This window comes from Actinoplanes rectilineatus (assembly GCF_000962825.1).
Lineage (GTDB): Bacteria > Actinomycetota > Actinomycetes > Mycobacteriales > Micromonosporaceae > Actinoplanes > Actinoplanes rectilineatus.
This window is the reverse complement of the sequence record NZ_JZKF01000072.1, coordinates 1-47,732: the sequence shown is the minus strand read 5'-3', so window position 1 is coordinate 47,732 and position 47,732 is coordinate 1. Positions and strand designations below refer to the sequence as shown.

Sequence of the window (47,732 nt, the reverse complement as noted above, 5' to 3'; positions counted from 1 at the left end):
GCTATCGGGTGCCGTTGCCGGCCTGTGGTGCCGGGCGGGGTGGGTGGGTGCACCCGATACCTGATCGGGTGCGGGCACCGTCCTCGAAGGGTGGTCGGTCGCGCCCGATGGCGTGATCGGGTGCGGGTGCGGCCCATTTTTGGGTGGTGGGTGCACCGGATAGCTCATCGGGTGCGGTTGCCGCCCTGTGCTTCCGGACCGGTGGTGGGTGCACCCGATCATGTGGTTGGGTCCCGGTTCCGAGCCGGTCCCGGTTCCGAGCCGGTCCCGGTCCCGGCTCGGGACCGGGGTGGTCCGGGTTCTGGGAGCGGTTCGGGTTCTGGGGCGGGTTGGGAGCAACTGATCTGTGTTGGGTGGGGGACTTGTTCGGGTGTGGTGAGTTGCGGAGTGGAGGGGCCGCAACTCACCACAACCCGGGGCCCGTGGATTCCGGAGACCTGCTGGGGGTCAGCCGGCCGGTAACCACGGGAGTTCAGCGAGATCAGGGGATCAGGGGATCAAGGGATCAAGGGATCAAGGGGACAGGGACCTTCCGGGGAGGACAGCGGCTACGCCGTCGGCTCGGGGGTCGGTCGCCGCGGACAGGGTGTCGCCGGCCAGCCGGGACACCTGGACGTGGCCTGCGTCGTCGTGGGGGCCGGCCGTGTATTCCACAACCAGCCCGGCCGCCTCGGCCGCGGTGGTGAGGGCTTCGGCTTCCGGCGTACCCGGCTCAAGAAGCGCGGTAGGCGTGTCGCGCCCGATCTCCCGCGCCCCGATGATCCATCGCGGACGCGCCAGGAGGGCGGGCAGGTCGGGTGAGGTGACGGCGTCGCTGGCTACCTGCGCCAGGATCCATGGCTGGGCTCGGCCGCCCTGGCAGCCCAGCGCCACCACGTCCGAGCCGGAGACGGCCAGGGTGGGGCACAGCGTGTGCGGAGGCCGCACTCCGGGACCGATCAGTCCGGGATGTCCTGGTTCCAGGCTGAACGACGAGCCTCGGTTGTGCAGCACGATGCCGGTGGAGGGTTCCAGGATGCCGGCGCCGAAGCTCTGGAAGACGCTCTGGATCAGCGTCACCGCGGTTCCCGCACTGTCCACCGCGGTTACCGCGACGGTGTCCCCGGCCGGCTTCGGCTGATCGGAAGCGGACCCGGGCAAGGGAGTGGGCGAGAGCAGCAGCAGGCCGTCGAGGTCGATCGGGCCGTTGCGGGGATCGCCCAGGAGTGCGTCTCGGGCCAGCTGTGCTCGGCGGGCGTCGGTCAGCAGCGAGGACGATCCGTTGATCGCCAGGAAGGAGGCGCCGTGTACGGGCGGGGGAGCCGCGTACCAGGTCACGCCGTCCATGACCGCCGACAGCGGGGTCTCCAGGGCTGCGGTGTGTGCCGCGAAGTCCGTGACCGCCAGGGGACTGCCCAGCCGTGCCAGCCCGTCGACCAGCTGGTGTGCGAGGTGTCCGCGGTAGAACGACTTCCAATTTGTCCCCAGTGCGGCGAATGTCGAGGCCAGCGCGGGTTGGACCAAGACGTCCACCGGGTCGCCCGACGGAGAGAGCAGCAGGGCGGACAACCCCGGATCGGCGCGGATCACGTCGATCCGGTTGAGGATCGCTCTGCGCAGGCCGGGACTGACCGGCACGCCGTCAGCGGCCAGGGCACGGGCCGGTTCGAGCAGGGTGGCCAGCGGCAGGCGGGCGCCGAGAGAAGCGAGTGCTGCCCAGCCGGCTACCGCGCCCGGCACGGTGACGGTGTGCGGCCCGCCGAACGGCATCCGGGGACCGGCTGCCTGCAGCGCGGCCACGTCCACGTTCGCCGCGGCCGCCCCGATCGACAGTACTGCCTGGGCGGCACCGCCGGCCGGGCGGATGATCGCGACCAGGTCGCCGCCGACCGAGCACTGATGTGGATAGGCGACGGTGAGTGCCGCCGCGGCCGCCAGCGCCGCATCCACGGCGTTGCCCCCGGCGGCCACCACCGCGCGGGCGGCGTCCACCGCGGCCGGATGAGGCGCGGCAACCGCAACGGAGCCCGGCGCGGCCACGACCATCAGGCGTCTCGCTTGATGAGGATGGCGCGGGCGAACGACCCGTCCGAGTCGACCAGCTTCGCCGGGAGGCAGACCAGTTCGTACGCGCCCGGCGGCACCCCGTCGAGGTCCGCGTTCTCCAGGATGATCAGCCCGGCGCCGAGCAGCACGTGGTGGGCGTCCCAGGTCTCGGTGCGGGTGTGGCTCTCGATCGTCAGGTAGTCGATGCCGATCAGTTCGACACCCTGCGCGATCAGCCATTGGGCGGCTTCGGGGGAGAGGCCGACCCAGGACGGCGCCCGGTCGACCTCCTTCAGCGGACCGGCCGAGTTGGACGTCTTGAGCAGCACCCGCTTCTCGCCGGTCACCCCGGCCGCGACCAGGTCGTCGACGCTGATGTCGCCGGTGACCGCGGTCAGGTCGGCGACGATCGCCGGCCCGACCAGCGAGTGCAGGTCGAGTTTGTCGACGGGGGTGGCGCCGTCGACGAAGTGGGCGGGGGCGTCCACGTGTGTGCCGGTGTGCGCGCCGAGCCGCCAGCGGGTGACGTTGGAGGCGTCCCCGTTGGCCAGTGACTCGACGATCTCCACCTCGGGCTTGCGGCCCCAGTGCAGCATCTCCGGGTGGATCGGGAGGGTGATGTCGAAGATCTCCACAGCGGGTCCTTTCAGTGGGGGCGGTGCGCGGAGGACGGCCAGGGTTCGCGGACGGCGGCGGCGACGGCCTCGGCGGTGGTGCGGACGCAGCGTTCGAATTCGGACTTGCCGTGCTCAGGGTTCGCGTCGGCGACGTCGCGTCCCCAGACGCCGGTGTCGCTGACCTGGTCCATCCGGTAGTCCCAGAACGAGTCGACGTCGCGGTGCGAGGTGGCCTTGTCCATGCGTACCAGGTCGGGGCGCAGGTGCAGCATCACCGACGTCTCGAAGAAGTTGGCGTGCATCAGGCCCCGGCCGTACTGGACGTGGCCGTTGACCTCGGGCCCGGGATACATCGTGACGTACCCGATCGCCCGGATCCGGGAGTCCTTGTGCCGCACGCGCAGCTTCTCGGCCGACACGTCGAGCGCGCCGTTGTTCCAGATGTGCCCGTTGAGCAGGACGAACTGCCGCACCCCGGAGGCGTGCAGCGAGTCGATGACGTCCTCCATCATGGCGATCAGGGTCTCCGGCCGCAGCGCGACGGTGCCGGCGAAGTCGCCGTGCGAGCCGGACACGCCGTAGGCCAGCGGCGGGATCACCGGCACTCCGGTCAGCGCCGAGACGCCTTCGGCGACGGCCTGGCAGATCACCGTGTCCACGTTCAGCGGCAGGTGCGGGCCGTGCTGCTCGATCGCCCCCACCGGGATGATCACCGCGTCGGGGCTCTCCGCGGCTTCGGGCCAGGTCTGCTCCTCCCACCGCAAGGGCACACCATCAACATTGAAACCGTCATTTTGTACGCTCATCGCGCTCTCCATCCACGAAAGAGGTTCACCACACCCGCCGGCTTTTCTCGGGCAGCAGTTCGAGAGCCCGCCAAGCGACGACCGTGTCGTCCGTCGGCGAGGTCAGCCACACGGTCGCCGCCGGGCTGTAGTCGCTGATCAGTTCGCGGCACACTCCGCACGGGGCGATGACCCGGAACGTGTCGGCCGGTTTGATCTGCACGGACACCACGCTGACCACGTCACCGAGGCGGACGCCGGCGCCCCGGGCGGTGCCGAGTGCGACCCCTTCGGCGCAGATCGAGCTGCGCCGGCAGGAGCCTTCGACGTGCACCCCGGTGTGGATGCTGCCGTCCGCGGCCCGCAGTGCCGTCGCCACCTCGTGCCGGCCGGACACCCACACCTCGCCGAGCAGCTGCTCGGCCCGGCGCAGCAGTTCCACGTCCTCGGCCGGCATGGTCGCCGGCGCGGTCACCGGTGTGATGGTCACTGGAACCCCAGCAGGCGGGCCATGTTGCCGCCCTCGACGAGCGCCCGGTCGGCCTCGTCCGGGATCGCCTTCGCGATCTTGAAGCGTTCCAGGTCGAAGTCGGAGCCGGGCCACTCGCTGCCGAGCAGGATCTGCTTGGCGCCGAGCCGCGCGTACGCCCGCTTGACGTCGCTCATCAGCGTCGCCGACGTCTCGAGGTAGATGTGCGGGTTGCGCTCGGCCACGATGATCGCCTCGGGCACGTTCCACACCGCACCCATGTGCGCGATGATCGTCGGCACCTCGGGGAAGCCCTTCGCGATCTCCTCGATGGCCAGCGGCGCGCAGAACGAGTCGTCCAGCGCGTTGATCAGGATCGGCATGCCAAGCTCGGCGCACTTGGCGAACACCGGGTCGAGTAGGCCGTGGTCGGCGACGTGGTACCCGTGCAGCGACGGGTGCAGCTTCAGCCCGACCAGGCCCGCATCCTTCATCCGGGCGATCTCGTCCAGGGCGTCGTCGGCCTGCGGCATCACCTGTCCGAATCCGAACAGCCGGTCCGGGTGCGCCTTGACGAGACCGGCGATGAAGTCGTTCTCGATGCGCTGGGCCAGCGAGCAGACCATCGCCATGTCGACGCCGGCCGCGTCCATCCGGTCCAGGATGCGCTTCGGGTCGAACGGGGTGTACGGCGGCGGCGCCTGGCCCGGCCGCGCCCCGGTCAGGTAGTCCGAGCGACCCCGGACGTCCTGGGTGGTGTTGTACGCGTCGATGATCATGAGGTGCCTTTCACAGGGGAGGCTGTGGAGAGAGCGGAGACGGGAATCAGCGGCAGGTGGCAGCGGACCTGACGGCCGTCCGCGACCTCCCGCAGCGCCGGGGCCTCGGTGCGGCACACGTCGACCGCGTACCGGCACCGGGTGTGGAACGTGCATCCGGGCGGCGGGTCCGCCGGGTCCGGGAGTTCGCCGGTGAGTTCGATCCGTTCGCGCGCGGGCGCCGCGGACAGCGCCGGCACGCTGGAGAGCAGAGCCTCGCCGTACGGGTGTGCGGGGCCGGCGAAGAAGTCGTCCCGGGACGCGATCTCGATGATCTCGCCCAGGTACATCACCGCGATCCGGTCCGCGATGTGCCGGACCACGCCGAGGTCGTGCGAGATGAACAGCATGGTCAGGCCGCGGTCGCGGATCAGGTCGGAGAGCAGGTTGATCACCTGGGCCTGGATGGACACGTCCAGGGCGGAGACCGGCTCGTCGGCGACCACGAACCGCGGTGACGGGGCGAGGGCGCGGGCGATGCCGATGCGCTGGCGCTGGCCGCCGGAGAACTCGTGCGGGCGCCGGCCGGCCGCCTCCCGGCCGAGCCCGACCTGGTCGAGCAGGTCGTCGACGGCCGCCCGGGCCTCGGCGCGGGTGGCGCCGCGGGCCCGCAGCAGCGGTTCGGCGATGCTGTCGCCGATGGTGCGGCGCGGGTTCAGCGAGCCGAACGGGTCCTGGAACACCATCTGCAGGTCGGCGCGGGTCTGCCGGAAGACCGTGCCGCGCAGCCGGGTGATGTCGTGGCCGAGGTAGCGGATCGCGCCGCCGGTCGGTTCGGTGACCCGGATGATGCTGCGGCCCAGGGTGGACTTGCCGCAGCCGGACTCGCCGACCAGTCCGAGCGTCTCGCCCTCGTAGATGGTCAGGTCGACGTCGCGGACCGCGCGGACGCGCCGCCCCGCGGACCCGGAGAACTCGACCCGGAGCTTCTCGATCTCCAGCAAGGGGGTCGTCACAGGGCCACCTCCCGGCGGCGGGCCGCCTCGTCGAGCAGACAGGCGTCCAGGTGGCCGCTCTGCCCGTACCGCTGAAGAAGCTGGGGAACCGCGGAGTCGCAGGCGTCCTCGGCGAACGAGCACCGCGGTGCGAAGGCACAGCCCGAAGGGCGTGTCACACCGGTGAGCGGGCTGCCGGCGATGGCCGGGAGCCGGTCGAGCGCCGGCCCGTCCACCCGGGGGACCGAGTTGAGCAGCGCCATCGTGTACGGGTGCTGCGGGCTGAACAGCACCTCGTCGCGGGTGCCCTGCTCGACGATGCGGCCGGCGTACATCACGGCGACCCGGTCGGCGACCTCGGCCACCACCCCGAGGTCGTGGGTGATCAGCACGATGGTGGTGCCGTGCTCGGTCTGCAGCTTCTTGAGCAGCCGCAGCACCTGCGCCTGGATGGTGACGTCCAGGGCGGTGGTCGGCTCGTCGGCGATCAGCACCGACGGGTCGTTGGCGAGTCCGATCGCGATCATCACGCGCTGCCGCATGCCGCCGGAGAGCTGGTGCGGGTAGGCGCGGGCGGCCTGGCGGGGGTTGGCGATGCCGACCTCGCCGAGCAGCTCCTCGGCCCGCGCCCAGGCCGCCTTCTTCGTCGTCTTCCGGTGTGTGCGGATCATCTCGGCGACCTGGTCGCCGACCTTCTGGGTCGGGTTGAGGGCGGCCAGTGCGTCCTGGAAGACCACCGCGATGTCCTTGCCGCGGACGTCGCGAAGCTCCTTCTCGCCGGCCGCGACCAGGTCCCGGCCGCCGAAGAGGACCTCGCCGCTGATGTGCGCGCGAGGCCCGCGGTTGAGGCCGACCAGGCTCATCGACAGTGCCGACTTGCCCGAGCCGGACTCGCCGACCAGGGCGAGGATCTCGCCGCGGCCCAGTGTCAGGTCGATGCCGGCCACCGCGGGCAGCCGGCCGGCGGGCACGTCGAACTCGACGCGCAACCCCTTGATCTCCAGCAGGGCGTCGCTCACAGGGCGTCCAGGGCTTCTTCGATGACCGCCAGGACGGCCGAGGGGTGCACCCGCGGGGTGAAGTGGCTGCCCTCGACCTCGCGGGTGATCGCCTTGGCCCGGGCCGCCATGTCGCGCTGGACGACCGTGCTCAGTGTCTTGTCCTGGGCGGCGATCAGATACCAGGTCTTGCGGGTACGCCACGCCGGTTCGCCGGTCGGCTGGGTGAAGATCCGGTTGTCGCTCTGCCGGGACTCGGTGTCCCAGACCGCCCGCTGCTCCAGCGGCACGTCCCAGCCGATCTCGTTCCAGTACTCCTCGGTGTGCTCGGAGTGCCACTCGCCGTTGGGCCCGCGGCGCATGTACTTGGACACCTCGGCCGGCGGGTAGCCCTCGACGATGCCGTTGACGGTCTCGCCCTCGTCCGGGGCGAACGCGGCGACGTAGACCAGTCCGGCGACCCGCTCGTGGCGGCCCACGTTGGTGATCACCGCGCCGCCGTACGAGTGGCCGACGAGCAGCACCGGGCCGTCGATCGCGTCGACCACCGACCGGGTGTGCGCGACGTCGTCGTTCAGCGAGGTCATCGGGTTGGTCACCAGCGTGTGGGCGTGACCTGCGGCGGTCAGCAGCGGCACGACCTGCTGCCAGGTGGTGGGGGTTCCGCCGGCGCCGTGGACGAGGACGATATGCATGATCAGGCCTTCCGGAGCCGCGGGTCGAGAGCCAGGTACAACAGGTCGACGACCACGTTGACCAGGGTGAACAGCAGGGCGATGGACAGTGCCGCGCCCTGCACGATGGGGTAGTCGCGCTGCAGGATCCCGTTGACGAGCATGTTGCCGACGCCGGGGTACGAGAACACCGTCTCGGTGATCACCGAGCCGCCGAGCAGCGAGCCGAACTGCAGGCCGAGCACGGTGACGATGGGCAGCGCCGAGTTGCGCAGCACGTGCCGGCGCAGGATCGTGCCGTTGGACAGGCCCTTCATCCGGGCGGTCCGCACGAAGTCGTCGCCGAGCACCTCGAGGACCGAGGCCCGCACGATGCGGGTGATGAACCCGGCCATCGACAGGGCGAGCGTGGTGGCCGGCAGGAGCAGGTGTTCCAGCCAGGGCAGGATCAGCTCGGGACGGTCCTGCAGGATCGCGTCGAGCAGGACGAAGTTGGTGAACGGCTGGTAGTCCAGCGCGTTGGGCAGCCGGCCGATGACCGGTAGCCAGCGCAGCCAGACGCCGAAGACGACGATCGACAGGACGCCGAGGGCGAACCAGGGCAGCGAGAAGCTGACCGTGCCGATCGCGCGGGTGGCGGTGTCGATCCAGGTGCCCCGGCGCAGCGCGGCCAGCACGCCGGTGACCATGCCGATCAGCACCGCGATCAGCATCGACGCCACGGTCAGCTCGATGGTGGCCGGCAGCGAGTCGCCGAGCAGTTTGGTGATGCTGTTGTTGCCGTAGAACGAGTGGCCCAGGTCCATGGTGAGCAGGTCGCCGAGGAACGTGAAGTACTGCTCGTACAGCGGCTTGTCCAGACCGAGCGCCTCGTTGATCTTCGCGGCGTTCGCGGTGATCTCGGCGGCGGTCATGTTCCCGCTGCTGCCACCGGCGGCCAGGCTGGTGGCGGGGGAGCCGGGCAGCAACCGCATGGCGATGAAGACCAGGGTGGCCAGGGCGAGCATCACCAACGGCACGGCGAGCAGCCGTTTGACGATCAGCCACGGGGTGCGCAGCCGCGGCGGGACGGTGATGGTCATCGTGGTCATCGCGACCCCCGGGGATCCAGGGCGTCGCGCAGGTCGTCGCCGACGAAGTTGCAGGCCACCACGAACAGCAGGGTGGCGGCGGCGGGCATCACGACCAGCCGTGGTGCCGTGTAGAGGAACTCCTGACCGGCCTGCACCATGTAACCCCAGTCCGGTGTCGGGGGCTGGATGCCCAGCCCGAGGTAGGAGAGGCCGGCGGCGAACCCGGCGGCGACCGAGAGGGTCATCACCACCTGGGCGAGCATCGGCCCGGCCATGTTGGGCAGCATCTCCTGCACCAGGATCCGCGGGCCGCGGGTGCCGCCGAGCTTGGCGGCCATCACGTAGTCCCGGCCGGCCTCGCGGGTGGCCAGCGCCCGGGCGAGCCGGGCGAGGCCGGGCGCGAGCGCGATGCCGATGCCGACGACGAGACTGGCCACGCCGGGGTTCCACGCCGAGACGATCAGGATGATCAGCAGCATCGAGGGGAAGGCCAGGGCCAGGTCCATCAGGCGCATCAGGACCCACTCGACGCGGCCGCCCGCGTACCCGGCGATCATGCCGACGCTGATGCCCAGCAGCGCGGCCAGCGCGGTGGACAGGAACGACACCAGCAGCAGCGGCCGGGCGCCGTGGACCATCCGGGCCAGTTCGTCGCGCCCCAGGTCGTCGGTGCCGAGCAGGTGACCGGCGGCGCCGAGGCCGAGCAGCGTGTCGTTGGTGTTGCGCGCCGGGTCGGCGCCGACGAACAGCGGGCCGACCGCGGCGATCACCACGAACAGGGCCACGACCAGCCAGGAGGTGGCGGCGAGGGGGCCGCGCCCCAGCCGCCGCCCCGCGAACGCGGAGCGGAGGCCGGAGCGGGCGACGGTGGTCGTGTCAGACACTCGCGTTGTCCATGTAGCAGCGGTGGTTGCCGAGGGCCCGCCAGTTCATCCCCTCCACGCCCTTGCCGCTGACGACCGGGTTCGAGCCGTTGACCAGCATGGCCAGGGTCATGTACTTCTCGGCCCACTCGCGCTGGATCTCGGTGTACTTCGCCTTGCGGGCCGCCGCGTCCTCGATGTTCTTGGCCTCGAAGAGCATGTCGGCGTACGCGGCGGAGCCGTCCAGGGTGTTGAAGCCGGACATGAACTCGCCGTAGACGCCGGACGGCTTCGCCAGCGAGCCGATCATGTCGTCGGCGTCCGGGTAGTAGCCGTTGCGCTCCCAGATCATCAGGTCGTGGAACTTGTCCGCCGGGTCGTACAGGCGGTTGAAGTAGGCGGCCGGGTCCACCGAGTCGGTCTCGACCTTGAGGCCGATGTCGGTGAGGTTCTGCGCGATGATCTGCGCGGCCTTCGGGTGCCAGCTGTCGCTGGCGGCCATCAGGCGCACGGTCCGGCCGGTCGCGCCGGCGGCCTGGATCAGCTTCTTGGCCTCCTCGACGTTGGTCGCGGAGAGGTCGGCCAGCGACGGGTCGTGCGCGTCCTGGTTCGGCGGGATGGTGTAGCCGTCGGGCAGGACGGCCGCACCGAAGAAGGCCTGCGCGATCAGGGCCTGCCGGTCGATCGCCATGTTGATCGCCTTGCGGACCTCGAGTTCGGGGATCCGGCGCACGTCCATCATCATGAACGCGTCGAAGCTCTTCGGGGTGTCGTACACGGTGACCGCGTCGTCGCCCTTGAGCTGCTCGAGCGCCGAGTACGGGGTGAACTGGGTGGCCGAGATGTCGCCGGAGAGCAGCGAGCTGACGATCGTCGACGGGTCGGTGACCTGCTGGAGCACGAGCCGGTCGATCGGCGGCTTGCCGAGGCGGAACTTGTCGAACGCCTCGAGGGTGATGCTCTGGCCACTGGTGGCGGCGGAGAACTTGAACGGGCCGGTGCCGATCAGGTTCTTGCCGATGTCCGCGCCGTACTTCTCCAGGGCGGCCTTGGAGATGATGCGGGCGCCGATGTCGGAGAGCCGGCCGAGCAGGGTGCGGTCCGGCTTGATCAGCTTGACGACCACGGTGTTCGCGTCCGGTGCGGTCAGTGCGGCCAGGTTGGCGCCGACGCTCTTCAGCGGGCGCGACGAGCCCTTCGGCAGGGTCTTGTCGGCGTCGTTGAACTGCCGGTTGAAGCTGGCCAGCACGTCGGCGGAGGTGAAGGTGGTGCCGTCGTGGAAGGTCACGCCCTGGCGCAGCTTGAAGGTGTAGACGAGGCCGTCGTCGGAGATCGTCCAGCTCTCGGCCAGGTCGGCCTGCGGCTCGTTGCTCTCGAAGGAGATGAAGGTGAGGCCCCGGCAGATGGCGTCGACGGCCATCCAGTCGCCGAGGGTGGTGTAGAAGGCCGGGTCGTTGACGGCGCTGGTGCCGTCGATCGCCAGGGTCAGGGTGCCGCCGGTCTTGGCGCCGCCGGAGGCGTCCTTCTCCTCCGCCGCGACGCCGCAGGCGGCGAGCAGGCCGGTGAGGCCGGCGCCCATTCCGAGTATCGAGGCGCCGCGGAGCATCTGGCGGCGGGAGACTGCGTGGTTGCCGAGTTCCTTCATGGGGGGCACTCCTTGGCCTTCAAGGGGGAACAACCGAGGTGGTATCAAAGTTTAGCTATTTGGGATTTCATCTTGCTGGGATTGGATCCAATACTGAAGGGCTTGCGTCGCGTCCGTGTATCCCGAATGTGAACTGGTGATGACGCCGACCCGGGTGACCGGGCCGGCGATCACGCTTACGAGCAGCAGGAACTACCGCTGCCCCGGGCGGCGGCGGGGTCCGGGATGTCGAGCGCCGGGTTGCGGTCGAAGAAACCGTCCGGTTCGAGGACCAGGTGGATCGCCTCGACCGGCATCACCGGCCACTGCTCCGGGCGGGGCAGGTGATGCACCCCCAGGACCGGCCAGACGACCAGCGGCACCCCGTCGATCGAGCGCTGCTGCTCCTGCCAGACGTGCACACCGTCCTCGCCCGGCTCGGCGTGGTTCGGGTACTGGCCGCCGATGAACTGCTCGTCCTCGGCGTACGGCGTCGCCCACACGTGCTGGTGGATGAACGGGGCACGGCGCGACATCACCGACTCCGGCAGGCCGAAACTGCGCGTGGTGTTCGGGATGACCAGCCGGTACGCGGTCGGGTCGCCGTACCGGTTGGTCTTCTCGGCGCTCTCGATCCGCCAGTGCCGGGCGATGCTCGGGTCGTTGCGCTGCCCGCCCTCGACGGTCAGCGGCTCCCGGACGTACCGGACCGCGTTGCCGTACGGGTTGAGCGCCGGATCCTTCTCGCCCTCGGCGTGCTCCTCGACCAGGCGGTTGAGCGAACCGTCGATCGCGGTGTCCAGCCGGATGCCGAAGTAGTGCTGGTGGATCGGGGTCTGCACGTTCTTCGACACGATCCGGCCGTACGGGGCCTCGGCGCCCTCCTCGATGCCGGAGGCGGACAGCAGGCCGGTGAGCTTGACCTCCAGCTCGATGCGGCCGTCCTGGTAGAGCGTCCAGTAGAAGCCGTAGTCGTAGTTCGCCACGGTCTGGAAGTTGCTGATGATCAGCCGCCGGCTGCGGCGGACCTCGCTGACGCCCCGGCGCAGGTCGTTGTGCTTCCAGAGGATGCTGGCGTCCTCCTCGTGCATGCAGATCGCGTTCTGGATGCCGACCGGGTCGCCGTAGCCGCCGAGGTGGGTGCCGTCGAAGTAGTAGATGACACCGAGGCAGTCGCACCCCAGGGCGAGGGAGTTGGTCAGCGGGCCGGCGCCGTACTCGCCCCAGTCGAAGAAGTTCTTGCGGTACTGGGTGGAGTTCGAGTCCAGGTACGGCACGTACATCTCGTTGCACGCGGCGCGCTTGAGCACCGACCGGCCCTGGAACTCCAGGTCGTAGAGGACCAGGCCCTCGCGGTGGGTGAAGCCGACCCGGAACTTCCAGCCCTGCCAGTCGACCTGCCAGCCGTCGACGGAGAAGCTCGGGCCCTCCGGCTGCACCACGTCCAGCGGTTTGAGGCCCTCGCGGTCCGGGCCGAACGCGCCGGTGGTGAGCGGTCCGGCCTCCTCGGAGACCGGGATGACCCCGTGGTCCTCGACGTCCAGGACCTCCATGGTGGCCATGTCGATGATCGGGACGACGCCCTGGACCGGCCGGGCGTACCCGTTGTCCTCGATGTCGGTGCGGTGCCAGACCGTGCCCCAGGTGACGCGGCGGCCGGCGTACTTCTCCTCGAAGCCGCCCATCGACTCGGCGTCGACCATGCACAGCGACACGTCGTGGATGCCGCGGCGGGCCATCACCTCCTGGAAGAGCGGGCTCTCCCGGCAGGCCTGCGCGGCGGCGCGGGCCTCGTCGGAGGTGATGCCGGGGCGGCGCGGGTCGACGTCACGCCAGGCGACGGCGGTGGCGCCCGCGTCGTCGAGCGCGACGTCCACCTCCCAGGCGCCGGCGCCCGGGGCCATCACGACCAGGCCGAACCGGACACCGGAGGCGTCCCCGGCGACGACCTTGCGGGCGTGCGCCTCGTCCAGGGTGATCCCCCAGAAGCGGGGGCGAACGCCTGCCCGGCCGTCGGCGCGGACCGCGGCGACGGCGAGCTCGATCTCGGCGGGGGTGGGTGGGTCGAGGGGATGCGAACGCACGGATCGGGCGTTCGCTCCGCTGTCACTGGAGGTATGGCACGCGCTCATCAGCGGCTCCTCTCGTCTGGGGATGACCATAGGTGATCTAGGGATACGAAGAAAGTGTTGTTGGATCCAAAATCTGCAAGCGATGCATCCACTTCGAGACGCGTCTTGCTAAGGTGACGCCTGGTTCCGCTTCCCCCCGACGCCGCTTCAGACGAGGCCACCATGGACGCCGTCATCGCCACCGCATCGAGCGCTCTCGTCGACGAGACCGCCGCCGCCATCCGTGCGCGGATCATGTCCGGGGAGATCCCGATCGGCGCCCAGCTACGGCAGGCCGAGCTCGCCAAGACCCTCGGCGTGAGCCGCACCCCGGTCCGCGAAGCACTGCGCCAGCTGCAGACCGGCGGCCTGATCGAGGTCGTCCCGCACCGCGGCGCCGTCGTCCGGGTGCCCGCACCGTGGGAGGTCCGCGAGGCGTACGAGGTTCGCGCCGAACTCGAGGGCCTGGCCACCGTCCGGGTGGCCCGGCGGATCACCCGCGACGGGCTGGACGAGTTGCGCGCCACCAACGAGCTGCTGCGCCCCGGCGACGCCCCGCCGAACGCGGCGTCGCACGCGGCCAACGACCGGTTCCACACGCTGATCCACGAGATCGCCGGGAACGAGCGGCTGGCCCGGGTGATCAAGGAGATCAACGAGGCGTTCCCGCGCAACGTCTCCGCCCTGGTCCTGCAGGAACACCCGCGCCACCGCGACGACAACTTCGCCGAGCACGAGCGGATCCTCGCCGCGCTGGTCACCGAGGACGTCGAGACCGCGCGCCGGGAGATGCAGGCGCACGTGATCAGCGCCGGCGAGCAGCTCGCCCGGTGGTACGAGCGACGTTCCGCCACCGTGTTCCGCGGCTGACTCATTCCTCGCCCAGCAGGCCGGGGGCGAGGAAATCCAGGTCCGGGCGCTGCTTGCCGAGCGCCAGGTCGGCCAGCGCCGCGCCGATCGCCGGGCCGAACTTGAAACCGTGCCCCGAGCAGGCCGCCGCCACCAGCACCTGCGGCGTCTCGGGCAGCGCTCCCAGCGCGAAGCGGTTCCGCGGCGCCATCGTGTACCGGCACGACACCGAGTCGACCACGTCACCGTCGGCGGCGGGCAGGAATCGGCGGGCCAGCGCCATCAGTTCGGCGGCCTCGGCGGCGGTGACCGGCGTCTGCGGACGCGACGGGTCGTCGGCCGGACCGTGGTCCAGCCCGATCTTCATGGCGCTGCCGTCGAAGGCCGGCAGCCCGTAGAGCAGGCCGACCCCCGGCACCTCGACCGAGAACGGCCCGAGCTGCGGTGCCGACACCGCGGCCGGGTCGGAAGCGCCGATGTGAATGTTGACGATCCGGACCACGTTCAGGTGCGCGGCGAGCGCCGGGACCAGCGAGCCGGTCCACGGCCCGGCGGCGATCACCAGACGGTCGGCGCGCAGCACCCCGTCGGCGGTCCGGACCGTGACGCCGCCGCCGTCGGCCGCCCAGCTCTCGACCCTGCAGCCGGTCCGCCGGTCCACCCCGTTGGCCAGGGCGAGTTCCCGCAGCGAGCGCATGGTGGCCGCCGCGTCCAGGACACCGGCCGCCGGGTCGTACACCGCGGAGAACTCGGTCCCCAGCCGCAGGCCGGGGAAGATCCCGGCGGCGCGGGCCGCGTCCACCGTCTCGACGCCGGGACCGCGCAGACCGGGGGTGCCGTCCGCGGCCGGCCGGGCGTAGATCCCGCCGGTCGTGGTCAGCAGCCGCGTCCCGGCCGCCGCGGACAACTCCGCCCAGGCCAGGTACGCCCGATCCACGAGCTCGTCCCAGACCGGGTTCGGGTACGCCCGCCGGATCATCCGGATGTGCGCGTGCGACGACCCCTGCACGTGACCGTCGGCGAACTGTTCCAGCTGGACCACGTTCGTCCCGCACTGGGCCAGGTGCCAGGCCGCGGACGCGCCGTGCACCCCGGCACCGACCACGATCACGTCGGCCCGGGGGCCTGCGGTGAGCAGGGCGGGCGACGCCGGTGCGGAGGTCTTGCGGCCGACGGTGTCGATCAGCGTCTGCACGTCCTCGGGGTCGTTGTAGACGTGCACCGACGCCCGGACCACCGCGTCCAGGCCGCGACGCTGCAGGTCCCAGCGCCCGTGGCTGGCCGGCACCTGGGTCAGGTGCACACCGGCCGACCGCAGCCGCCGGACCGTCGCGACCGGCTGCTCGCCGTCGACGACGAACGTGACGATCGCGCCGCCACCTGCGGGCGGGTCGGTCAGGCGTACCCCGGCGATGTCGGAGAGCGCCGAGCGCAACCGGTCCGCCAAGCCGGTGGTGTGCCGGTGGATGGCCTCGACGCCCAGGTCGAGGGCCTCGCCCAGCGCGGTGCCCAGGCCGAGCCGCAACGCGTGAGAGGTCTCCCAGGTCTCGAAGCGCCGGGCGCCCGCGGCCAGTTCGAACCCGTCGGTGCTGTTCCAGACCGCGCCGCGCACGTCCGGGTGCGGCGGGCGCAGCTTCTCCCGCATGGCGGGCGAGACGTAGAGCAGGCCGGTGCCGCGCGGGCCGCGCAGGAACTTGCGGCCGGTGCCGACCACCATGTCGCAGCCCAGCGCCACGGCGTGTACCGGCAGCTGGCCCAGCGACTGGGTGGCGTCCAGCAGCAGCGGCACCCCGGCGGCGCGGGTCAGCGCACCGATCTCGGCGACCGGTTCGATCAGCGCCGACGAGGTCGGGACGTGTGCCACGGTGACCAGGGCGGCGGGCCGCAGCAGGGCGGTCTCCAGGGCCTCCAGGTCGACCGCGCCGTCCGGTCCGCAGGGCAGCACCTCGATCTCGATGCCCCGGGTGTCGCGCAGCTGGAACAGGTGCAGCGCCGAACTGACGTAACTGGAGGCGGACGCCAGGATCCGGTCGCCGGGCCGCAGCGGCAGCGCGTCCAGCAGCCGGTGCCAGGCCACGGTGGCGCTCTCCATCAGTGCGATGTCCGCGGGGTCGGCGCCGAGCAGCCGGCCGGCCAGGGTGTAGACGTTCTCGAACCGGTCCTTGGCGGCCTCCGCGGCCTCGTAGCCGCCGATCCGCGCCTCGAGACGGAGGTGTTCGATCACCGTGCCGAGGGTGGCCTCGCTGGGCAGGGCGGCGCCGGCGGCGTTGAAGTGCCGGGCGTGCCGGGTGCCGGGGGTGGCGGCCCGCAGCGCGGCGGTGTCCAGGGGGATCATCGCGCCGGCTTGGATGTCAAAGGCATCTAATTGGATCCCGTCATGCGAAGGGGGAGCGGTCACAGCGCGATCACCACGCCCTTGCGCTCGCAGTACGAGTGCAGCGCCTCGTCACCGAGGTCCCGGCCCAGGCCGGAGTCGCCGACACCGCCGAAGCTCAGGGCCGGGTCGAAGATGTTGTACGTGTTCACCCACACCGTGCCGGCCTGCAGTTTCGCGGCCATCCGGTGGGCGCGGGAGAGGTCCTTGGTCCAGACGCCCGCGGCCAGGCCGAAGGAGGTGTCGTTCGCGATGGCGATCGCCTCGTCCTCGTCCTCGAACGCGATGACACCGGCGACCGGGCCGAAGATCTCCTCGCGGGCGATGATCATGTCGTTGGTGACGCCGGTGAAGAGGGTGGGGCTGACGAAATACCCTGACCTATCCGGTTTGTCGCCACCGGTCGCGACCGTGGCGCCGTCCTTCACACCCTGATCGATGTAGGACAGGACGATCTGGCGCTGCTCCTCGGACACCAGCGGGCCGACCGAGATGCCGCCGTCGAGACCGTTGCCGACCGGAACGCGCTTTGTTGCATTTATCAGCATTTCCGTGGCTTTGTCGAGGATCGAACGCTGCACCAGGATGCGGCTACCCGCGGTACACATCTGCCCGGAGTGCCCGAACGACGCCCGCATCGCGGTCGCCACCGCGGCCTCCAGATCGGCGTCCTCGAAGATGATGTTCGGGCTCTTGCCGCCCAGCTCCAGCGTCAGGCGCTTGGTGGTCGCCGCGGCGTTGCGCATGACGGTGCGGCCCACCTCGGTGGACCCGGTGAACGACACCTTCGCCACGCCGGGGTGCTCGACCAGGGCCGCGCCGGTGCGCCCGTCACCGGTGACGACGTTGAGGACACCCTTCGGCAGGCCCGCCTCCTCGCACAACTCGGCCAGGCGCAGCATGGTCATCGGGGTCTGCTCGGCGGGCTTGACCACCACCGTGCAGCCCGCGGCGAGCGCCGGGGCCAGCTTGTGGGCGGCCGTCATGATCGGGAAGTTCCACGGCAGGATCAGGGCGGCGACGCCGACCGGTTCCAGGACCGTGTAGACGTGGTGGGCGCCGCCGTCGATCGGGACGACCGTGCCGGTCAGCCGGCCCGGGGCGCCGGCGAAGTGCCGGAAGTCCTTGGCGGAGAAGGCGGTGTCGGCGCGGGACCGCTCGATCGGCTTGCCGTTGTCGCGGGTCTCCAGGACGGCCAGCTCCTCGAGGTTCTCCTCGATGAGGTCGGCGATCCGGGACAGGATCCGGGTGCGCTCGATCGGCGGGAGGCCGGACCAGCGGCGGTCCGTGTGGGCCTTCAGGGCCGCGGTGACGGCATGATCGACATCTTCTGCCGTGCACTGGGCGATCTCGGCGATCACGTCGCCGGTCGCCGGGTCCTCGACGGGGATGGTCGAACGGTCGCCGGGTTCGATCCATTCGCCGTCGATCAGAAAGGCTGACATATCCGAAAAATCCCTTCAGAACAGGTCGAAGTATTCGCGCTGCTCCCAGTCGGAGACGTGCGCCAGATAGCGGGCGAACTCGTCACGTTTCAGCCGGGAGTACCAGTCGATCACCTGGCTGCCGAACGCGTCCGCGAACGCCGTGTCCTTCGCCAGCTCGTCGATCGCCGCACCCAGCGACTGGGGGAGCCGGACCGCGTCCGAGGCGTACGGGTTCTCCGTCGGTGGCCCCGGGTCGATCCCGCGCTTGAGGCCGTCCAGCCCGCTCACCACCTGCGAGGCGACGTACAGGTACGGGTTCGCGGCCGGCTCACCCGACCGGTTCTCCATCCGCCCGCTGACCACCCGGACCATCGCGCCCTTGTTGTCCGCTCCCCACAGCACCCGGTCCGGGGCCAGCGAGTACGGCAGATACCGCTTGTACCCGTTCACCGTCGGCGTGGTGAACGCCGCCGCGGCCGGGGCGTGCGCCAGCAGACCGCCCAGCCAGTGCCGTGCGGTGCTGGACATCAGCGTCTCGTCCGCGCCCGGCTCGAACGCGGCCCGCCCGGTCGCCCGCTCCCGCAGCGACTGGTGCAGGTGCCAGCCGGTGGACGCGGTCGCCGTACCGGCCGGACGGGACATGAACGTCGCGTGATAGCCGGCCCGGCGGCACAGCTGCCGGATCGCCGAGCGGGTCAGCACCACCTGGTCGGCGGCCTCGGCGGCGCCGCTCGCCTGCAGGGTGATCTCCAGCTGGCTGGCGCCGAACTCCAACTCGATCGACCGTAGCGGCAGATCGAGACGGTTCAGCCCGCGCTGCAGGAGCTGGACCACGTCGTCGACCCGGTCCAGGCCCTCCTCGTGGAGCAGCTGCGCGCCGCTGGTGAGCGGCCCGACCGCCGGCGGCCGTCCGGGTGCGCCGGGTGCCCCCGTGCGGTCCGGCGTCAGTGCGCTCTCGGTGGCGCGGAAGACGTGGAATTCGAGTTCCACGCCGACGGTCATGTCGTAGCCGGCATCTCCGAGCTGCGCCAGCTGTCCGCGCAGCATCGACCGGGTGCAGTACGGCACCGGTGAACCGTCGGGAAAACGCAGCTCACACAGCACCCAGCCGGTCTTCTCGGCCCACGGCAGCACCCGGAACGTGGTCGGGTCCGGCACCATCACGATGTCGCCCGCCCCGGCGAACCCCTGCTCCGCGTCCGGCGTGAACACCGGCAGCGCCGACCGCCCGGACGAGTCCTTCAGCAGCAGCGAACTCGGCGCGGTCAGACCGTCCCGGAACGCGGCCGGCGCGGACAGCCGGGTCAGCGTCTTGCCGTGCAGCACCCCGTGCTGGTCGGCGAAGGAGAACCGGATCAGCTCCAGGCCCAGCTCGTCGATGACCCGGCGAACCTGGCCGGCCGCGGCGTACTGCGCCTGGCTCCACAGGTCGTGCCGGTCGATGAACCCGCCGCGCTCGGACGCCAGCATCGGCCGGGCGTCCCACCCGCCGCCGCCCTCGGCGACGGCCCGCTCGTCAACGCTCGGCATGCGTCTTCTCCCCTGCCCAGGGAGACTCGGCCCGGCGCTCGGCCTCGCGGCGTCGCCAGGTGGCCTCCCAGTCGGCGGTCGGCGCGATGGTGTCCACCGCCAGCGGGCCGGTCAGCGCGGCGGCCGACTCGTCGTCGACCGGATGCGCCGGGATCGCCCCGCCCGCCTCGAACGACTCGATCGCCCGCAGCAGCATCCGCCGGTTCGCGGTCACCGCCCGGTCCGAGACGCCCAGACGCTCGGTGGTCCGGTCCTGGATGCGGCCCATGCTCTCCACCGCCCACTGGTCGTGGACGTTGATGTCCAGGCCCATGCCGGTGTAGGTCAGGTTCTTCTGCTCGGACGGGTCGTAACCCCAGTTGTTCTCCCGGTTGCGCAACGGCCGGTAGTCCGGCAGCGACACCTCCTTGAGACGCTGCTCGAGCAGGGTCGCCTGGTCGGTCTCCTCGGCGAAGTCGTAGAAGATCATGTACCAGTAGTGGGTGAAGTCGTCGACCGGCACGTGCCACTGGATGAAGACCTTGGAGTTGCCGAACGGCACCACGAACGCGTTCGGGAACACCAGGTTGGTGATCCGGACATGCTTGACGTCCTCGGTGAGCTGCCGCAGCGCGTAGACCCGCAGACCGTGCTCGGCCTCCTCGACCTCGATGTCCGGCCGGTAGGAGTCGCCGACGAGTTTCGACAGCTTCTGGTCGGTGCCTTCGACGATCTCACTGAACTGCTGGCCGTACACCTCGCGGGGATCCTCGTCGATGAACCGGTGCAGGAAGCTCACGTGGCTCGGGTCGATGCCGCCCTCGAGGCCCTGCAGCCAGTTGCACTCCCACATGCCCTTGAAGGCGAAGGTGTACTGGGCCGGTGCGGTGAACGCGTCGTAGGCCGGGAACGGCGGCGGGTCACCCTCACCGAGGTAGGCGAAGACGATGCCGTTGCGCTCGACGCACGGGTAGGCGGGGATCCGGATCCGCTGCGCGAACCGGCTGTGCGCGGGCTCGGCCGGCTGCTCCTTGCACTGGCCGTCCGCACCGTAGAGCCAGCCGTGGTAGAGGCAGCGCAGGCCGTCGTTCTCGTGCCGGGCGAACGCCAGGTCGACACCGCGGTGCGCGCAGAACCGGCCGACCAGGGCCCAGCCGCCGTCCTCGGTCCTGAACAGCACCAGGTCCTCGCCGAGCAGCCGGACCGGCTTGACCTGGCGTTCCGGCGCCATCTCGGAGACCAGGGCGGCGGGCTGCCAGTAGGCGCGCATCAACTTGCCGAGCGGCGTGCCCGGCCCGCTGCGGGTGACGCGTTCGTTCTCCTCAGGCTTGAGCACAGAGCCTCCCGGGATCTCATTTCACATCGGCGGCATACGATCTCGCCAAGATTGGATCCAATCCTGCCACGGGAAGTGATCTCCAGGAAAGAGCCATCGCGTTTCCACCTTGTGACGGACTTGCTCCAGGCGGTTCCCGCACTCTTGCTTCTGCGGTACGAGTCAGCGGCAGTCCCCGCCGAAATCCGACCCGTCCCATCCTGCCCTCGGATGTGACCGCTCTGTGGCCCCGCCCATCCGCTCGCCTCCCGCGGGGCGCCTGTCTGCCGGGCGCCTGTCTGCGGGACGCCTTTGCCCGGGGGCGCCTGCTCGCGCGGCGCTGCTACCCGTCTGGCCGTGCTCGCCACTCGCTGCTGGACACGTTTCGTAGTCAGCGTCCGCGTGGCAACTTCAGGCGCCCGGCGCACCCGCCGTCACCACGCCCACTGCGGGTGTGGTGATTTGGGGCGCCCAGGACGCCCGTAGTCACCACGTCCACTGGAGGTGTGGTGATTTGGGGCGCCCAGGACGCCCGTAGTCACCACGTCCACTGGAGGTGTGGTGATTTGGGGCGCCCAGGACGCCCGTAATCACCACACCCGCTGCAGGTGTGGTGATTTGGGGTGTCCAGGGGCCGGAGGTTTCCATGCGGGCCTCGTGCCCTGACTGCGGAACGTGTTCGGTGCTTCGGTGCTTCGCGGCTCGTGGCTCGTGGCTCGCGGCTCGCGGCGGGGGCTGAGCGGTGCGGGCGGTCGATAGCCTGGGCCGGTGACGAATCCGGACTTCACGGCCACGCTGCCCCGCAAGCGGATGGGCGCCGGGATCCTGCTCTGCGACGACCGGGGGCGGGTGCTGCTGGTCGAGCCGACGTACAAGGACTACTGGGAGGTTCCGGGCGGCACGGTCGAGGCGGACGAGTCACCGCGTGCGGCCGTGGTACGCGAGATCGACGAGGAGCTGGGGCTGCCGGTGTGTCCGGGCCGGCTCCTGGTGACCGACTGGGTGCCGCCGCGACCGGACCGCACCGAGGGCCTGATGCTGATCTTCGACGGGGGTGTGCTGACGCCGGAGCAGGCGGCGGCGATCCGGCTGCCGCCCGCGGAACTGCGCGGATGGGCATGGTGCACCGAGCGGGAGGCCGGTGAGCGGCTCTCCGCGTTGCTGGCCCGCCGGGTGGTCGCCGCGGTCCGGGCCCGCGCCGAGAACACGGCGGTCTACCTGGAGGACGGCTGTCCGGTGTCCTGACCCGGTGCGATGTCGTGCGCCCGGATCCGGCTCGGAGTCGTGCGCCCGGATCGGGGATCGGTGTGGTGTGCCGGCCGGGGAGGCGTGGCTGCTGCGGGAGCGCCGTCCACCTTCGCGACGAGCTGCGGTGCCGTGACGAGCCGCGACGTGGGGACTCGGGGCGTCACGGGTTCAGGGGCTTGATGCCGGGAGTGCGGGGATGGTGCTTCGGTGCGTACCCGATATGGGATGACCGTCAGCGTGCCCGGCGGCGCACGACGCCCGACAGGGGGCGGGTCGGTCCGACTGTCACGGCGGTAGCGTGGGTGGCGCGCCCCGACTCCGGTCGCACGCCGGCACCCGAGCGGCTGAGGGCCGGAACCACGGCGGTCACGCTGTTGCGGTGGTGCTCGCGGCGGCGGCGCAGTTCGCGGCTCGTGCCCGGGGCGTCCGTGCACAGGGCCAGGGCGGAACCCGAGGCCACCGACGCCACCAGCTTCGTCAGGTTGTTACTCATTGCAGTCCTCCAGTTACCCATCGTGTCGCTGACGGGTCCGCTAATCGGTAGGCCGGTCGGCCGCTCAAGCACCTGTGGCAAAGATGGCCCGAACAGCCGACCGAGCCCGCCGGACGTATCAGCCGCGGAGTGTCCGTGCCGCCATCGGCGCCTCCGCGTCCCGGCGGACCGGCCTCAGCAGCGTCGAGCCCAGCAGGATGAGGCCGACGAGGAACGGATAGATGATGCCGCGTTCGGCGAGCCCGATCAGGATGCCGGCCCCGGAGGCGAGGGTTCCCGCGAAAGCGCCGATCGAGGCCAGCCCGAGGACGCCGAACAGCACCAGGGCCCGGCCCAGCGTGGGGGAGACCCCGAGGAACCGGTGCGATCGGCCGAGGAGCACCGACAGCACGTTGCACGACACGAACCCGAGGAGCGCGCCCAGCCCGTGGAAGTCGGTCGTGCCGTCGTCCCCGCTCCCCGGGAACGCCGCCACCAGCACCATGCCGGCCGCCAGCACCGCCGCCGTGGTGACCAGCGCGGTACGCCGCCCGGCCGGCAGCCCCCGCAGCATGCTCACGCCGATCAGGGTGGCGACTCCCAGCAGGAAGAACCCGGCGTTCATCACGGCGGCGAGCGGCGAGTACATGTACTGGCCGAACGCGGTGAGCGGCCCGTGCACCCCGAGGTTGCTGATGAAATGGTGGGTGTAGCTGTACGCCGGATCCGACCACGCCGCCGCGGCGACGAACTCGGCGGCGAAGTAGACGCCACCGGCGGCGACGAGTGCCGTACCCGCTCCGCGGCGGTGCTGGATGTCGTTCATGGGATCCTCTCGGTGTTCTCGGTGTTCTCGGTGTTCTCGGTGGGTGGAGCGTGGGTGGAGCTTGGGCCGGGTCGCTCCCACGGCGCTGACAGCGCGCTGTCACGGCTTGGGTTCAGATGCCGGGTCGCGCGAGGATCCAGAGATGGATTCCGATGATCGCCTCCGGGTGACACTGCTCGGTGCTTTCCGGGTGTCCCGCGGTGGCGTGGTCCTGCCGGTCGCCGGGGTGCGGTTACAGGGGCTGCTCGTGCGGCTGGCGCTCGCGGGTGGCCATCCGGTCCACCCCGACGTTCTGATCGCCGGCATCTGGGGACCGGAGCCGCCGTCCGATCCGGTTGCCGCACTGCAGAACCTGGTCTCCCGGTTGCGCCGCGTCCTCGTGGTCGAGCAGGTGCCGGGCGGCTACCGGCTGGCGGTGGACCCGGCCGCGGTGGACGCGCTGCGGTTCGAACGTCTCGCCGCCACCGGCCGGCAGCATCTGCGGGCCGGTGAGCCGGGACCGGCGGCCGCCGCGCTCGCTGAAGCGGTGGCGTTGTGGGGCGACGAGCCCGCCGCCCTTGCCGCTGTAGCGCCCACCGTGGCGACTCGTCTGGCCCGCCTGTCCGTCGAAGCCGTCACCGACCTGGCCGACGCCGAGGTGGCGCTGGGCCGGACCGAACAGGCTGCCACCCGGCTGGCGGCCCTGCTGACCGGACATCCCGGTGACGAGCGGGCGGCCGGGCTGCTGATGGACGCGCTCGCCGCACAGGGCCGGCAGGCCGAGGCCCTGGCCGTCTACCAGCGGATCCGGGCGGTGCTGGCGGACACCCTCGGCGCCGACCCGGATGCTGCCCTGCGGGAACGCCACGGCCGTCTGCTGCGCGGAACAGCTTCGGAGAATCCGGTTCCCCGGCCGGTTGCGGGGTTGCCCGCGCCGGTGACCGGCTTCGTCGGCAGGGACGGGGACCTGGCCCGGATCGACGCCCTGCTCGCCGCCGGGCGTCTGGTCACGGTGGTCGGCTCCGGCGGGGTGGGCAAGACCCGGCTTGCGCTGACCGCGGCACACCGCCGCCGGCACGGGTACGCCGGCGGCGCCCGGCTCGTCGACCTGTCGGCCGTCACCGAGCCGGCGAAGGTCGCGGCGGCGGTGCTCGCCGGGATCGGACGCCCGGCCGGCCGGATGTTCGACGCTCGCCGCCACGGACCCGGCGACGACCGGGAGGCCCTGCTCGGCGAGCTCGCCGGCCGGGAGATCCTGCTGCTGATCGACAACTGCGAGCACCTGATCGACGCCGTCGCCCACCTGGCCTCGGCGCTGCTGACACGGTGTCCCGGCCTGCGGATCCTCGCCACCAGCCGGGAACCCCTGGCCGTCGACGGGGAGGCGCTCGTGCCACTGCACCCGCTGGCGGTGCCCGGCCCCGGTGACACCGCCGACCAGGCCCGCACGTCGGAGGCGGTCCGCTTGTTCACCGCACGGGCCGCGGCGGTGAGCCCCGGATTCACCCTGGACGGGACCGCACTGTCCGACGTGGTCCGGGTAGTCCGCGGCCTGGACGGTCTGCCGCTCGCCCTGGAACTCGCGGCGGCCCGCCTCCGCACCCTGTCCCTGCCCGCCCTCGCCGACGGGCTGTCCGACCGGTTCCGGCTGCTCAACGCCGGCAACCGGACCGCGCCGGCCCGGCACCGCACCCTGCACGCGGTGATCGCCTGGAGCTGGGACCTGCTCGACGAGCACGAACGCGTCGTCGCCGAACGGATCGCCGTGCTGCCCGGCGGCGTCACCCCGGCGTCAGCCGTCGCGGTCTGCGCCGGGACCGGTGTGCCCGCCGCCGACATCCCCGCACTGCTCAGCGCCCTCGTCGACCGGTCACTACTGCAGCTCGCCCCGGAGGCCGGACGGTTCCGCATGCTGGAGACCATTCGCGAGTACGGGGCCGCGCACGCGACCGGCACGACCCGTGACCTCGCCGCCGGGTACCTCACCGCGCTGACGGCCCGTCTCGACCCGCACCTGCGCGGCCCCGGCCAGCGGGAGGCGCTGCGTACCCTCGACGCCGAGCACGACAACGCACTCGCCGCCCTGCGTCACCGGTGTGCGACCGGGGACGCGGCCGGCGCGGTCACCCTCACCCTGAACCTCACCTGGTACTGGCAGATGACCGGCCGGCACGCCGACGCCGCCCACTGGCTGGGCGCGGCCCTTGCCGTACCCGGTGATGTGCCGACGTCCGACCGTGACGACGCCCGCGCCGCCCACCTGCTCAACCGGGCGGACCACACCGCGGGCACCACGGCCGCCGACGCCGCGCGGGACCGCGACCAGATGCGGGACCTGGCCGTCCGGCTGACCGGCCGCCCGGGACGGCCCGGCCTCTACCGGCTGCTCGGCCCGATCCTGCTCTTCCTGCACGACGAGCAGAGCGCACTCACGGCCTTCGAACGGCTGGCCGCGGGCGACGACGTCTGGACGGCCGGGATGGCGCACATGTTCCTGGCCGAGATCGCCGAGAGCAGCGGCCGGCTCGACCAGGCGCGCGGTCACGTCGAGGAGTCCCTGGACCGGTTCCGGCGCTCCGGCGACCGGTGGGCGCAGGCCGCGCTGCTGGCGACGCGGGCCCGGAACCGGCGCTACGACGACCTCGACGGTGCGCTCGACGACCTGGACCGGTCCCGGACGATGACCGGCGAGTTCGGGGTGGTGAGCCGCAGCGACCAGTTCGACACCGACCTGCTCGGCATCGACCTGCACCTGCGGCGCGGCGACACCGGCCGGGCGGCCACGATGATCGACGCGGCCCGGGACCTGGTGTCCTCGCCGGAGATGCGGACGCTGATCGCCGCGCGCGAGGCCGTGCTACTCATCCGGCTCGGCGAACTGGACCGGGCCCGACAGCTACTGACCGAAGCCGACCGCGATTGCCTGGAGCCCGGTGGTGACGCCGGACCGGGCCGCGAGGGCGCCGCCATGGCACCCGGGGACCGGGCACGCACGGCAGTCGGCAGCGCACGCGTGCTGCTCCGGCTGGCGCTGGGCGACCCCCTCGGGGCGGAGAACGCGCTGCGGGACGCCTACGCGGCGGCGCTGGCCACCCGGGAACTGCCCGTCCTGGCGCCGGTGGCCGTCGACGGTGCGGCCCTCGCCGTGCACCACGGACGGCACCACCGGGCGGCCGTGCTGCTCGGGGCCGCCGCCCGGCTCCGGGGCACCCACGACCGCACCGATCCGCAGGTCCGTGACCTCAGCCGGAGCTGCCGGACAGCGCTCGGTGACGGTGCGTTCGTCACCGCGTACACCGAAGGCTGGAATTTCGACACGGCGACGGCGGTCTCCACCGTGAGTCGCCCGGCCGGGGCCGCCACACACCGGTGAGCGCCCGTCCCCGCCATGGCGGGCGCCGATCCGCTCCGCCGGGTCGGCGCGGGCCGCGGCCAGGTAGGCGAGGTAGTCGAGCGGCGTGCGGCCGAAGATCGTCCCGTCGGGTGCCGGTGGGGCCGACAGGGTGCGCATCGCGCAGGTCAGCATGGCCCGGTAGTCCTCCGGGGCTGGCTGGCGTCATACAGCGCGTCCCAAATAGTTGTCAATCGACAGAAAACGGATTGGTCGCCACGTCTACCGACAAAGGCTGCCGGGTCACCCGCACCGGCGCGGGTGACCCGGCCAGGCTGCTGACGCCGTCCTGGCCGGGCGGATCCAGGCGGTCACGCGGCTGACACGGGACTACGGGATTCCGCCGATCACCGCCGGGCTCCGCGAGCGTGGCGCGCTGGTCGACCACAAGCGGGTCGAGGGTGATGCGCCGGTATCGGGCCGGCCTGGGTGGCCCGGTACAAGCGGCAGCGGTTCGATCACCGCCCATCCCTGTCCGTCAGTTCACCACTCCCAACACCAGACTCTTCAACCAGAACTGATCAGCAGGAATCGGCCTGGCGTATAGCGGTGCTCGGCACGACGTTTCGCCGGTCGCCGGGACGGACGGGGTGGGTCGTATTCCTCCGGTCGTCGGCTGGTTCCGTCAGACTGGAGGAGAGGGCGTAGCCGCCCGACAGAGGCGGGACGGGGGTCGTCATGTCGTCGCGGCTGTCATGGCTGGACGGTTCAGAGGCCGAGCAGCAGTGGATTCGGGAGCTGCTCAGGTTGTTCACCGAGTCGGAGGCTCGTGACGAGCTCGGCATCGGGCAACTTCGTGACGCTTTCGGGGAGTTGCTCTTTCCGGGGACGTCGACTCTGCACACCCGGGCTCGTTATCTGCTGATCGTGCCGTGGTGTATCCAGTACGCCGGCCGCCACCCTGGCCGCGACCAGGCGGTTGAGCTGGACCGGATCGAGCGCCGGCTGATCACCACCATGATCGATGCGGACGCTACCCGCGGGCTCATCGGCCGGCTTTCCGCCGCAGCGGTCAAGACGCTGCCGTCCACCATCTACCGTTCGGCACTGCGCCGGTACGGGATCGACAACGGTCATGCCGGGGCGGAGACTCCAGCCGAGACGACCGAGCTGACCGAGCGCGTTCCGGGTCGCTGGCCGCCCACGCTGCCCCCACCGCCGGACGGATTTCCGGATAGCCTCGCCGCGCTCGAGTTGACGGCCGCCGAGGCGGCCTGGCTCCGTGAGAACATCATGATCCGCGTCCGTGGCACGCTGTTGGAACACCTTCTCAGACCCGGCAACCGGCCAGACGAACGATCCCAGTCTCCATGGGATGACTCTGCTGCGACGAGCGCGCCGCCTGACCCGGCCGCAGCCCTCGAGCACGCCCGCAAGTTCTCGATCGCCATGCACGGCGCCGCCCTGCTTTATAACCTGCTGCTCGCCGAAGCCTACGAGCGGGCCGATTTCACTGACATCACGCCGCGTGATTTCCGCGAGGCTCTGAAAATCTGGAACGACGAGATGGCCACGGTCGGTGCCTGGGACCGGCCGGATATGTGGGCCAGGCTCATCCGGGTCAATCCGCGCATTGCAGCCGGCGCCGCCCGCCGTTTTGCCGATACCTGGCTCGGCTTGGTTCTGGACGGGCGGGTCCGGGACGTGGCGGACGATCCGCGACTGCGCGATTTGGTGGCTGGCCGTGAGAAGACGGTCAAGAAAGCCCAGTCCCGGCTGGTGAACCGCAACCTGCTCGGCGAATGGAGCGGCGATTCCGGCACCCGCCCGTTGCTGTTTCGCTGGCCGCAGGTACGCCGCATGGTCATCGACATCCATGATGGGGTGGAAGCCGCCGATGCTGTTACCACCTGACGGGCGATCCCTGCTCACCGACGTGTTACGCCCGCCTCCCGGATACCGCCTGGACCGGGCGGTCGCAACCACCTTCACCCTCGATCTGGGCAGTCTGCTGGTCGCGCCAATCGCCTTCGCCGCGCACGGGGCGGGCGATGTGGATGACGAAATGTCGATCCTGGTGGCGATTCAGGACTGCGCCAACCGGATCGACGTTTTCTGCCAGGCCGGGTACATCCGATGTCCGCCACTCAAATCCAAGCTACTGCTGGTGCTGGAGAAGATGGTCCACCAGGTGCCCAGGCCGACCACGGGACACCTGTTTCATCCCAAGATATGGCTGGTTCGGTACATCCGCGGCGGCGAACGCCTTCTGCGCCTGATCGTGCTGAGCCGTAACCTGACCGGCGACCGGAGTTGGGACGTCTGCCTCATCCTGGACGGCGCGATCGGTGGCCGTCCGTCCGCAGCCAACAGCCCTATCGCGAAACTGCTTCGGCACGTCATGGGCCGCACCGTTCCAGGACTGCCGGAGGAACGGCGGGCGGCGATCGACGGCCTGGTTGAGGACGCGCGCCGGGCCGAGTGGGAACTGCCGGACGGGTTCCGCGAACATACGTTCTACGCGCTCGGCGTTCCCGGTTGCGGACGCCCTGACTTCGACGGAACCCGGCACCTGGTCATGGCACCCTTCGTCGAGGAGGGCGGCCTGGAGATCTGTGCCCCAGGGCAGGGTTCCCTGGCCATCATCGCCCGGCAGGAGGAACTCGACCGGTTGTCTGACGATGCCCTCGAAGGATGCGACGTCTTCGTTCTCAGCGAGCAATTCATGCTGGACCGCGACGAGGAACTGGGCGCTCCTCGGTTGACCGGGCTGCACGCCAAGACATACGTGATCGAGAAGCAGCGTCGTGCCCGCGTCCTGGTCGGTTCGGCGAACGCCACCCGTGCCGCTTACGGCGGCAACGTCGAATTCCTTGTCGAACTGGTCGCATCGAAGGACCAGCACGGCATCGACTCGATGATCAACGACAAGGCCGGTCTGCGCGCCATCCTTGAGGAGTATCAGCGTGGCCCCCAGGTAGAGCCCGATCCAGAAGAGGAGATCGGCCGGAACCTGGAGTACTACCTGTGTGATCTTGCCGCGGTGGTGTTCGTCGCGGAGGTCGGTGCGAAAGGAGACCTCTTCGAGATGAGCATAACTGCCGGTGACCTTCCGCAACCGGTCGGCGATCTCACCCTGATGCTCAACCTCTACACCCTGTCCTCCGAAGCCATGCCGATCGATCCGGGCCGGGCCGTCGATGTGCGTTTCCAGCATCTGTCCATCACCGCCGTGACCGCATTCCTGGTCATCACCGCCACCGCGCCCGACGGCACGTCTCGCGAAAAGATCGTGGTGGCCGACCTGATCGGTGATCCACCCGGTCGGTTCGACCGTGTCTTCGCCGATCAGATCGACACCCCCGAGAAGTTCCTGGAGTTCATGTTGTTGTTGCTCGGGCCTGGGCCGATTCGGCTTCGGCACCCGGACCCTGGTGCCGGAACCCGGCCCGCCGTTGGCGGTGTATCGCCGCTGTTCGACGTGGGTCTCCTGGAGATGCTGCTCGGTGCCCTGGTGACCCGGCCCGCTCAACTCGCCGGCCTGGGTAAACTGATCGAGCAGAAGGCCGCCGACCCGGAGCACGGCGTGCTGCCCCAGGGGTTCCTGGAATTGTGGCACCTGATCGACGAGGCCCGCCGTGACCTGCAGGGAAACGCGGCATGCTGAAGGACTTCCAGCGTGACACCGTCGCGTATGTCATGGACCGCTACTTCGGGCCCGATCCGACCCGCCGATTCCTGATCGCCGACGAGACGGGTCTGGGTAAGAGCGTCGTAGCCGGTGGCATCATCGCCGACCTCATCGACCGGTTGCGAGACGACGACAAGATCAACCGGATCGACATCGTCTACATCTGCTCCAACCAGGACATCGCCGGTCAGAACCTGGAACGTCTGGCTGGTTCGCATCCGATCTGGACGGGGCCGAGCCGTCTCACTCTTCTCGGCCTCAAACCGCTGCATTCGTCGGAGGACGCCACCGGTGGCAAACCGGTCAACTTCGTCGCCTTCACCCCCGGGACCTCACTCGATTCGCGGGGGCGACCCACCGGCCGGGTCGACGAGCGTGCCTTGCTCCACTGCCTGCTCGGCCAGCGCGGCCATTGGGGCGGCTGGAAGCGCAGGGCTGCGATGCTGGTTCTGCAGGGTGCGAGCAGCTCCTTCGACGGGCATTGCTCGGCGATGGCGATCAAGTTGGCGAACACTGGCTTCGACCCCGTAGTCCGCGACAGCTTCGACCGGATCGCGATGCACCACGACCTTTATGACCGATTTGACGCGTTGGTTGACGACCTCGGCCGCCGCCGGGAAATGCGCGCCGACGAACCGGAACGAGCGCGGAAGCTGACCGGCGAACTGCGACGCGCCCTGGCTCAGGCCGGAGTCGCAGCGCTTGAACCGGACCTGATCGTCCTCGACGAGTTTCAGCGGTTCCGGAACCTGCTCGACCAGCGTGAGGACAACGAGGCCGCAGAACTGGCTCGTCATCTGTTCGACTATCCCGAGTCCCGGTTGCTGCTGCTATCCGCGACACCGTACAAACCGTTCTCTTACGCTGAGGAAACCGACGACCATCACGCTGACCTGCATGTGGTGCTGCGTTTCCTCTGCCCGGACGAGCAGTGGAACCAGGCTGTCCGCCGGCAACTCGGCGCCTACCGGGACGCAATGATCACCGGCGCCGCTACCGGCCCTATCCGGTCCGAGATACGACGGCTCCTGCTGCCGTTCATGTGCCGCACCGAACTCCCAGCGCGCAGTCGAAACGCGATGCTGTCCGAGCACGTCACACCGGCCACCGATCTGGATGCGGCGGAGATCCGGTCATACGTCGCGATGAAGCAGCTCGGAGCAGCGTTGAAGGCGCCGGTCACGCTCGACTACTGGAAGTCGGTGCCGTACTTCCTCAACTTCGTCGAGGGCTACCTGCTCGGGAAGCATCTTCAGGATGCGTTGCGGAAACGGCCCGAGAAACGGGTGCGGGAACTGCTGGACATCGCAAGATTGCTCAACCCTGAGAAGATCGCTGCGAAAGCGCCTATCGAACTCGGTAACAGCCGGTTGCGCAAACTTGCCGAACAGACCGTGGGAGATGACTGGTGGCAGCTGCTATGGATGCCTCCGTCGATGCCCTACTACCGCCTCGAAGGTCCGTTCCAGCGGGGCAGCATGACGAAACGGCTGGTGTTCTCGTCCTGGAACGCAACACCGACCGCCGTGTCGGCGCTGCTCAGCTATGACGCCGAAAGCCGGGTGCGGGACGGGCGCCCGGACCCGGCGCGCGCCCGGCTCGACTACCGGATCAGCCGGATCGGCAGCGGCCGCCCCGCGGCGATGAGTACCTTCGCCTTATTCTGGCCGCATCCAGGGCTGGCTGAGGTCTGTGATCCGCAGAATTTCGCCCGGGGCGAACCGGATCGGCTGATGTCGCTCGCTGAGATCGAGGCGGCCTGCCGGGATCGGCTACGAGACCTGTTCCCGGACGGGCTGCACGACACCGGACACGTTGGGGAGTTGCAACCGTGGCGCGCCGTGCTGCGCTGGCCCGGTGCCAGGCCCGCTGACCTGGCCCTCGAGGCCGCCGCGGACGTGATGCACAACCCTGAGGGCACCGATGAGGCATATCAAGGACTCCGGCGCCACGTCGAACACGCGTACGCTGTCATGGCCGGCCATGAGCCGGTCTGCGCGCGGCCAGAGGACGTGCTTGACGACCTCGTGTCGATCGGTATGCACGCACCAGCGAACGTCGCCTGGCGTGCTCTGCGCCGACTGGTCACCGACCGGGTCACCCCGCAACGCTTGTGGCACTGCGCCGCTGCCGTAGCCGACGGGCTGCACAGCCTCTTCAACAAGGTCGACTCGATGCTCCTGCTGGACAAGCTCGACTTGGGCAGCCATTACTGGCAGGCGGTGCTCCGGTACTGCGCCGTCGGTGGCCTGCAAGCGGTGCTCGACGAATACCTACACGTACTGAATTCCTCGGCGACGGGGAACCCTCTCGACGACGACTCGTTGTGGAAGCTGGCGGTCGAGGCGTGGGAGGCGCTGACGCTGCGCCCGGCCCCATACGTGGCGTTCAACCCGCTCGACCACCAGAACCCGATCCGGATCACCGGGAGGTTTGCACTGCGGTACGGCGGGCGCGGCGACGATGAGGCGGGAGCCGATCGTGCGAAAGCCATCCGGGCTGCCTTCAACAGCCCCTTCTGGCCATTCGTCGTGTCCACCACCAGCGCCGGGCAGGAAGGCATTGACTTTCATAGCTACTGTTCTGCGGTGGTGCACTGGAACACCCCTGCTAATCCGGTTGATTTCGAACAACGCGAAGGCCGGGTGCAACGGTTCGGCGGGCACGCCGTACGGCGCAACGTCGCCGCCGGCCACCGTGCCGCCGCGCTCCGATCCGACCATCCGGACATTTGGAAGGCTGCTTACGACGCCGCCCGAAAAGCTTCTGAGGACGGTGACTTCACGCCGTACTGGATCTGCCCAGGTCCCGTCACCACGGAACGACATCTGCTGCCGCTCCCGCTGAGCCGCGACGAGGGCAGGTACCGGCGACTGCAGCGCGACCTGGCGATGTACCGGCTGACGTTCGGCCAACCCCGCCAAGAGGACATGCTCCAACTTCTGACCATCCGCGACCACGACACCGAACTGATCGACCTGCGGCCACCGCCGTCCATCGGTCGATGACGTCCGGCACCGGCGGCTGAGGCGCGCACACCCTCGTCGGCAACGAGTGCCTTAGCCTTGCTCAGCGGGCATCTTGCGGCTGCCGGGGGCAAGCGTGGGTCGATCAGCGATTCTTCATCGATCCCACCGGAACGCTAACGATACGGGGCAGGTGTCTCGACCCAATGGTCGTCTATGTACGAGCGGTAGAGCAGGGCTGTGAAGACGTGGACGAACTGGGCTCGGCCGCCGGAGTCGGACCCGTTGCGCAGGCGATCGACCAGATCGTAGGCGGCGTCACGACACATCGCTCCGATGCTGCCCAGGGGTACGGTGTCGAACCGTGAGTCGAATCGTTCGGTCAGCCAGTCGGTGAACGGTCTGTCCGGCTCCTCTTCGGTCCAGATCTCACCATCCTGCTCATGCCAATAGGCGTCCAGGACCATGATCCCGAGTTTCCGGGTGAATCGTCGCCAGAGGTCTTCGCTGCCTTCGTCGAACAGGTCCTCGACGATTTCCTCCGCGGCGGCCGCGCATTCGGACCCAAGGAGCCCGGCATGCTCCATGACCTCCGGTGTCGCCTTTTCGGCCACGTACTCCTCGAACCATGGTTCGAACGGCCGGTCTGGTTCTTCGACGTTGGGATCAGGGGAAATCGTGCCGTCGTCGCCTATGACATCGTCCGTCACGGGAACAGCCTATTATCTTCCGAGGCATGACAAAGGGGGAATAAAGCCACATGACTCGAATCTGATAGTGCGGTGAGGTTGACCGAACTTCGCCCGTGGCCTCGCGGATCTCGAGGCGCGCCTGTTCGTTATGACAACCACGCGTTGAACCAGCGTGCCGCTGAGGCTGCCGCCGGCTCGGCTTGCAGCTCGCTGGCGGTGATCATGACCGGAGCTCCTATGAGGACAGGGTGGACGACGCCGTCGATTTACTTCTCGATAGCGGCGGCGTGAGCGGCCATGACCCGTTTGAGGGCGGCGGCGTGCTCGCCCGACAGGCGGCGCCGAAGGGGGTGTCCTTCAGTAACCGAGCTGCCTCGCGTACCAGGGAACGTAGGTGACGGTGAGGGTCACGACGCCGGCTCGGCCGTCGAAGAAGAGGCCGGTCTCGCCGTCCTTGCGCCAGCAGGCCGTGTAGTCGGAGCAGGACGCCAGTGAGGAACCGCCGGATTGCTGATCGGGCTGCCAGCCGGCGTCGGCTGCCGCCTCGCGTACCGTCGCCGTCACCTCGTCGGTGGCTCCTCGGGCCTCGAAGATGCGGGTGCGGGACGCATACCGTTCCTGGCCGAAGTCGGGTTGTTCGTGTTTGTCGCTGCCCCGCACCCGCCAGGACGCGGGCAGGCTCAGGTCGTCGAGTAGGTCACCGGCCTGGGAACGCGATACCGCCGCGGCCGCGAACCCGTATAAGCAGGGTGAACACAGCGCCAGGACTGCCGCCACCGCCAGCCAGGGCCACCAGCGACTACGGCGACGGGCGGGAGGAGAGTCCATGCCGCTGATCCTCCCAGGCCGGCCGGGGCAGGTGGTCGCAGCCGTGGTCGTTCTCGTCGTAGCGCAGGCATAGCGGCCGGGTCTCGGTAAGCAGACTCCACCAGTGGCGATGGGTGGCGTCCCGTTCGGGGTCCGTGCGTTTTCACTACATGGAGACTTATCGATCGATTGAACCCTGAAACGCATCGGAAATCTCGCGGATCTTGTGACGTCACGGAGCGCGTCTTGAATACCTGTCACGCGACAGAAAGTGGGTGGCGAGATGAGTACCGCGACCACCGCGGGTGCGAAGGCCCATGCCCGTGCCCAGGAGAGCGCCACTCCGGTGACCCGGCCCGACCCGCCCGAGGGCGTCGACCCGGCGAGTGTGACCTGGAGTGAGATCGTGGCCGGGGGCGGTTACGCGCACGCGGTCCTGGCGCCGGGCACTCTGCTGGAACTGACCGATCTGGACGGCGACGCCTGTGCGGGGCTGCTGCTCTACAACGCGCTGGAGACGCACGAGCGGCTCAACGTCGCCGACACCGTCAAGGTGCAGTGGCAGGTCTACACGGCCGCCGGGCAGATTCTGCTCTCCGATCAGGGGCGGGCCCTCGCGACCGTGGTGGGGGACACCTCCGGGCGACACGACTCGTTCTTCGGGGTCGGTTCCCGGGACCGTAACGAGCGGCGGTACGGCGACGGCAGCCCGCAGGGGCCGTCGCCGGCCGGCCGTGAGCTGTTCAAACTGGCGGCGGCCAAACACGGGCTCGGGCCTCGCGACATCCCGCCGGCGCTCACTTTCTTCCAGGGAGTGCGGATCGCGGCGGACGGCACCCCGGAGTTCCTCGGTTCGGCGGGGGCGGGCGCGACCCTGCGACTGCGGGCGGACATGCCGGTGGTGGTGCTGATCGCCAACACCGCGCATCCGCGGGACTCACGGGAGGCGTACACCTGCGGTCGTCTCGGTGTGGTGGCCTGGCGGCCCGGCAGCGACGTCCCCACCGCCGAGCAGGGGCCGGAGGCCCGCCGTGCCTATCGGAACACCAGTGACTACCTGCGAGCCCGGGGGCTTTCATGATCGTGCGGGACGAGGTCGTGGCGCCGCGGGCGCCCTGGTCGGCGATTCTGGAGAAGGGTCAGACGCTGACGATCGTCGATGTAGACGGCAATCAGGCGGTGGATTTCCTGGCCTACGACGCGGACGACACCGCGAACGCCTACAGCGCGCAGGCCACCCTCCAGGAGCAGGATTCGGTCTACCTGGTGACCGGTTCGGTGCTGCGTACGGCGGAGTCGGCGCCGCTGCTGACCATCGTGGCCACCGATGTGGAGCGGCACGACACGCTCGGCGGCGCGTGTTCCAAGGAGTCGAACACGCTGCGGTACGGATTCCACACGTACTCCCAGCACGCCTGTGCCGAGAACTTCCTGGCCGAGTTCTCCCGGTACGGGATGGGCAAGCGCGACCAGGTTTCCAACATCAACTGGTTCATGAACGTGCCGGTCGACCCGGACGGCGCCCTCGGCATCGTGGACGGCATCTCCGCGCCCGGCCTGTCGGTCAGCCTGCGCGCCGAGACCCGCGTGCTGGTCGTCGTCTCGAACTGCCCGCAGATCAACAACCCGTGCAACGGGTTCGACCCGTCGCGCGCCCGGATGACGATCCATGACTGAGCCCGCTGTCCTGCTGATCGCCAACCGCGGCGAGATCGCGGTCCGGATCATCCGGACCGCCCGGGCGATGGGCCTGCGGACCGTGGCGATCTTCTCGGACGCCGACCGGGGGACCGCGCACGTCCGCCTGGCCGACGAGGCGATCCCGGTGCCCGGCTACCTGGACGTGGACGCGGTGATCGACGCAGCGAAACAGTCCGGCGCGACAGCGGTCCACCCCGGATACGGGTTCCTCTCCGAGAACGTCGCCTTCGCCACCCGCTGCGAGGACGCGGGCATCACCTTCGTCGGGCCGACCCCGGCCAACCTGGCGATCTTCGGGGCCAAGCACACCGCCCGGGACGCCGCCGAGGCCGCCGGGGTGCCGCTGCTCGCCGGCACCGGCGTGCTCGCCGACCTGGACGAGGCCCTCGCGGCGGCCGGCCGGATCGGCTACCCGGTGATGCTGAAGGCGACCGCGGGTGGCGGCGGCATCGGCATGCGGGCCTGCGACGGCGACGACGCCCTGCGGGCCGCCTGGACCGAGGTCCGCCGGCTCGCCGAGGCCAGCTTCGGATCCGCCGAGGTGTTCCTGGAACGCCTGGTCACCGCGGCCCGGCACGTCGAGGTGCAGGTCTTCGGCGACGGTACGGGCCGGGTCCGTGCCCTCGGTGACCGGGACTGCACCCTGCAGCGCCGCAACCAGAAGGTCCTCGAGGAGTGCCCCGCCCCGGGCCTGTCGGAGACGGTGCGGACCGCGATGGCCGAGGCGTCGGTCCGGCTCTGCGCGGCGGTCGGCTACCGGTCGGCGGGCACCGTCGAGTACATCTACGACGCGGACCGCGAGGAGTTCGCCTTCCTCGAGGTGAACACGCGGCTGCAGGTCGAACACCCGGTCACCGAGGCGGTGTACGGCATCGACCTGGTCGCGTGGATGCTCCGGCTGTCCGCGGGGGAGACGGACATGATGGCCGTCCCGCTGGTTCCGCAGGGAGCGGCGGTGGAGGCGCGCGTCTACGCGGAGAACACCGACCTGGGCAACGTGCCGAGCGCCGGCGTGATCACCCGGGTGCGGGTGCCGGACGACGTCCGCTTCGACGCCTGGATCGAACCCGGGGCGGAGGTCAGCGCGCACTACGACCCGATGCTCGGCAAACTGATCGTGACCGGAACTGATCGGGACGCCGCGTGGGCCGCCCTGCGCGACGCGCTCGCCGCGACCCGGATCGACGGGGTCGCCACCAACCTGGGGCTGCTCGCGGCGACGGCCGGGCATCCGGTGGTGCTGGCGGGGGAGCACCACACCGGGACGCTCGCCACGGTGGTCAACACGGCGCCGCGGATCGAGGTGGTCCGGGCCGGACTGCTCGCGACGGTGCAGGACTGGCCGGGGCGGATCGGGTACTGGCCGGTGGGTATCCCGCCGTCCGGGCCGATGGACGATCTGTCGTTCCGGCTGGGCAATGTGGCGCTGGGCAATCCGGAGGGCGCGCCGGGCATCGAGATCACGATGACCGGGCCGGTGCTGCGGTTCCACTGCGCGGCGACGGTGATGCTGACCGGGGCGCCTACACCGTTCAGCGTGGACGATGTCGCGGTGCCGCAGTGGGAGCCGGTGGCGGTGCCGGCCGGGTCGCTGGTCACGATCGGTACCGCCAGCCGGGGGATGCGGTCGTACCTGCTCATTCAGGGATCGTTGGATGTGCCGTCGACGTTGGGGTCGGCGAGCACGTTCGACCTGGGGGAGATGGGGGGATATTCCGGACGTGCGCTGCGGGTCGGAGATGTCCTTGCTCTTGCCGGTCCGGTTGATCAGCAGGCGGTTCCCGTATCGGATATCCCCGATATCTCGGATACGTGGGACATCGCCGCGCTGGAAGGGCCGCACGCCGCCCCGGAGTTCTTCACGCCGGAAGACATGGAGACGTTCTATGCGACCGGATTCGAGGTCCACTACAACTCGTCCCGTACCGGCGTCCGCCTGATCGGTCCCGCACCGTCGTGGGCGCGCGAGGACGGCGGGGAAGCCGGCCTGCACCCGTCGAACATCCACGACACGCCGTACGCGGTCGGCGCCGTCGACTACACCGGCGACCTGCCGATCCTGCTCGGACCGGACGGGCCCAGCCTCGGCGGCTTCACCTGCCCGGCGACCGTGGCCTCCGGTCACCTGTGGAAACTCGGCCAGCTGCGCCCCGGCGACACCGTGCGGTTCGTCCCGGTGAGCCCGGAGACCGCATCGGCCCTGACCCCCGCCGGTCCGGTGGCCGCGGACCGTCCGGCCGTCCACGACCAGGGCATCCTGCACCGGGACGGCGACCTGACGATCCGGCGCTCCGGGGACCGCAACATCCTCGTCGAGTACGGCGCGATGGTCCTCGACCTGGTCACCCGGATGCGGGTACACGCCCTGATGCTGCGCCTGCAGGACACCGCGCTGCCCGAGGTGATCGAGCTGACGCCCGGGATCCGGTCGCTGCAGGTGCACTTCACCCCGGGCGCCGCCGAGACGGTGATCGCGGCGGTGCTCGCCGCCGACGCGGAACTCGGCGACGACGACGAACTGACCGTGCCGAGCCGGACCGTGCACCTGCCGCTGGCCTGGGACGACCCGAGTACCCGCGAGGCGATCCGCCGGTACATGGCCGGGGTCCGCGACGACGCACCCTGGTGCCCGTGGAACATCGAGTTCATCCGCCGGATCAACGGGCTGGACAGCGTCGACGACGTGTACCGCACCGTGTTCGACGCGTCCTACCTGGTCCTCGGGCTCGGCGACGTCTACCTGGGCGCGCCGGTGGCCACCCCGATCGACCCGCGACACCGGCTGGTCACCACGAAGTACAACCCGGCGCGCACGTGGACGCCGCAGAACGCGGTCGGTATCGGCGGCTCGTACCTGTGCATCTACGGCATGGAAGGGCCGGGCGGCTACCAGTTCGTCGGCCGCACGGTGCAGGTGTGGGCGACGCACGCCCAGCGCGGGCCGTTCGAGGAGGGCGTGCCGTGGCTGCTGCGGTTCTTCGACCGGATCCGCTGGTACCCGGTGGAACCCGAGGAACTCCTGACGATGCGCGCCGACATGGCCGCCGGGCGGCTACCGCTGCGGATCGAGGAGGGCACGTTCAGCCTGGCCGAACACCGGGCGTTCCTCGCGGAGAACGCGGGGGAGATCGCCGATTTCCGCCGACGGCAGGGCGCGGCCTTCGGCGACGAACGCTCGGCCTGGGCGGCGGCGGGCGAATTCGATCGTACGCACGAAGCGCCTGCTCCTGAATCGTCCGGACCGGCGGTCGAGGTCCCCGAGGGCAGCGCGGCCGTGGAGGCGCAGTTCGTGTCCAGTGTTTTCCGGATCGACGTGGCGGAGGGTGACCTGGTGACAGAGGGGCAGATCCTGCTCGCGGTGGAGGCGATGAAGATGGAATCCGCGGTGGTCGCGCCCCGGGCCGGCCGGATCAGTGCCCTGCCGGTGGCCGTGGGCACACAGGTGGCCCCGGGAGCGGTCCTGGCGGTGATCGCGTGACGAACCTCGACGCGCGTTACGCCCGGATCGCCGCACGCCCGGAGGCGTGGATCTCGGTCCGCCCGCAGCAGGAGGTGGAGGCCGAGGTGGCGGCCTCGACCGGTCCCCTCGCGGGTCTCCTCTTCGCGGTGAAGAACAACATCGACGTGGCGGGCATCCCGACGACGGCCGCGTGTCCCGCCTACGCCTACGATCCGGCGCGGGACGCCACTACGGTCGCACTGCTGCGTGCAGCGGGTGCGGTGGTTCTCGGCGTCACCAACCTGGACCAGTTCGCCACCGGCCTGGTGGGAACCCGCAGCCCCTACGGTGCGGTCCGCCACGCGGTGGACGAGACGCGCATCTCCGGCGGTTCGAGCAGCGGTTCGGCAGTGGCGGTGGCCCTCGGCATCGTCGACTTCGCCCTGGGCACCGACACGGCGGGCTCCGGTCGCGTACCCGCTGCCCTGCACGGCCTCTATGGGGTGAAGCCCACCAAGGGGACGGTGAGCGCCGCCGGCGTGGTGCCGGCCTGCCGCTCCCAGGACGTGGTGACCGTGATGGCCGGCTCGCTGTCGCTGGCCCGTCACGTGGCGTCCGTGATGACCGCGGTCGACGCCGCCGATCCACTGTCCCGCCCGTTCCTGGCTCTCGACACCGGACCGGCCGGCCGGATCGGCGTGCCCGATCCGGACCACCTCGGCGACCTCGATCCCGGATGGGCCGAGCGGTTTGCGGAGGTGGTGGCCGCGATCCCGGACGCCGTCACCGTGGACATCCGGCCGTTGCTGGCCGCGGCCCGTCTGCTCTACGAGGGCGCCCTGGTAGCCGAACGGTACGCCGCTGTCGGCCCCTTCATCGATGCCCACCCCGACGAGGTGGACCCGACCGTTCAGAAGATCATCTCGTCGTCGTCGGCTCTCCCCGCATGGCGGCTCTTCCAGGATTTCGAGGCGCTGGACGGCTACCGTCAGGTGGCCCGGGAGATCTTCACCGAGGTGGACGCCCTCCTGCTGCCCACCACCACCGGACATCCGACGCTCGCCGAGGTGGCCGCCGACCCGGTGGGCGTGAACACCCGCATGGGACGGTTCACCAACTTCGCCAACCTGCTGGACCTGGCCGCCCTGGCGGTCCCCGCCGGCCAGGTGAACGGTCTCCCGTTCGGTGTCCAGCTGATCGGGCCGGCCTTCAGTGACCTCCGGCTGGCCGGCCTGGCCGAGGTGATCGGATGACCGAGCGGCTGAGTATCGCGGTCGTCGGGGCGCACCTGAGCGGCATGCCCCTCAACGGACAGCTCACCGATCGGGGCGGTGAGCTGTCCTTCGCCGGGCGCACCGCACCGGTCTACCGGCTGTTCGCCCTACCCACCAGCCCGCCGAAGCCCGGTATGCTCCGGGTCGCCGACGGCGGCGCGGCCATCGATCTGGAGGTGTGGTCCCTGCCGCCGGCCGGGTTCGGCACGTTCGTGGCCGCCCTGCCGGCGCCGATGACCATCGGGCGTGTCCAGCTGGCCGACGGCGCCGAGGTGCCCGGTTTCCTCGTCGAGCCCTACGCGGTCGACGGTGCTCCGGACATCACCGGTTTCGGCGGGTGGCGGGCCTACCTCGCCCGGTGAGGAGGCCCCGATGTGGTATTCGAGCCCGTCCGGGCGACGATGGGCCCGGCTGGGCGCACTGCTGAACGTGGCCTGCGGTGTCCTGCACGTGGTCATGGCGGTCACCGCGGCCCGGGCCGGCAGCGCGACCCCGGCGATGGCGGGCCTGGGCATGGCGGTGCTGTGCCTGCCGTGCGTCGCCGGGCTCTGGCGCAACCCGGTCCGGGACACGTGGCGGATGGCCGCGGTGATGGCGGCCGCCATGCTCGCTCTGCACTGGTCGCTGAACCGGTTGCCCGGTCACGTGCACGGCGCGATGCCGCACGGCACCGGGCTCAACCTGCTGGCGTTCGCCCTCCTCGCGGTGGCCGGTTCGGTGGTGCTGCGCCACCGGCACTGCCCGCCACCGGACCGGACTCCGGTCCCTCGGTGGCGTCTGCCCCGGGAGGACGTTGACGCCACGCCGACACTCTGATCGACTGACATCGATATAACAGTCCTGTTTCCCGGGGGTTGTCGATGCGTCGCTTCCTTGCTCTCGCCGGTGTGCTGGCCCTCGCCGCCGTCATGTCGCCGCTCGCCGCACAGGCCGCCGACCACGACGGTGACGGCGACGGCTCGGTGATCATCCCGGAATGCACCGGCGAGACGCCGATCGTCTGCCACGCCGACGTGCCGCCCGGCAACTACGACGTCACGGTCGTCCTCGGCGACGCCGGCGAACCCGGCCTCACCGCCGTCCGCGCCGAAGCCCGGCGCATGATGCTCGGCGAGGTCAGCACCGCACCCGGCCGGTTCGTCCGGCGCTCGTTCAGCGTGAACGTCCGCGAACCCGAAGGCGAACCGACCAAGACCACCTCGGGCACCCCCGGCCTGACCCTCACCTTCACCGGAGCATCCCCCCGGGTCCAGCGGGTGACCGTGCGCCCGCAGCGCCACGCCCGGCCCGTGCTCTACCTCGCCGGTGACTCCACGGTCTGCGACCAGGACACCTTCCCGTACACCGGATGGGGTCAGGCGATCCCGCAGCACCTGCCGTCCTGGCTGACCGTGGCGAACTACGCCGACTCCGGCGAGAGCAGCGGCTCCTTCCTCGCCGATCCGCGGCTGTTCGCCACGATGCTGCCGCTGGTCGCCCCCGGCGACGTGGTGGTGCTGCAGTTCGGCCACAACGACAAGACCACCACCGCCGAGGACTACCGCGCCAACCTGACCCGCCTCGTCACCGGCGTGCGGGGACGCCAGGCGCGACCGGTCCTGATCAGCCCGCCGGTGCGCCGCCTGTTCGACAGCACCGGCGTCCTCACCCCGACCGCCCGGCACGTCAACGGCCTCGGCGTGGACCTGCCCGCCGAGATGTCCGCGGTGGCCGCCGCACTGGACGTGCCCTACATCGACCTGACCGCGGACAGCGCCGCCCTCGTCGAAGCTCTCGGCCCCGAGGAGTCGAAGCCGCTCTACCTCTACGACGAACTGCGGGACAACACCCACTTCTCGGAATCCGGCGCGGACCGCTTCGGCGGCCTGGTCCTCGAACGCCTAATCCCGGTGCTGCACGACGTTGACGACCGTGCCGTCGGGCGCGCGGACGAAGAATCGCCGGACACCCCACTCCTCGGTGGTGAGGGGATGCACGATCTCGTACCCGAGTGACCGTGCCTCTGCGAAGGCGGCGTCCACGTCGTCGGTGTGCACGGAGATCGCCGAGTCCGCGGCGGCGGTCGCGTCCCCGGACACCAGTTGCAGGCTCGCTCCGCTCTCCGGCGAGGTGAAGCGGGCCACCCAGCCCAGGTGGAACTCCTCGGTGCCCAGCCCGAGGAAACCGGTGTAGAACCCTTTCGCCTCCTCGATGTCCGTCACCCCGACATTGGTGGTGATCCGCAGTGCACGCATGTGTCCTCCTCGGTGGCCCCGCCCCTGCCTGCGCCCATCCTTCCGCAGAAGGCGCGCATGCCGGTGCCCTGACCAGCCGAACGCTCCCCACCGGTCGTGGAAACTCACTGTCGGAGCGGTGCCGGAACCGGTAGAGAGAGGCCCGTGGACAGCCGATCAGCCGTGACCGTGCCGGCATCCTTCGTCTCCTGGCGGCAACGATCCGACGGTGAGGCCGGGCGCCGCTGGGCGCTGTCCCTCCCCGCGATCGTCGACGAACTCTCCGCCGGCTGGAACCTCACCGTCGACCCGATCGCGCCGATGCACGGAGCATTGAGCCTCGTCGTTCTGGTGCATCGGGGACCCCTTCCGCTCGTACTCAAGATGAGCTGGCCGGACGGCACCACCGAGACCGAATCGCTCGCCCTGCGCACCTGGGGCGGCCATGGCGCCGTGCGCCTCGTCGACGTCGATCCGGACAGTGGCGCGTTGCTGCTGGAACGCCTCGATCACACCCGTGACCTGCACTCCGTCCCGCTGCGGGAGGCCGCCGAGGTGGCCGGCCGGCTGATCCGGACCCTCGCCGTCCCGGCGCCACCGGGGGTGCGCACGCTCCGTGACGTCGCCCTGGACATCAGTGACAGGACGCCCGGGCGTCAGCGCGCGCTGGGTGATCCGGTCCCGGCCGTCTGGCTGGAGACCGCCAGGGGGTACGCGCGTGAGCTCGCCACCGTGGGCACCCCGGTGCTGATCCACGCCGACCTGCACTACGGCAACGTCCTCGCCGGCGTCCGTGAGCCGTGGCTGGCCATCGACGCGCGTGCCCTGCGCGGGACACCGGAGTACTCGGTTCCCGAACTGATCTGGAGCCGGGCCGACGAACTGCGCGACGACGCCGACATCAAGGGCCTGATCGACGTGGTGACCGGCGCGGGCGGACTGGACCGGCAGATCGCCGAGCGGTGGGTGGTGACGCGCTGTGTCGACTATTGGCTGTGGGGCCTGGAACACGGGCTGACGATCGACCCGGTGCGCTGCGAGCGGATCCTCGGCGCGCTCCTGCCTTGACTCCGCCCCTGGGGCCGGGTCCAGGATCGCTCGCAGGTCCCGCGGATCCGCCGGAGGCGCCCATGACCGTTTCCCTGACATCACGAGTGACGACATCCCGCCCGTCGAGCACCTCCCGCGGCGGGTCATGGCACCATGTCGGCGATGAGAGCCGCCCTTGCGACGCCGACCGCATGAAACGCTGGTTGCTGCCCGCGGTCCTGCTGACCGCCCAGGTCGCGTTCTGGCCCGGCGCCGCGCTGCTCCGCGGTGCCGTGGCCGGCCCGTGGACGGTTGTCGCGTTCCTGCTCGGCGCGGCGCTGGCCGCCGGCGCACTCGTGCTGCGCCGGGACCGACCGGTCCCCGCCCTGATCGGGGCCTGTCTCGGCATCGCCGTCGTTCTCTGGGCCACGCCCGACGGGCGGCAACTCCTGGTCGAGGGCGACGCCGGGACGATCATCGCGGCCGCCGACCTGATCGCGCTGTTCAGCGTGGGCGCCCGCTGCCCGGCCCGCACCGCGGTCGTCGCGCTGATCGGCACGGTCCTCTGGCAGAGCTTCGTCACCGCCGTCGACGAGGGCCTCTCCGCGAGCTGGGCCGGTGAGATCCTTCTCGGACTCGTCCTCTACGGCGTGGTGGTCGCCGGCGGCCGGTTGCGCGGCCGCTGGACCCGGGAGCGGGAGGCCGCCGCCGTCCGGCTGGAAGCGGCTCGCCAGGCACACCGGGAGGCCGCCGAGGAGGAACGCCGCCGACTGGCCCGCGAGCTGCACGACATGACCGCCCACCACCTGACCTCGGTGGTCGTCAACGCGCAGGCCGCGCAGATGCTCGGCGAGCAGCGTCCCGAACTGCTGACCGAGGCGCTGGCGTTCGCCGGGCGCACCGGCCGCGACACCCTGGCGTCGCTGCGCCGGCTGGTCGCGATCATGCCGGTCGAGCAGGATGCCGCCGCGGTGCCGCCACTCGCCGACCTGGCTGCGGACTTCCGGACGCTCGGCCAGCAGGTCACCCTCGAGACGCCGGACGGTGAGCCGCCGGCGCGCCTCGCCGAGGCCATGCACGGGATCGCCCGCGAGGCGCTGACCAACACCCTGCGCTATGCGCCAGGAGGCGCGGTCCGGCTCCTTTTCGGGTACGCGGACGGCAGCGCCGAACTGGTCGTCGAGGACACCGGCGGTGCCGTCGGCACGCGGGCCGCCACCGGTCTCGGCGGCGGACGCGGCGTGACCGGCATGCGCGACCGGGCCCAGGCGCTCGGCGGCACCCTGACGGCCGGTCCCCGCGACGGCGGTGGCTGGCGGGTGCGGGCGGTGATCCCGTTCGCCGACGGCGTCCCGCAGCGGGTCGGCCGGGTCGTCGGCCGCTGGCTGCGCAGCCAGACCGTCTTCGACGTCATGCTCGTGCTGATCGCCATGGTCCTGCCGCTGAGCTCCCTGTTCGCCGCGGTCGAGGACGACGGTCTCCCGGCGGGCCCGGCCGCCCTGGCTCTGGCCCTGCTGACGGTGCACGCCCTGCCGCTGCTGTGGCGCCGCCAGAGCCCGTGGTGGGTGTTCACCGCCGTGGCCGTCGCCGGCTGGCTCCCACTGCCCCTGCTGCTGACGGGTGGGTTCCCGCTCGACGCCGGTTACCTGTTCATCGGTGGCTTCGGCGCCGAGATCACCGCGGTGTACGCGGTCGCCGCCCGCGGCGCCCGGCCGGTCCTGACCTGGCTGGCCGCACCCGTCGCCGCGGTCTCGGCGGGCTGCTCCCTCGCCGCGCACATCGGCGTGGCCCCGGAAACGGTCACGCCCTCGGACGCCGGTCCGGAGCCGACCAGCGCCGCAGCCCTGCTCTTTGCGGTCGTCGCCATCGGCATCCTCGCCACGATCCTGCTCATGGTGCCCATGCTGATCAGCTGGGGCGCCGGGTTCGCGGCCCGCCGGCGCCGCGACCGCCTGCACGCCCACGAGGAGGGCGGCGTCGCCACCGAGATGTTCCACGCCGAAATCCGCGCCCGCGCCGAACGCGAACGCGTCGCCGCCGGCCTGCGCGACGAGGTCCTGCGCCACGCCACCGACCTGCCCGCCGCCGCCGACCGGGGCGACCTGCCCGGTGTCCTGACCGCGGCGAAGCAGTCCCTCACCGCGATGCGCTCCCTCCTCGACGGCCTGAGCACCCGTCCCGCCGCCGACGTCACCCCGTCGGCCGGGCTCTCCCCGTCGGCAGGGCTCTCCCTGTCGTCGCCTGTCTCCCCGGCCGGCCTTTCCCCATCGCCTGCTGCCGAGCCGGCCGCCGGTGTTCCGCCGTTCGAACCGGAGGTGCCGTCATCGCCGTCCGCGTGATGATCGTCGACGATCAGCTGATGGTGCGGGCCGGCCTGGCCGCCATCGTCGGCTCACAACCCGACCTGGACGTGGTCGGCGAGGCCGGCGACGGTGCCGCCGCCATCACCCTGGCCGCCGAGGTCCAGCCCGACCTGGTCCTGATGGACGTCCGGATGCCCGGCGTCGACGGCCTGACCGCGACCGCCCGCCTGACCTCCGGCCCGAACCCGCCGCGGGTCATCGTGCTGACCACGTTCCACCAGGACGCCTACGTGTTCCAGGCGTTGCGGGCGGGCGCCTCCGGTTTCCTGCTCAAGGACTCGGAGCCCACCGACCTGGTCGCCGCCATCCGCACCGTCGCCGGCGGCGAGGCGATGCTCAGCCCCGCCGTGACCCGCCGCCTCATCGACGCGTTCGCCACCGGCGCGGTCAGCGCGGCCGCCCCCGAGGACCCCCGCCTGAACGCCCTCACCCCGCGCGAACGCGACGTACTCGGCCAGATCGCCCGCGGCCTCTCCAACGCGGAGATCGCCGAAACCCTCGGCATCGGCACCGGCACGGTGAAGACACACGTCAACGCCCTGCTCGGCAAGATCGGCGCCCGCGACCGGGTCCAGGCCACGATCATCGCCTACGACCTGGGCCTGGTCCGCCCGGCCAGCCCCACCTGACATTCTCCCCGAGGCGCCGGATGCCCGCCCACGAGTCGCTGACCGATCGATACTCCGTACCACTCGGATCCGGAATGCTGCGCCACCCCGCACGACTGGCGGCGGATCGGCGTGCTGCCGGTCGGCGTCGTGATCCCGGCCCATGACGGCTACACCCCGATCATCGCCGGCATCGGGGCGGTCCCCGCCCACCGAGGCCAGGGCTACGTTGCCGCTCTCCCGGCAACCGGCACCGCCCCGCCGACCGCAGAAAACATGCCCCGCGTCCGAACCGCTACCGACGTCGGCGACCCCATTGGCGGCTGCTCTCACCCCAGCCGGGTTCCGCGACATCGCACGCCCCGATCGACGTGACCTGGTCATCCCGGCCCCGCCCGCCTTGGCCCTCGATCTCGACCACCCACTCCGGCGCTGATCCCGGACGCCGCGGATCTCAACTTCTCGTCCCGGATGCCGCTGATCCCAAACTCTGATTCCGGATGCCGCTGTTTCCCGGACGGCCGTCGCCTCTTGGCCGCCGTCTCTTGGCCGCCGTCTCTTGGCCGCCGTCTCTTGGCCGCCGTCTCTTGGCCGCCGTCTCTTGGCCGCCGTCTCTTGGCCGCCGTC

37 protein-coding genes are annotated in these 47,732 nt (G+C 70.6%); 16 read left to right on the top strand and 21 right to left on the bottom strand.

Going from position 1 to position 47,732, the window contains the following annotated elements; genetic code table 11:
• Positions 1-513: 513 nt before the first annotated feature.
• From WH85_RS35645 to WH85_RS35590, 12 genes are all read right to left on the bottom strand, one after another.
• Positions 514-2,025, bottom strand: coding sequence for a gamma-glutamyltransferase (locus tag WH85_RS35645; protein WP_045746512.1), 1,512 nt, complete (start codon positions 2,023-2,025; stop codon positions 514-516).
• Positions 2,025-2,660 (bottom strand): cyclase family protein, encoded by a 636-nt coding sequence (locus tag WH85_RS35640; protein ID WP_211275549.1) that lies wholly within the window; start codon positions 2,658-2,660, stop codon positions 2,025-2,027. The genes WH85_RS35645 and WH85_RS35640 overlap by 1 nt, the downstream gene beginning before the upstream one ends.
• An 11-nt stretch (positions 2,661-2,671) precedes the next feature.
• Entirely contained in the window at positions 2,672-3,448 is a 777-nt protein-coding gene (locus WH85_RS35635) for a creatininase family protein (protein ID WP_045746522.1), read from the bottom strand.
• 25 nt (positions 3,449-3,473) lie between these two features.
• Positions 3,474-3,902 (bottom strand): cytidine/deoxycytidylate deaminase family protein, encoded by a 429-nt coding sequence (locus WH85_RS35630; RefSeq protein ID WP_211275548.1) that lies wholly within the window; start codon positions 3,900-3,902, stop codon positions 3,474-3,476.
• Positions 3,903-3,913: 11 nt separating this feature from the next.
• On the bottom strand, positions 3,914-4,675 hold the full coding sequence (locus WH85_RS35625) for an amidohydrolase family protein (RefSeq protein ID WP_045746511.1): 762 nt from the start codon (positions 4,673-4,675) through the stop codon (positions 3,914-3,916).
• Positions 4,672-5,670: an ABC transporter ATP-binding protein gene (locus WH85_RS35620; protein ID WP_045746510.1), complete on the bottom strand. Its 999-nt coding sequence runs from the start codon at positions 5,668-5,670 to the stop codon at positions 4,672-4,674. The genes WH85_RS35625 and WH85_RS35620 overlap by 4 nt, the downstream gene beginning before the upstream one ends.
• Positions 5,667-6,668 carry an ABC transporter ATP-binding protein gene (locus WH85_RS35615; protein ID WP_045746509.1) on the bottom strand — a complete coding sequence of 334 codons (1,002 nt, stop codon included), beginning with the start codon at positions 6,666-6,668 and terminating at the stop codon, positions 5,667-5,669. The genes WH85_RS35620 and WH85_RS35615 overlap by 4 nt, the downstream gene beginning before the upstream one ends.
• Positions 6,665-7,342, bottom strand: coding sequence for an alpha/beta fold hydrolase (locus WH85_RS35610; RefSeq protein WP_045746508.1), 678 nt, complete (start codon positions 7,340-7,342; stop codon positions 6,665-6,667). The genes WH85_RS35615 and WH85_RS35610 overlap by 4 nt, the downstream gene beginning before the upstream one ends.
• A 2-nt stretch (positions 7,343-7,344) precedes the next feature.
• Positions 7,345-8,412: an ABC transporter permease gene (locus WH85_RS35605; protein ID WP_052721031.1), complete on the bottom strand. Its 1,068-nt coding sequence runs from the start codon at positions 8,410-8,412 to the stop codon at positions 7,345-7,347.
• Entirely contained in the window at positions 8,409-9,278 is an 870-nt protein-coding gene (locus tag WH85_RS35600; RefSeq protein ID WP_211275547.1) for an ABC transporter permease, read from the bottom strand. Before WH85_RS35600 ends, WH85_RS35605 begins: the two co-directional genes overlap by 4 nt.
• Positions 9,271-10,902, bottom strand: coding sequence for an ABC transporter substrate-binding protein (locus tag WH85_RS35595; protein WP_045746507.1), 1,632 nt, complete (start codon positions 10,900-10,902; stop codon positions 9,271-9,273). Before WH85_RS35595 ends, WH85_RS35600 begins: the two co-directional genes overlap by 8 nt.
• 176 nt (positions 10,903-11,078) lie before the next feature.
• Positions 11,079-12,965: a primary-amine oxidase gene (locus WH85_RS35590; RefSeq protein WP_211275546.1), complete on the bottom strand. Its 1,887-nt coding sequence runs from the start codon at positions 12,963-12,965 to the stop codon at positions 11,079-11,081.
• Positions 12,966-13,175: 210 nt separating this feature from the next.
• On the opposite strand from WH85_RS35590, the gene WH85_RS35585 reads away from it, so the two are divergent.
• On the top strand, positions 13,176-13,862 hold the full coding sequence (locus WH85_RS35585) for a GntR family transcriptional regulator (protein ID WP_045746505.1): 687 nt from the start codon (positions 13,176-13,178) through the stop codon (positions 13,860-13,862).
• Position 13,863: 1 nt separating this feature from the next.
• On the opposite strand, the gene solA is transcribed toward WH85_RS35585, so the two are convergent.
• From solA to WH85_RS35565, 4 genes are read right to left on the bottom strand one after another with little or no spacing between them, the layout of a single operon-like run.
• Entirely contained in the window at positions 13,864-16,176 is a 2,313-nt protein-coding gene (gene solA / locus WH85_RS35580) for an N-methyl-L-tryptophan oxidase (protein ID WP_045746504.1), read from the bottom strand.
• A gap of 59 nt (positions 16,177-16,235) precedes the next feature.
• The gene (locus WH85_RS35575) at positions 16,236-17,660 is read right to left on the bottom strand and encodes an aldehyde dehydrogenase family protein (protein WP_045746503.1); all 1,425 of its coding nucleotides are present in this window, start codon (positions 17,658-17,660) and stop codon (positions 16,236-16,238) included.
• 15 nt (positions 17,661-17,675) lie between these two features.
• Positions 17,676-19,172 carry a glutamine synthetase family protein gene (locus WH85_RS35570; RefSeq protein ID WP_211275545.1) on the bottom strand — a complete coding sequence of 499 codons (1,497 nt, stop codon included), beginning with the start codon at positions 19,170-19,172 and terminating at the stop codon, positions 17,676-17,678.
• Positions 19,159-20,487, bottom strand: coding sequence for a Rieske 2Fe-2S domain-containing protein (locus WH85_RS35565; RefSeq protein WP_045746502.1), 1,329 nt, complete (start codon positions 20,485-20,487; stop codon positions 19,159-19,161). Before WH85_RS35565 ends, WH85_RS35570 begins: the two co-directional genes overlap by 14 nt.
• Positions 20,488-21,234: 747 nt before the next feature.
• Here WH85_RS35565 and WH85_RS35560 point away from each other — a divergent pair.
• The gene (locus WH85_RS35560; protein WP_342669816.1) at positions 21,235-21,711 is read left to right on the top strand and encodes an NUDIX domain-containing protein; all 477 of its coding nucleotides are present in this window, start codon (positions 21,235-21,237) and stop codon (positions 21,709-21,711) included.
• Between the two features lie 235 nt (positions 21,712-21,946).
• On the opposite strand, the gene WH85_RS35555 is transcribed toward WH85_RS35560, so the two are convergent.
• Positions 21,947-22,207, bottom strand: a complete 261-nt coding sequence (locus WH85_RS35555; RefSeq protein WP_045746501.1) for a hypothetical protein — start codon at positions 22,205-22,207, stop codon at positions 21,947-21,949.
• A gap of 118 nt (positions 22,208-22,325) precedes the next feature.
• Positions 22,326-23,012, bottom strand: a complete 687-nt coding sequence (locus tag WH85_RS35550; protein ID WP_045746500.1) for a DUF998 domain-containing protein — start codon at positions 23,010-23,012, stop codon at positions 22,326-22,328.
• 142 nt (positions 23,013-23,154) lie between these two features.
• Here WH85_RS35550 and WH85_RS35545 point away from each other — a divergent pair, with 142 nt between their 5' ends.
• The 4 genes from WH85_RS35545 to WH85_RS35530 all read left to right on the top strand — a co-directional run bounded on the left by WH85_RS35545 (position 23,155) and on the right by WH85_RS35530 (position 33,021).
• A complete protein-coding gene (locus WH85_RS35545; protein ID WP_045746499.1) occupies positions 23,155-26,364 on the top strand; it encodes an ATP-binding protein in 3,210 nt (1,069 codons plus the stop codon).
• Between the two features lie 696 nt (positions 26,365-27,060).
• Positions 27,061-28,236, top strand: a complete 1,176-nt coding sequence (locus WH85_RS35540) for a DUF6361 family protein (protein ID WP_045746498.1) — start codon at positions 27,061-27,063, stop codon at positions 28,234-28,236.
• Positions 28,199-29,989 (top strand): phospholipase D-like domain-containing protein, encoded by a 1,791-nt coding sequence (locus WH85_RS35535; protein ID WP_157411427.1) that lies wholly within the window; start codon positions 28,199-28,201, stop codon positions 29,987-29,989. Before WH85_RS35540 ends, WH85_RS35535 begins: the two co-directional genes overlap by 38 nt.
• Entirely contained in the window at positions 29,983-33,021 is a 3,039-nt protein-coding gene (locus tag WH85_RS35530) for a helicase-related protein (RefSeq protein WP_045746496.1), read from the top strand. Before WH85_RS35535 ends, WH85_RS35530 begins: the two co-directional genes overlap by 7 nt.
• A gap of 134 nt (positions 33,022-33,155) precedes the next feature.
• Here WH85_RS35530 and WH85_RS35525 read toward each other — a convergent pair whose 3' ends face one another.
• Positions 33,156-33,689 (bottom strand): hypothetical protein, encoded by a 534-nt coding sequence (locus WH85_RS35525; protein WP_045746495.1) that lies wholly within the window; start codon positions 33,687-33,689, stop codon positions 33,156-33,158.
• 339 nt (positions 33,690-34,028) lie between these two features.
• Positions 34,029-34,499, bottom strand: coding sequence for a hypothetical protein (locus WH85_RS51005; protein ID WP_157411426.1), 471 nt, complete (start codon positions 34,497-34,499; stop codon positions 34,029-34,031).
• 262 nt (positions 34,500-34,761) lie between these two features.
• Here WH85_RS51005 and WH85_RS35515 point away from each other — a divergent pair, with 262 nt between their 5' ends.
• Genes WH85_RS35515 through WH85_RS35490 form a run of 7 tightly spaced genes read left to right on the top strand, consistent with a single transcriptional unit; the run spans position 34,762 to position 42,886 of the window.
• Positions 34,762-35,559, top strand: a complete 798-nt coding sequence (locus tag WH85_RS35515) for an urea amidolyase associated protein UAAP1 (RefSeq protein ID WP_045746516.1) — start codon at positions 34,762-34,764, stop codon at positions 35,557-35,559.
• Positions 35,556-36,155: an urea amidolyase associated protein UAAP2 gene (locus WH85_RS35510; protein ID WP_045746493.1), complete on the top strand. Its 600-nt coding sequence runs from the start codon at positions 35,556-35,558 to the stop codon at positions 36,153-36,155. Before WH85_RS35515 ends, WH85_RS35510 begins: the two co-directional genes overlap by 4 nt.
• Positions 36,148-39,657: an urea carboxylase gene (gene uca / locus WH85_RS35505; RefSeq protein ID WP_045746492.1), complete on the top strand. Its 3,510-nt coding sequence runs from the start codon at positions 36,148-36,150 to the stop codon at positions 39,655-39,657. Before WH85_RS35510 ends, uca begins: the two co-directional genes overlap by 8 nt.
• The gene (locus WH85_RS35500; RefSeq protein WP_211275544.1) at positions 39,654-40,871 is read left to right on the top strand and encodes an allophanate hydrolase; all 1,218 of its coding nucleotides are present in this window, start codon (positions 39,654-39,656) and stop codon (positions 40,869-40,871) included. Before uca ends, WH85_RS35500 begins: the two co-directional genes overlap by 4 nt.
• On the top strand, positions 40,868-41,254 hold the full coding sequence (locus WH85_RS52490) for an allophanate hydrolase-related protein (protein WP_211275543.1): 387 nt from the start codon (positions 40,868-40,870) through the stop codon (positions 41,252-41,254). The genes WH85_RS35500 and WH85_RS52490 overlap by 4 nt, the downstream gene beginning before the upstream one ends.
• A gap of 10 nt (positions 41,255-41,264) precedes the next feature.
• Positions 41,265-41,708, top strand: a complete 444-nt coding sequence (locus tag WH85_RS51000; RefSeq protein ID WP_157411425.1) for a hypothetical protein — start codon at positions 41,265-41,267, stop codon at positions 41,706-41,708.
• A 44-nt stretch (positions 41,709-41,752) separates the two neighbouring features.
• On the top strand, positions 41,753-42,886 hold the full coding sequence (locus WH85_RS35490; RefSeq protein WP_083449496.1) for a rhamnogalacturonan acetylesterase: 1,134 nt from the start codon (positions 41,753-41,755) through the stop codon (positions 42,884-42,886).
• On the opposite strand, the gene WH85_RS49280 is transcribed toward WH85_RS35490, so the two are convergent.
• Positions 42,773-43,126, bottom strand: a complete 354-nt coding sequence (locus WH85_RS49280; protein ID WP_045746490.1) for a VOC family protein — start codon at positions 43,124-43,126, stop codon at positions 42,773-42,775. The two genes, WH85_RS35490 and WH85_RS49280, sit on opposite strands and share 114 nt — an antisense overlap.
• A 144-nt stretch (positions 43,127-43,270) precedes the next feature.
• Between WH85_RS49280 and WH85_RS35480 the strand changes: the two genes are divergently transcribed.
• The 3 genes from WH85_RS35480 to WH85_RS35470 all read left to right on the top strand — a co-directional run bounded on the left by WH85_RS35480 (position 43,271) and on the right by WH85_RS35470 (position 47,126).
• The gene (locus tag WH85_RS35480; RefSeq protein ID WP_157411424.1) at positions 43,271-44,173 is read left to right on the top strand and encodes an aminoglycoside phosphotransferase family protein; all 903 of its coding nucleotides are present in this window, start codon (positions 43,271-43,273) and stop codon (positions 44,171-44,173) included.
• Positions 44,174-44,346: 173 nt separating this feature from the next.
• Complete coding sequence (locus WH85_RS47695) at positions 44,347-46,473, top strand: sensor histidine kinase (protein WP_052721030.1); 2,127 nt, start codon at positions 44,347-44,349, stop codon at positions 46,471-46,473.
• Complete coding sequence (locus WH85_RS35470; RefSeq protein WP_211275542.1) at positions 46,473-47,126, top strand: response regulator; 654 nt, start codon at positions 46,473-46,475, stop codon at positions 47,124-47,126. The genes WH85_RS47695 and WH85_RS35470 overlap by 1 nt, the downstream gene beginning before the upstream one ends.
• Positions 47,127-47,732 lie beyond the last annotated feature (606 nt).

What these genes read in the sequence shown, in the direction of transcription:
- WH85_RS35645 (WP_045746512.1), bottom strand. Translation starts at nt 2,025, where the DNA reads ATGGTCGTGGCCGCGCCGGGCTCCGTTGCGGTTGCCGCGCCTCATCCG.
- WH85_RS35635 (WP_045746522.1), bottom strand. Translation starts at nt 3,448, where the DNA reads ATGAGCGTACAAAATGACGGTTTCAATGTTGATGGTGTGCCCTTGCGG.
- WH85_RS35625 (WP_045746511.1), bottom strand. Translation starts at nt 4,675, where the DNA reads ATGATCATCGACGCGTACAACACCACCCAGGACGTCCGGGGTCGCTCG.
- WH85_RS35610 (WP_045746508.1), bottom strand. Translation starts at nt 7,342, where the DNA reads ATGCATATCGTCCTCGTCCACGGCGCCGGCGGAACCCCCACCACCTGG.
- WH85_RS35605 (WP_052721031.1), bottom strand. Translation starts at nt 8,412, where the DNA reads ATGACCACGATGACCATCACCGTCCCGCCGCGGCTGCGCACCCCGTGG.
- WH85_RS35595 (WP_045746507.1), bottom strand. Translation starts at nt 10,902, where the DNA reads ATGAAGGAACTCGGCAACCACGCAGTCTCCCGCCGCCAGATGCTCCGC.
- WH85_RS35585 (WP_045746505.1), top strand. Translation starts at nt 13,176, where the DNA reads ATGGACGCCGTCATCGCCACCGCATCGAGCGCTCTCGTCGACGAGACC.
- solA (WP_045746504.1), bottom strand. Translation starts at nt 16,176, where the DNA reads ATGATCCCCCTGGACACCGCCGCGCTGCGGGCCGCCACCCCCGGCACC.
- WH85_RS35575 (WP_045746503.1), bottom strand. Translation starts at nt 17,660, where the DNA reads ATGTCAGCCTTTCTGATCGACGGCGAATGGATCGAACCCGGCGACCGT.
- WH85_RS35570 (WP_211275545.1), bottom strand. Translation starts at nt 19,172, where the DNA reads ATGCCGAGCGTTGACGAGCGGGCCGTCGCCGAGGGCGGCGGCGGGTGG.
- WH85_RS35555 (WP_045746501.1), bottom strand. Translation starts at nt 22,207, where the DNA reads ATGAGTAACAACCTGACGAAGCTGGTGGCGTCGGTGGCCTCGGGTTCC.
- WH85_RS35550 (WP_045746500.1), bottom strand. Translation starts at nt 23,012, where the DNA reads ATGAACGACATCCAGCACCGCCGCGGAGCGGGTACGGCACTCGTCGCC.
- WH85_RS35545 (WP_045746499.1), top strand. Translation starts at nt 23,155, where the DNA reads ATGGATTCCGATGATCGCCTCCGGGTGACACTGCTCGGTGCTTTCCGG.
- WH85_RS35540 (WP_045746498.1), top strand. Translation starts at nt 27,061, where the DNA reads ATGTCGTCGCGGCTGTCATGGCTGGACGGTTCAGAGGCCGAGCAGCAG.
- WH85_RS35535 (WP_157411427.1), top strand. Translation starts at nt 28,199, where the DNA reads ATGATGGGGTGGAAGCCGCCGATGCTGTTACCACCTGACGGGCGATCC.
- WH85_RS35530 (WP_045746496.1), top strand. Translation starts at nt 29,983, where the DNA reads ATGCTGAAGGACTTCCAGCGTGACACCGTCGCGTATGTCATGGACCGC.
- WH85_RS51005 (WP_157411426.1), bottom strand. Translation starts at nt 34,499, where the DNA reads ATGGACTCTCCTCCCGCCCGTCGCCGTAGTCGCTGGTGGCCCTGGCTG.
- WH85_RS35515 (WP_045746516.1), top strand. Translation starts at nt 34,762, where the DNA reads ATGAGTACCGCGACCACCGCGGGTGCGAAGGCCCATGCCCGTGCCCAG.
- WH85_RS35510 (WP_045746493.1), top strand. Translation starts at nt 35,556, where the DNA reads ATGATCGTGCGGGACGAGGTCGTGGCGCCGCGGGCGCCCTGGTCGGCG.
- uca (WP_045746492.1), top strand. Translation starts at nt 36,148, where the DNA reads ATGACTGAGCCCGCTGTCCTGCTGATCGCCAACCGCGGCGAGATCGCG.
- WH85_RS52490 (WP_211275543.1), top strand. Translation starts at nt 40,868, where the DNA reads ATGACCGAGCGGCTGAGTATCGCGGTCGTCGGGGCGCACCTGAGCGGC.
- WH85_RS51000 (WP_157411425.1), top strand. Translation starts at nt 41,265, where the DNA reads ATGTGGTATTCGAGCCCGTCCGGGCGACGATGGGCCCGGCTGGGCGCA.
- WH85_RS35490 (WP_083449496.1), top strand. Translation starts at nt 41,753, where the DNA reads ATGCGTCGCTTCCTTGCTCTCGCCGGTGTGCTGGCCCTCGCCGCCGTC.
- WH85_RS49280 (WP_045746490.1), bottom strand. Translation starts at nt 43,126, where the DNA reads ATGCGTGCACTGCGGATCACCACCAATGTCGGGGTGACGGACATCGAG.
- WH85_RS47695 (WP_052721030.1), top strand. Translation starts at nt 44,347, where the DNA reads ATGAAACGCTGGTTGCTGCCCGCGGTCCTGCTGACCGCCCAGGTCGCG.
- WH85_RS35470 (WP_211275542.1), top strand. Translation starts at nt 46,473, where the DNA reads ATGATCGTCGACGATCAGCTGATGGTGCGGGCCGGCCTGGCCGCCATC.